The organism is Burkholderia diffusa (assembly GCF_902499115.1).
In the GTDB taxonomy this organism is placed as follows: domain Bacteria; phylum Pseudomonadota; class Gammaproteobacteria; order Burkholderiales; family Burkholderiaceae; genus Burkholderia; species Burkholderia diffusa.
Map to the genome: position 1 here is coordinate 1 of NZ_CABVPN010000024.1, position 56,688 is coordinate 56,688.

A 56,688-nucleotide genomic window follows, 5' to 3' on the forward strand; every position below is an offset into this window, starting at 1 on the left:
ACATCTCAGCGCAGCGTTTACAACCATTCCTTCCCCAAAACAAAAATGCCGTTCAGTCGCTTAACTGAACGGCATTAGGCCCGAAGGCCGGTTTTTTCATACCGCATGCCGTGAGCGGCGCTTGCGCGCCGCGCGACATCAGAAGCGGTGGATCATGCCGACGCCGGCAGCGATCTGGTTCTGCTTCGAACCCGCGCCCACGCCGTCGCCGATCGACGTCGTTGCATTGACGATGCCGCCGGTCAGGCCGCTGATCGTGTTGCCGCTGGCGTGCTGGTACGCTTCAACCGCGTACAGGCCCGTGCGCTTCGACAGGCTGTAGTACTGCGACAGCGTGACCTGATGGTACTTGGCCGAGCTCGAGACGCCGTTCGATTCGGTCGCACGCGTGTACGAGTAGCCTGCCGCGAAGTCCCACTGCGGCGCTGCCTTCCAGTGCAGCACGGCGCCTGCCGTGTTGAAGATCGCCGTATTGCGGAATGCCGACTGCGTGCCCGGGATGTACTGGACGTTCGAGTACGACACCGAGATGTCCCACGCCGGCGTGAACTGGTAACCGGCCGTCACGGCGACGCGTTGCTGCGACTGTGCCGTCTTGTAGCCGCCGTTGATCGACGACACGGCCTGTTCCGCACCGTTGCCGCTCGAATCCAGACCGTTTTGCGCGGTCGAGTTCGCGCCCCACACGCCGCCGCCGAGCGTCGCGTTGTTGATGCGCTGATAGCCGACCGCGATGCCTGCCGGACCGTTCAGGTACTGGATCGCCGCGCTCCAGGTCGAGCCGCGGTTGAAGCTGCCCGCCACGCCGCCGAGCGAGTACGAACCGCCGACCGTGAAGCCGTAGAACTTCGGCGACATATAGACGAGCGAGTTGTTCGTGCGATAGTTGGTGTCCAGCGAGTCGATATCGCCCGGGTGCGCGCCGTAGTAACCGGTCAGCCAGGTCGTCGGGCTATACGGCGACAGCAGCGTGTAATACGCGGTGTACTGGCGGCCGGCCGTCAGCGTACCGTACGTCGCGTTGGTCAGACCCACCCACGCCTGACGCGTGAAGATGCCGTTCGTCCATTGCGACGAGCCGTTGTTCGCGTTGAAGCCGGCTTCCAACTGGAAAATCGCCTTCGTGCCGCCGCCGAGATCTTCGCTGCCCTTCAGGCCGAAGCGGCTGCCTGCCCAAATGCCGGTGGCCATCTGCACCTTCGAGTGACCACCCGAAACCGCGCTGGTAGCCGACGAGTTGTTCTGCCAAGCGATAGCGTTATCGACGATACCGTACAGGGTAACGCTGCTCTGGGCGTGGGCGGCGGTAGCGGCTGCGAGACCCACTGCCGTCATGGCGAAAGCGACGCGCTTTTTCATTGATTCTCCGTCCTCAAAGAATGATTTCTTTTCTGGTGTGGTTTTATGACTGACACATGTGCGAGTACATGCCGGTGCGATTCTGACGGATTACCAATCGTTTCCCAACATGTGCAGTCGGTCATCGTATGATCGACGCAACGCAGGGGTTCACCAAACGGTTACATAACACCTGAAAACGCTTACGCGGTGGGCCTCTCCGGCATTTCCCGGTGAAAACCCTAGCTTTACATTTTTACTGGTGCATCGCGACCGTCCAATGTCGTCAGACGCCTTCGGCAACAACCTTCTTACAAAAGCGCGACCTCGGCTGGTGCCGCGATTCACGCCGCCGCGCAGGATCGCTGACATTCATGACACCCACGTTTCGGGAAGCGAAATCGTGTAAACGTTTCAGTCCGTGTGGGGAGAATCAGACGGGAGTGGCCCGGCGAACGCGGGCCGAGGGCGATGCCCGCGCCTGTCGCGCCGGCATCGTGCAGCGCAACTCAGCGCGCGGACGCCTGCCCGATCCGCGTGTTCACCGCGTCGACGAGCGCGTTCATGCGCGCACGGATCGCCGCGTTCGAGCCGACGAGCGCGAGCGACGACGCCATGATCCGGTAGATCCGCTTGCGCGGCACCTTCGCCGGCCTCGCCGGATCGAGCCACGCGTCATGGCCGGCCAGCAGTTCGAGCGTTTCGAGGCCGATCATGATGGGCCACAGGCACGCGAGCCGCAGACGCACGAAGCGGCGCGGAATCGCCAGCGTGTACCGGCACGCGTCGCGATACTGATCGAGCGCCACGCGCAGCAGGTCGACCAGCACGCCGCGCGCGCGCGCCGACGCGTCGGGCGACATCAGGTCGGTGACGCCCACGCGGTGCGCGGCCAGCACGTCGTCCGGCAGGTAGCAGCGGCCAATCCGCAGGTCCTTCGCGCAGTCGCGCAGGATGTTGGTCATCTGCAGCGCCTTGCCGAAACGAATGCCCTTCTCGCGCATGTCCGCCAGGTCCCAACCGCGCGCAGCGCGCGTGTGCGCACCGGTCATGTCGGTCCAGAATTCGCCGACGCAGCCGGCGACCAGATAGGTGTAGCGATCGAGCATGTCGCGGTCCGGCAACGACGCGACCTCCCCCGACTGTTCGTCGGGGAACGTGCGCAGGTCGAACTCCATCCCCGACGTCAGCGTCGCGACGACCTTGCGGATCGATGCGCGATCCGCCTCCGGCTGCGCGCGCAGCAGCGCGAGCATCGGCTGCATCGAGCCGAGCAGCACGTGCTCGTGCGAATCCGTCTGCATCCGCGTCACCTCCTCAAGCGCACGCGACAGCGCTGCGCCGTCGCCGAGCCGCTCGACCTCGTCGCGCAGGTCGGTCAGCAGCGCCGCACGGCGATCGGGCGCGACGAGCGCCGTGTCGGCGATCGTGTCGGCCGCGCGCGCGAGCAGATAGGCCAGGCCGACCGGGTCGCGCATGCCTTCGGGCAGCACGCGCAGCGTCAGGTAGAAGGAGCGGGAAACGTTCTTCAGCAGGTCGCCGAGCAGATAGGCGGGATCGGTATGAGTCGTCATGGGTCGGTAAAAATCGGCCGGCGCGGGCCCCGGACGCACGCTGTCGCCGGGTGCCCGCGCCGGCCCGCGAGTCGCCGCATCGTCGCGCGCGAGCAGGCGTCGGCCCGGCCCGGCGATGCAAAAGTCCCGCAAGTTTAGTGCATCCGGCGCGCCGGCTCCCGGCGACGGCCGGATCGCGCCGCACGCACGGTTGCGCTATCAGGCCATCCCGTGCGTTTTGAGCGGAAACGAAAAAGAAAGGCACGAGTAATACATATGTAATTATCCGATGCGACGATCGCGTCCCGTTCGATCCCGCGCGGCCCGCAGAGACAGGCCGCACCCGCCGGAACGACCGCCCTTTCACCGACTTCCGTTTCGAAGGTTCTCCACCATGCTCTTCACGCGCCCGACCGCCCTGCGCTGCATCCCGCTCGCCTGTGCCGCCGCCCTCCTGCTCGCCGCCTGCGGCGGTGACGACGTGTCGGCATCCGATCCGACGCAGCCGATCTCCGCGAAGGTCCAGGTGGTCGGTCATCGCGGCGCGAGCGCGCTGCGCCCCGAACACACGCTCGCGTCGTACCGCAAGGCGATCGAGGACGGCGCGGACGTGATCGAACCCGATCTCGTCTCGACTCGCGACGGCGTACTCGTCGCGCGCCACGAGAATGAAATCTCCGGCACGACGAACGTGTCGACCTTGCCGCAGTTCGCGAGCCGAAAGGCGACCAAGACGATCGACGGCGCGCAGCTGACCGGCTGGTTCACCGAGGACTTCACGCTTGCCGAGTTGAAGACGCTGCGTGCCCGCGAGCGCATTCCGCAGGTCCGCCCGGCGAACACCGCGTACAACGACCAGTTCGAGATTCCGACCTTCGACGAGATCGTCGCGCTCGCGAAACAGATGGCCGCGCAGACCGGCCGCACGATCCACCTGTATCCGGAAACCAAGCACCCGACTTACTTCCAGTCGGTCGGCCTGCCGCTCGAGGACCGTCTCGTCGATGCCCTGCTGAAGGATCCGTACACGGCACGCACGGCGACCGTCTACATCCAGTCGTTCGAAGTGGCGAACCTGAAGACGATCCGCAACCGGATCAAGACGAGCCAGCCGAACTGGAAGCTCGTGCAGTTGATGGACGAAGCCGATCAGCGTCCGTACGACTTCGTGAAGGCGAACGACAAGCGCACCTACGGTGACCTGTCGACGCGCGACGGAATGCGCGAGATCGCGTCCTATGCGAACGGCGTCGGCCCGTACAAGACATCGATCATCGCGGTCGCCGCCGATGGCACGCTGCAGCAGCCGACGCCGTACGTGCGCTACGCGCACGAAGCCGGCCTCGTCGTGCATCCGTACACGTTCCGTCCGGAGAACAACTTCCTGCCCGCGTCGCTGAAGGACGGCGGCACGCCGGCCACGCGCAACACCGCGGGCTCGGTGCGCGAGATCCAGGCGTACCTGCGCGCGGGCATCGACGGCTTCTTCACCGACGATCCGGCCGTCGGCCGCACGGCCGTCGACACGTTCAAGCGCTGAGTGGACTGAACGCGCCGGATGCGATGCGCCGCTGAGCGCGCGGCAACCGGGCGCGGCGCATGTCGTGCCGCACGCCGGTTGCCGCGTCGCGGTCAGATCACGCGGAAGTGGTGCGTGCCGTCGCGCTTCAGCTGGTCGACCAGCCCGTATTCCCAGTCGAGATACGCCTGCATCGCGGCGGCCGCGTTGTCCGTGCCTTCATACGGGCGCCGGTAGCGGTCGACGCGCGGCGACGCCAGATGCGTCTCGCCGTGCTCGAGCGGCAGCCCCGCGTCGATCCACGCGGCCGTGCCGCCGGTCAGCACCGTGATCGCCGCGGAAGCCGGCAGCAACGCGCGCGCGTCGTCCGCCGCGAACCGCGCGAGCAGGCTCGACCCACACGTGAACACATAGCGCTTCGCCGGCGGGATCGCGGCGAGCGCGTCGCGCAACTGCGCACGCACGACGAACCACGCGCCGGGGATATGGCGCTTCACGTAGTTCGCGCTGGTCGTCACGTCGACGATCGCGACCTCGCCCGCGGCCGCTTCCTTCAGCCAGCCCGCAAGCGTCGCGGGCGACACCTCGGTCACCTGCGGCGTCGCCGGCACGTCGCGCGGCGGCTGGCCGCGCTCGGTGAAGGCCGCCGTGCCGGCCGGCTCGATCACGCGCACGTCCCAGCCCATCTGCGCGAGCCACGACGCGGTCATGTCCGCGCGCACGCCGTCGTCGTCGGCGAGCACGATTCGCGCGCCGCGCACGGGCGCGTGATGGTCGGTCTCCTGCACGAGCTGGCCACCCGGCGTGCCCAGGAAGCCTGGCAGATGGCCGGCCTCGTATTCCTCCGGCGTGCGCACGTCGAAGCGGTACAGCGTGCGGCCCGGCTCGTCGAGCGCCGCGACGTCCGCGAGCGCGATGCGCGGCACGCCGGCGCGCTCGGCCACCGCGCGCGCGGCGCGGCGGGCTTCCTCACGCTGCGCGGGTTCGACGTCGCCGGGAAAGCGTCGCGTGGCGCCGTGCTCGAGCGTCTGGCCCGCGAGCGTCCAGCCGATCGTGCCGTTGCGCAGTGCCGCGACCGGGTTCGGCAGCCCTGCGTTCACGAGCGATTGCGTGCCGATGATGCTGCGCGTGCGGCCCGCGCAGTTCACCACGACCCGGGTTGCGGGGTTCGGCGCGAGCGCGCGCACGCGCAGCACGAGTTCCGCCCCCGGCACGCTCGTCGATGTCGGGATGTTCATCGTCTGGTATTCGTCGAAGCGGCGCGCGTCGACGATCACGACGTCGGCCTTCTCGTCGATCAGCGCCTGCACTTCCTGCGCGGACAGCGACGGCGTATGGCGCTCGGCCTCGACCCACTCGCCGAACGACTTGCTCGGCACGTTCACGTCGATGAACAGCTCGCCGCCCGCGGCGAGCCAGCCCGCGAGACCGCCGTCGAGCAGCCGCACGTCGGTATAGCCGAGCTGCGCGAGCTTCGCGGCCGCGCGCGGCGCGAGATCCTCGCCGCCGGCTTCGCCGAACACGACGATCGGCGTGTCGCGGCGCGGAATGCGCGTCCACGCGTCGAGTTCGAGCTTCGACAGCGGAAAGTTGGCAGCCCAAAGCGGATGGCCCTGCGCGTATGGATCTTCCTCGCGCACGTCGATCAGCGCGAGCTCGTCGCGGGCCAGGAGGCGCGCGCGTACGTCCTGGTACGACGCGACGGGGAAACGGGAAGTGGAATCAACGGATTGCGTCACGATGTCTCTGTCGGATTCTGTTGAAGTCGGTGAAAAAAGCAAACGGAAAACGGATGAAGCCCGAGGCCGCGGGCGTGCGCTCGCAACGGAACGCCCGCGACTTTCGGCGTCACACGTTCGAATAGCCGGACACGAACGGCTTCACGGTGCCGTCGTCCAGGAACACCGCGCGCTCGACCTTGCCGATGTTCGCGCCGTACACGTGGATGCTGATCGATACCTGGTCGGCGAACGCGTTGGTCACGCGATGAACGTCGCCGATGCTCGGCGACACGGCCTCGACGTCGCCCGGCCGCAGTTGCACCGCAGCGCCCGACGGCACCGGCCTGCCGGTCGCGTCGAACCGGTACGGCTGCGAAAACTCGCCGCCGCGCAGCATGCCGATCAGCCCCCACACCGTGTGATTGTGGATCGGCGTCGTCTGGCCAGGCCCCCACACGAAGCTGACGACGGAGAACCGATCGTCGGGATCGAGATGCAGCAGGTACTGGCGGTAGCGCTCGGGATCGGGCTGCGCGAACGCGTCGGGCAGCCAGTCGTCGTGCGCGACGAGCGCGGCAAGCAGCGCGCCGCCCTCGTCGAGAATGCGCGCCTCGTTCGCGCCGGACGCGAGCAGCGCGCCCAGGCCGTCGACGAACGGACGCAGCGGCGTCTGATGCAACGAAAGCGTACTCATCGGCTGCCTCCTCGAATATGATGCCGAATATGATGAATCGTCATGATCACCCGAAAGATCATGCAGAACAAACATGAAAATTAGCGATATCGACGCTTTTGCAGCGGTCGTCCGCTGCCAGACGCTGAGCCAGGCCGCGGCCGAGCTCGGGATGACGCAGCCGGCGATCACACGGCGCGTGCAGAATCTCGAGGAAGCGCTCGGCGCGACGCTGCTCGACCGCAACACGAAACCGCCGCGCCCGACCGACATCGGCCTGCAGGTGTTCGCGCAGTGCCGCGCGATCCTGCGCGAGGTCGATGCGCTGCGCGAACTGACGGCCGGCCAGCGGCCGCCCGCCGGCAAATTCCGCGTCGGCCTCACGCAAGGGCTTGGCGAACTGATGCTGCCCGGCCTGATCGCGCGGATCGCCGGGCAATGGCCGTCGCTCGCCACGCAGGTCACGACCGCCTGGGGCGGCATGCTCGTCGAGCGCGTCGCGCGCCGCGAACTCGATGCGGCGCTGGTGTTTCTGGCCCGCGAGATGGTGCTGCCGCCGCACGTCGAGGGCGAACGGCTGCTGGCCACCCGGCTCGTCGCGGTCGGCCGCAAGGGCGACTGGCCGCGCCGCAGCTACCGACTCGCCGACTGCCATGCGCGCGGCTGGGTGCTCAATCCCGACGGCTGCGGCTTTCGCGCGGGCCTGCGCCGCGCGCTCGACGCGCAGGGGCTGCCGATGCCCGTCACGCTCGACACCCATGGTCGCGACCTGCAATTGCAGAGCGTCGCGAACGGCATCGGCATCGGGCTGATGCCGATGCCGCTCGTCGAAGGCAGCCCGCTGCGCGATGCGGTCGACATCGTGCCGCTCGCCGATTTCAAGCCGCAGATCGATCTGTGGCTGCTGCACCGGCAGGACGCCGCACGCTTCGCGGCGCCGCTCGCGGCCGTGGGCGCGCATGCGCGCGCGGCATTCGCACTGCCCGCGGATGCCGCCGCGCACGACGAAGCCGCCTGAGCTTGACCAAGGCCTGCGACGCCGGCACCGCGCTGTCCCGTTTGCGCCGGCCGTCATGCGGCCCCGCTCACGCATCGCTTCGACCGGAAGCCGGTGCGCCGCGTGACGTCCCGCCAGCCTCCGCGCTGGCGTTCTCGGTTGCGCTTCGCGCCGCGGCGTCGAGCGCAGCACGCCCGGCGGCGACCGCGATCGTATCGTCCTGCGGCGTATGCACGCGGCTGCACAGCACGTCGCGATAATGACGTTCGAGCGGATTGTGGCGGCTCAGCCCGTGATTGCCCGACAGCTTCAACGCGTGCTCGACCGTGCGGATCGCCTGCTCCGTCACGATTCGCTTGACGAGGCCGCTCGTCGTCACCGTCGGTGCGTCGCCCGAATCGGTGCGCGCGATGTGCTCGTCGAGCAGCACGCGGTTCGTGTGCAACCACCCTTCGATCTCGCCGACGGCCTCCTGCATGCGCGGCAGCGTCGCGAGCGGTGCCCCGAGCCCGCTCGGCGCGCGCGTCGTCGCGAACTCGAGCAGCCAGTCGCGTGATGCGCGCGCCACCGCATCGTAGAGGCTGCCGAGCAACGCAACCATCCACGCCTGCTGGTCAGCCTGCGCGTCGATATCCGCATGGCTCGCGGCCGATACGGCCCACGCATCGGGCCCGCGCACGTCCACCGCATGATCGGCTGGCAGCCGCACGTCGTCGAACACGACCTCGTGGCTGCCCGATGCGCGCAGGCCCAGGTGGTTCCAGCTTTCGATCACGCGGATGCCTGCGTCGTCCTCCACATCGCGCTCGCGCGGCACGAGGAATACGCCGACACGCGGCTCGGGTTCGTCGGTGCGTGCCCATACGGCGAGCCAGCGCAGCGCCGGAATGCCGGTGCTGTACAGCTTGTGGCCGGACAGGCGCCAGCCGTCGCCGTCGCGACGCGCAATCGTTTCGGGCAGGCCGCCGCGCGACGGCGAACCGAGCGCCGGTTCGACGCGCAACGCGTTGATCAGCGCGCCTTCAGCCACCGCACTGTCGAACACTGCACGCCGCACGTGCGCGGGCCAGCGGTTGTCCGCGCGGCCGAGCGCGCGATGCTGCAGATTCGTCATCGTCAGCACCAGTACCAGCGCAGTCGCGGGATCGGCGCGCGCGACGGCGGCCACGATCCGGCTCGCCTGCGCCAGCGTCGCGCCCGCGCCGCCATGCTCGCGCGGCACGACCTGCGCGATCAGCCCGGCGCGATGCAGTCGCGCGAAGTTCTCGTGCGGGAAGCGGCCGTCGACGTCGTTGCGGGCGGCGTCCGCGGCGAGTTCGGGCGCAAGACGCTCGAGCAGCGCCGCGACGCGCGCATCGTCGGCAGGCAGATGGCGCAGCGACGACTGCGGCGGTAGCGGCGAGGAAGCAGCAAGTCTGGCGGACATCGGTACGGGTTCCCTCGGTGACTGGATAGCGGGGTAACGCAACGGCGGCAATGGCGGAGATCGATTGGCGGACGGCGCGGCGGCGCGTGAAGCCGCCGGCGATCGGTTGCGGTTGCGCACTCGCCTGCCGGTTCGCGGACGTTTGCCGCGCATGCCTGCGCACGCATCGGCATTCGAACCGGACCGCACATCCCGGACCGCATGCGGATCCGGTTCCTGCTCGGCGCGAAAGCCCCGCTCCCTTTCAATACCATCGCGAGCCCACAGCGTATGCGCAATGCACACGCGGCCAAACCATGCAAATCTGATATTCAATTCGGGATTGATTATTTCCATTCCGCATGATCCCGGCGGTAATCTGAGCTCCATTCCCGCCCCCGCCGGCCGTTGCTGGATGCGTGGGGCCGTCCTTGCATCGGAGACCCAGATGAGCGTCGAATTCATCGGCATGATCCAGAGCCAGAAGCAGTCGGAAATCCATCCGCCCGCCGGCCCCGTCGTCGACCCCGATTACGTGCGCGACTTCGCCCGCGCACATGAAACGGCCGGCTTCGACCGGATCCTCGTCCCGCACCACTCGACCGGCCCGTCCGCGACGCTGACGATCGCGTTCGCCGCCGCCGCGACCGAGCGCATCCACTTCATGCTCGCGCATCGGCCGGGCTTCACCGCGCCGACGCTCGCCGCGCGGCAGATCGCGACGCTCGATCAGTTCAGCCGCGGCCGGCTCGCCGTGCACTTCATCTCCGGCGGCTCGGACAGCGAGCAGCAGCGCGACGGCGACTTCCTCGACCACGACGCACGCTACGCACGCACCGACGAATATCTCGGCATCCTGCGCCGCATCTGGACTGAAACGCAGCCGTTCGATCACGACGGCGCGCACTACCGCTTCACGCAGGGCTTTTCGGAAGTGAAGCCGTTTCAGCAGCCGCACGTGCCGATCTACTTCGGCGGCGCCTCGGAAGCGGCGCTGGAAGTCGCCGGCAAGCACGCGGACGTTTATGCGCTGTGGGGCGAATCGCTCGACCAGGTGCGCGACCTGACGACCCGCGTGCGCGCCGAAGCCGCGAAGCACGGCCGGCAGGTGCGCTTCTCCGTGTCGTTCCGGCCGATCCTCGCGGCGACCGAAGACGAAGCGTGGGCGCGCGCGCACCGGATCCTCGACGAAACGCGCCGGGTGCGCGAAGCGGCCGGCCTCGGCACCGGCGGCCCGCAGCAAAGCGAAGGCGCGCGGCGCCTGCTTGCCGCGGCCGAACGCGGCTCGCGCGTCGACAAGCGGCTGTGGACCGAGATCGCGAAGCTCACCGGCGCACGCTCGAATTCGACCGCGCTGGTCGGCACGCCCGAACAGGTCGCCGACGCGCTGCTCGACTACTACGATCTCGGCGTGACGACGTTCCTGATCCGCGGCTTCGATCCGCTCGAAGACGCGATCGACTACGGTCGCGAACTGATTCCGCGCGTGCGCAGCGCCGTCGCGGCACGCGACGCGGCGCGCCGCGCGGCCTGACCCAAAGGGAGACGCCGACCATGTCCGCCGTCCTGGCTTCGTCATCGCCCGCACGCACCGCGTCGGGCCTCGTCCTCGCCGACACGCCGCGCCAGCATTTCTGGTTCGACCCGCCCGCGCCGCGCGTCGACGTCGCCGCCGAGCGCCGCCACCGGCAGGAGCGGCTCGCGGCCGCGTTCCGCCTGTTCGCGCGCTTCGGCTTCGCGTCGGGCCTCGCCGGCCACATCACCGCGCGCGACCCCGAACTGCCCGACCACTTCTGGGTGAATCCGCTCGGCGTGCATTTCTCGCGGATCAAGGTATCGGACCTGCTGCTCGTCAACGCACGCGGCGAAACCGCGATCGGCAACCGGCCGCTGAACAAGGCCGCGTTCGCGATCCACGCGGCGATTCACGACGCGCATCCGCACATCGTCGCCGCCGCGCACACGCATTCGACCTACGGCAAGGCGTGGTCGACGCTCGGCCGCCCGCTCGATCCACTGACGCAGGACGCGTGCGTGTTCTACGAGGATCACGCGCTGTTCGACGACTTCACGGGCATGGTCGTCGACACGAGCGAAGGCGCACGGATCGCGGGCGCGCTCGCGAAGCCCGACGGCACCACGCACAAGGGCGTGATCCTGAAGAACCACGGCATCCTGACGGCCGGCCCGACGGTCGAGGCCGCCGCGTGGTGGTACATCGCGCTCGACAACGCCGCGCACACGCAGTTGCTGGCCGAAGCGGCCGGCGCGCCGCAACCGATCGATCACGCGACCGCGCGACACACGCACGGCCAGATCGGTGGCCCTGACGGCGCATTGCACGCGTTCGACAGCCTGTTCGCAGGCGTCGTCGCCGACGAACCCGACCTGCTCGACTGAACGCCCTTGCGCACGACCGGAACCGGAGACCACACGATGACCGATACCACCGCCCCCGCGCCGACCAGCGCCCATGACGACAAGCGCCGCCGGCTGCTGCGCGCGGCCGGCGCCGCCGCGCTCGCCGCGCCGGCGATCACGCTGGGCCGCAACGCATGGTCCGCGCCACCGCTGAAGAAGCTCACGTTCGCGTGGAACCAGAACGCGTTCTGCCTGACGCCGATCGTCGTCGCGCAGGAGAACGGCTTCTTCGAGAAGAACGGACTGAAGGTCGAGCTGATCAATTACAGCGGATCGACCGATCAGTTGCTCGAATCGATCGCGACCGGCAAGGCCGACGCGGCGGTCGGGATGATCCACCGCTGGCTGAAGCCGCTCGAAGCCGGCTTCGACGTGAAGATCATCGGCAGCTCGCACGGCGGCTGCGTGCGGCTGCTCGGCGCGAAGACGGCCGGCGTGACGACGCTGCAGGCGCTGAAGGGCAAGACGGTCGGCGTCAGCGATCTCGCGGCGCCCGGCAAGCACTTCTTCTCGATCCTGCTCGCGAAGAACGGCATCGATCCCGAACGCGACATCACGTGGCGGCAGTATCCGGCCGATCTGCTCGGCGTCGCGGTCGACAAGGGCGAGATCCAGGCGATCGCCGACGGCGACCCGAATCTCTATCTCCTCGAGAAGCGCAGCAACGGCGCGTATACGGAACTCGCGACGAACCTGTCCGGCGAATACGCGCGCAAGGTGTGCTGCGTGATCGGCGCGCGCGGCGACCTCGTGCGCAACGACCGGCCGGCGGCCGCCGCGTGAGCCATGCGTTTGACGGCCCCGGCGGCCCGCTGCCGGTGCTCGACGACGTCACGCTGTCGGTCGCGGCCGGCGAATTCGTCGCGCTGCTCGGCCCGAGCGGCTGCGGAAAATCGACGCTGCTGCGGCTCGTCGCGGGCCTCGACGCCGCGCGACAAGGCGCAATCGTGCAGGACGGCGTGCCGATCGAAAGGCCCGATCCGTCGCGCATCGTCGTGTTCCAGGATCCGACGCTCTACCCGTGGCGCCGCGTGCGCGCGAACGTCGCGCTCGGCCTCGAGGCGCGTGGCGTGGCGTGGCGCGCACCGCGCAGCATCGCGTCGACGATGCGCTCGCGCGCGTCGGCCTTCAGGAATTCTCGAACGTGTTTCCGCATCAGCTGTCGGGCGGGATGGCGCAGCGTGTCGCGCTCGCCCGCGCGCTCGTCAACGATCCGCGCCTGCTGATCCTCGACGAGCCGCTTGGCAAGCTCGATTCGCTGACGCAGTTGACGATGCAGGCCGAGTTGACCGCGCTGTGGCAACGCGACGGGTTCTCCGCGCTGCTCGTCACGCACGATGTCGAGGAAGCGCTGTTTCTCGCGCAACGCGTGATCGTGTTCGGGCCGCGTCCCGCGCGGATCGTCGCGGAACTGCGTGTCGACCTGCCCTATCCGCGCCATCGCGGCGACCCGCGTCTCGCCGAACTGCGCCACGAAGCGCTGCGGCATCTCGGACTCGATTCGAGCTGGTAGATGCCGGGTGCCTCCAGCGGGATGGCCCGCGCACGGCAAAGGCCGCGCCGATGAATGCACCGCCGTTCGCCGACTGGGCGCTCCTGTTCCTGCAACTGCTGTATCGCGCGCAGATCGCGTTCGCCCGGGCACTGCATGCGGCCGGCCTGACCGGGGACGCCGACGGACAGGCTGCGTGGCCCTGGGCGCATCGGATCGCCCTTGAAACGCTGCGCATCGATGCCGGGCTCACGCGACAGCTTGCGTTCGCCTGCGCGGCAACCGCGCTCGCCGTAGCGCTGGTCTGCATCGCGCTCGTTTCGCGCAAGTGGCGAGCGGCGTCGGCAATCGCCGCATTGGCGGTCGCGTGGTTCGCGCCGTGGCCACCGGCGTCGCTGTGGCTCGCGCCCGCGGTGCCGACCAGTTTCCAGCGCAACCCCGCGCCGCTTTCCGTCGCCAACGTGATGCGCGGTGCGCACCTGTATGCGCGGCATTGCGCGGCGTGTCACGGCGCGGACGGCCGCGGCGAAGGACCGCTCGCGGCAACGCTCGCGCATTGGCCGCCGACCTTCGCGGGCGCGCTGCTCGCCCGCCGGCTCGAAGGCGAACTGTACTGGCGCGTGCGGCACGGTACGCACGACGCGCGCGGCGCGTCGTCGATGCCGGGCTTTGCCGCGACGCTCGGCCCCGGCGACACGTGGGCCGTGCTCGCTTACCTGAAGGCGCTGTCGGCCGGCAGCGGCGCGCAGGCGGAAGGTGCGTGGCCCGTGCCCGTTCCGCTGCCTACGCTCGACGTGCGTTGCGGCGGCGCCGCGCCGCAGCCGCTCGAGCGCTGGCGCGAAGGCCAGCGCGTGCGCATCGTTGCGCTCGCGCCGGGCAGCGCGCCGCCGACGGAGGATCCGCGCTGGCAGACGCTGCTCGTCACCGCCGACGACACGCCCGCGCCACCGGCCACCGGCTCGCGCGCGAACTGCGTCGCGTCGACGCCCGGCGCATGGCAAGCGTTCGCGACGATCGCTGGCGTGTCGCCCGAGACGTTCGGCGGCACGCAACTGCTTGCCGACCGGCGCGGCTGGCTACGGGCGCGCGCGTTGCCTGGCAGCGCGGGCTGGTCGGCCGATGATTTGTTGTGCCGCTCGGATGCGACCGCACGGCCTTCCGCCGCCCCCGCGAACGTCGATCCGCTGACCGCGCTGCTGCTGCGTGTGGACGCTGAACCGGTGCGCGACGTGCAGGCCGGGCTTGCGCATTGAATCTCTGAACCGTTTCCTCCAATCGACCGAACTTCACGATGAATCCGACCCGACGCCACTTCCTCGCGCAAGCGAGCGCCCTCGCCGCCGCCACCGTCGGCGTGGCTCCGACCGCATTGCACGCGCAATCGGGCACGCGACCGCTGCTGCGTGCCGGCGACCAAAAGGGCGGGCTGCGCGCGCTGCTCGAAGCGGCCGGCGAACTGAACGGCCTCGCTTACGACATCGCATGGACCGAATTCCCGGCCGCCGCGCCACTGGCCGAAGCGCTGAACGCGGCGGCCGTCGACTGCGGACCGATCGGCGACGCGCCGGTGATCTTCGCGCTCGCATCGGGTGCGCGCATCAAGGTGATCGGCGCGAACCGGTCCGACCCGTACGGCACCGCCTTGCTCGTGCGGCCCGATGCGACGCTGAAGGACGCCGCCGACCTGAAAGGCAAGCGCATTGGCACCACGCGCGGCTCGATCGGCCATTTCGTCACGCTGAAGGCGCTCGAAGCCGCAGCCCTGCCGCCCGATGCCGTATCGTTCCGCTTTCTGCCGCCGGCCGACACGATGCTTGCGCTCGCAACCGGTTCGATCGACGCGTGGGCGACGTGGGAACCCTATACCGCGCTCGCCGAAACGAGCGGCCGCGCACGCGTGCTCGTCAACGGCCGCGGCCTGTGGTCGGGCCTCAGCTACGTCGCGGCGACCGACGCGGCGATCGCGTCGAAGCGCGACGTGCTGCGCGACTTCCTGCAACGCGTCGTGCGCGCGCAGGCCTGGTCGTACCGGCACGTCGACGCGTATTCCGCGACGCTCGCGCGCATCGTCGGCATCCCGCCGGCTGCCGCGAAGCTGCAGTTCGAGCGCCGCAACACGCGGTGGCTGCCGATCGACGCGACGGTGATCGCCGGGCAACAACGCACGGCCGACTTCTACCTGAAGGCCGGGCTGCTGCGCCAGCCGCTCGACGTGCGCACGACCTTCGACCTCGGCTTTCCGCTGGCGTGACCGGCCGCGCGGCGCGGCGGCCTGCAACCGCCCAAACGGCTTTCGCATGATCTGGCACAATCGCGATTCGACCATCCCGCCTTCGTCAGCCAGCGTCATGCCAGCCATCTCCGAACTCTTCGTCTACCCGATCAAATCCTGCGCCGGCATCGCGCTGTCGCGCGCACAGCTGCTCGAAACGGGCCTCGCGTACGACCGCCACTGGCTGATCACCACCCCGGACGGGATGATGATCACGCAGCGCACGCACCCGCGCCTCGCGCTGATCCGCACCGCGCTCGAGCACGATGCGCTGGTGCTGAATGCGCCGGGCATGCCCGAGATCCGTACGCCGCTCGACGGCGATGCAACACCCGCCACGCCGAAGATGGCCGCGACGGTCTGGCGCGACACCGTCGACGCGATCGACACGGGCGCCGAGACGGCCGCGTGGCTCACCGAATTCCTCGGCATGCCGTTGAAGCTCGCGCGCTTCGGTGCCGAGTCGCGCCGTGGCTGCAACCGCAAATGGACCGGCGACATCGACACGCACACGCAGTTCGCGGACGGCTACCCGCTGCTCGTGATCGGCCAGTCGTCGCTCGACGACCTGAACGCGAAGCTCGTCGCGAAAGGCGCGCCGGCGATTCCGATGAACCGCTTCCGCCCGAACATCGTCGTGTCGGATCTCGATGCGTACGAAGAGGATTTCGTCGAGCATCTCGACGCGGAAGGCGCGACGCGCGTGCGGTTGCGCCTCGTGAAGCTGTGCACGCGCTGCCCGATGCCGACGATCGACCAGGTGACCGGCGCGCCGGATCCGGCATGGCCGCACGAGCCGACCGACACGATGCAGACCTATCGCGCGCATCCGAACTACGACGACGCGCTGACATTCGGCATCAACGCAATCGTCGTCGAAGGCGCGGGCGCGTGGCTCGAAGTCGGGCAGTCGCTCGAAGCGGAGATCGGGTTCGGCGACTGAGCGGATCGGTCGAAGCGGCGGACGGCATATCGTTTCCGTCGCCGCCCTCCGCCGCCATTCACCTCGGTTGCGTCGATTGCCGAGCCTGCTACCGCGCCGCCCGAACCGTCGGCAGCATCACCGTCACGATCAGCCCGCCGCCCGCCGCATCGGAGAGCGTCACGCTGCCCTGATGCACGCGCGCGATTTCCCGCACGATCGACAACCCGAGCCCGGTGCCTTCGACCGTCTGCGTCTTGCTGCCACGATGGAAGCGCTCGAACACCGCGTCGCGCTCACCGGCCGGAATGCCCGGCCCGTTGTCGATCACGTCGAGCCGCGCATGCTCGCCGTCGCGCGACACGCGCACCGTGATTACCGCGCGGTCGCCCGAATAACGGATCGCGTTGTCGATCAGGTTGCCGATCATTTCGCCGAGCAGGTCCGGTTGACCGTGCACGTCGACGTCGGCCTCGTGCTCGAAGCCGAGATCGATGTCGCGCGCCCGCGCCACCGGGGACCAGTCGAGCGTCACGCTGCGCGCCAGCCGATGCAACGCGACCGGCTGGTGGGCGACCGCAAGGCCGCTGTCCGAATCGAGCCGCGACAGCGACAGCAGCTGCTGGATGATCTTCGCGGCCTGCCGCACCGCACCGTTCACGCGCCGCAAGTGCACATTCACGCGCGGCTGCTCGTCCGGCCGCAATGCCAGTTCGACGCCGGCCTGCACCGCCGCGAGCGGCGTCTTCAGCTGATGGGCCGCGTCCGCGAAGAAACGCCGCCGCGCGACCTGCATCTGCTGCGTGCGGCCGATGTACTGGTTGATCGACTCGACGAGCGGCGCGAGCTCGCTCGGCATGCCGCCGGTGTCGAGCGGCGTCGGATCGCCGTCGGTACGCGCGGCGACCTTCGCGGACAACCGGTTCAATGGCCGCAGCCCGCGCCCGACGCCGAGCCACACGATCCCGAGCGCGAGCACGACAAGCAGTCCTTCCTGCAGCAGCGAGCCCATCAGGATTTCGCGCGCGAGCGCCTGGCGTCCCTCGATCGTTTCGCCGACCATCACCCACACGATGCGCGTCTGCGCGGTCGGCACGTCGTGCACCGGCACGCGCAACGCGGCCATGCGCAGCTGCTCGCCGCGATAGACGACGTTGTAGTAGCGCGTGACGAACAGCGCGCCGTCACCCGGCGGCAGCGGCAGGTCCGGATAGCCGGTGATCGTGTGGCCGTTGTCCTCGCGGATCAGGTAGTAGATCTTGCCGCCGTCGCCCGACTCGAACATCTCGAGCGCGAGATACGGCAGGTCGACCTCGATCTCACCGTCGTTGAGCCGAACGCCTTCGCGGATCGACTTCAGCGACGACGACAGCGTGCGGTCGAACGCGACGTGCGCGGCGCTCATCGCGCGCTGGTACGTGAGCCACGAGTCGAGCGCGAGCAGCCCGAGCAGCGGCAGCAGCAGCCACAGCGCGACTTGCGTGCGCAGGTTCGGTCGGCGGATCATCATGTCTCCCGCCGGGCCGCCCCAGGCACGGCATGCGCCCCCTCGGAAGGCAGCGGACGTGTCGATCCGGCATTGCGCTTCAGCGCGCACTCCGGTCCCGTGCAAAGCCAGCGAGCGTGGGATGGGTTCATCCGGCGGCCTTCGCTTCGAGCAGATACCCGAGCCCCCGCAGCGTGACGATCGCGACGCCGGTGTTTTCCAGCTTCTTGCGCAGCCGGTACACGTAGATCTCGATCGCGTCCGCGTTGACCGACTCGTCGAGCCCGAAGATTTTCTCCGACAGCGTCTCCTTGTTGATCGCGCGACCGTTGCGCAGGATCAGCACCTCCAGCACCGAGCGCTCGCGCGGCGTGAGCGGCAGCGCTTCGCCGGCGAGGTGGAAGCTGCGGTCGATACTGTCATACGAAAGCGGCCCGCATGCGACCCGCGAATGCTCGTGGCCGAGGCTGCGCCGGATCAGCGCGCGGGCACGCGCCTCCAGCTCGGTCAGTTCGAACGGCTTCGCGAGATAGTCGTCGGCCCCGAGATCGAGCCCCTTCACGCGGTCCTCGACCGAGCCGTGCGCGGTCAGGATCAGCACCGGCACGGGATTGCGGCGCGCGCGCAACCGCCGCAGCACCTCGAGCCCGTCGAGCTTCGGCAGCCCGAGATCGAGGATCACCAGCGCGTAGTCCTGCGTGCGCAGCACGTGATCCGCCGCCTCCCCGTCCGCCATGTGATCGACCGCGAAGCGCGCGGCGCTCAGCGCGTCGTTCAGCGACTGCGCCAAGTTCGGGTTGTCTTCTACGAGCAGCACACGCATGGGGACCTCGGGAAATCCATGACACAAAGGACGCTATTGTGAACCGAAATGAAAGCAGGCTGAAAGTGCCTCGCAATTAACATCCGCGTCACTCGAACAACACACACGCATCACTGGAGGAAGACATGCCGTTTGCACCGAAGCAGCTCACCGCCGCGCTGGCGATCGTCCTGGGCACCGCCGCCGGCGCCGCCGTCGCGCAGGTCCCGGCCGGGTATCCGGGTAACTACCAAGGCGTCGTCGACGCCGCGAAGAAGGAAGGCAAGCTGATCGTCTACTCGACGACTGACACGGGCCTCGTGCGCCCGCTGATCAAGGACTTCGAAAGCCTGTACGGCGTGAAGGTCGAATACAACGACATGAACAGCACCGAGCTGTACAACCGCTACATCAGCGAGAACGCGGCGAGCAGCACGAGTGCCGACGTGCTGTGGAGCTCCGCGATGGACCTGCAGGTCAAGCTCGTCAACGACGGCCTGATGGCGTCGTACGATTCGCCCGAAAGCGCGAACGTGCCGCAATGGGCGCAATACCAGAAGCAGGCGTACGGCACGACGTTCGAGCCGCTCGCGATCGTCTACAACAAGCGCCTGATCCCCGAGAACGAGGTGCCGAAGACGCGCGCCGACCTGATCAAGCTGCTCACCACGCAGGCCGACAAGTTCAAGGGCAAGGTCACGACCTACGACATCGAAAAGTCGGGCGTCGGCTTCAACTACCTGACGCAGGATGCGCACGTGAACGAGAAGGTCACGTGGGAGCTCGTGAAGGCGATCGGCGCGACCGGCCCGAAGCTGCAGTCGAGCACCGGCGCGATGATGGAACGCATTTCGTCCGGAGAGAACCTGATCGGCTACAACATCATCGGCTCGTATGCGTACGCGAAGGCGAAGAAGGACAAGTCGATCGGCTACGTGTTTCCGAAGGACTACACACAAGTCGTGAGCCGCCTGGCCACGATCTCGAAGAAGGCGAAGAACCCGAACGCCGCGAAGCTGTGGGTCGACTACCTGCTGTCGCAGCGCGGCCAGACGCTGATCGCGAATCAGGCGAACCTGTACGCGATCCGTGCGGACGTGACCGGCGAAACGTCGGCCGCGAGTCTCACGAAGGAACTCGGCGATTCGCTGAAGCCGATCCAGATCGGCACCGGCCTGCTCGTCTATCTCGACCAGTCGAAGCGGCTTGCGTTCCTGAAGCAATGGCAGCAGGCGATCAAGCGCTGATCCGCTGAGCAGCTGATCACGGGCCGCCCGCGGCGCATCGCGCGGGCGCCCCCTTCCCCTTACCGACTTCCTAGAGGCGGCCATCCGGATGGCCGCAGGGGCGAACTCATGCTTTCAACCAGCACACGGGCAACGGCGCCGGCCGTTCCGCCCACCACCGGCCCGGGCGGCGCGATCCCCGCGCTGCCGGCCGACAGCCTGCAGCCGCTCGCCGGCATGCTGCGCTGGATCGTCGTCGCGGTGCTCACCGTCGCGGTCGCGCTGCCGCTCGGCTTCATCCTGTTCCAGAGCCTGTTGTCCGCGCCGTTCTTCGATGCGAACAAGACGCTCGGCATCGAAGGCTTCCGCTTCATCTTCACCGACCCGGACTTCTGGTCGGCCGTAAAGAACTCGTTCATCATCGCCGGCGGGATGCTGTTCATCTCGATCCCGCTCGGCGGCATTCTCGCGTTCCTGATGGTGCGCACCGACCTGCCCGGCCGCCGCTGGCTCGAACCGCTGCTCCTCACGCCCGTGTTCGTGTCGCCGATGGTGCTCGCGTTCGGCTACGTGGTCGCCGCCGGCCCGGTCGGCTTCTACTCGGTATGGTTCAAGGAACTGTTCGGGGTGCAGAACGTACCCTGGAACGTCTACTCGATCTTCGCGATCACGGTGATCGTCGGCCTCACGCACGTTCCGCACGTGTACCTGTACTCGTCGGCCGCGCTGCGCAACCTCGGCTCGGACGTCGAGGAAGCCGCGCGCGTGACGGGTGCCCGCCCGTTCCGCGTCGCGCTCGACGTGAGCCTGCCGATGACGATGCCCGCACTGCTGTTCGCCGGCGTGCTCGTGTTCTTCCTCGGCTTCGAGGTGTTCGGGCTGCCGCTCGTGCTCGGCGACCCAGAAGGCCACCTCGTGCTCGCGACCTACCTGTACAAGCTGACCAACAAGCTCGGCGTGCCGTCGTATCACCTGATGGCCGCGGTCGCGGTGTGCATCGTCGCGATCACGTTCCCGCTCGTGCTGCTGCAGCGCCGCCTGCTGAAGACCGCGAACCGTTTCGTCACCGTGAAGGGCAAGGCCGGCCGCGCGACGGTGTTGCCGCTCGGCGTATGGCGCTGGGTTGCGCTCGCGATCGTCGCGCTGTGGCTGATGCTGACGGTGATCGTGCCGATCTCCGGCATCTTGTTGCGCGCATTCGTGACCAACTGGGGCGAAGGCGTCGCGCTCGCCGAAGTGCTGACGCTGTCGAACTTCATCGAGCTGTTCGAGCAGGACAACCTCGTGCGCGCGATCATCAACACGCTCGGCATCGGCGTGATCGGCGGCGCGCTCGCGATCGGCTTCTACTCGCTCGTCGCGTTCGCCGGCCATCGCCGCCCCGACTGGGCGACCAAGCTGCTCGACTACCTCGTGCTGCTGCCGCGTGCGGTGCCCGGCCTGCTCGCCGGTCTCGCGTTCCTTTGGATCTTCCTGTTCGTCCCGGGCCTGCGCGAGCTGAAGAACTCGATGTGGAGCATCTGGATCGCGTACACGGTCGTGTGGCTCGCATACGGGATGCGGCTCATTCAAAGCGCGCTGCTGCAGGTCGGCCCCGAGCTCGAGGAAGCCGGCCGCAGCGTCGGCGCGACGCGCAGCCGCGTGTCGCTCGACGTGACGCTGCCGCTCGTGCGTTTCGGCCTGCTCGCCGCGTGGCTCCTGATCTTCATGATCTTCGAGCGCGAATACTCGACCGCCGTCTACCTGCTGTCGCCCGGCACCGAAGTGATCGGCGCGCTGCTCGTGTCGCTATGGGCGACCGGCGCCGTCGACCAGGTTGCCGCGCTCTCTGTCATCAACATCGCGATGGTCGGCGCCGGTCTCGGCGTGGCCCTGCGCTTCGGAGTGAAACTTCATGGATAAGCTCATCGTCGACGACCTGCATCTCAGCTACGGCGCCAACCCGATCCTCAAGGGCGTGTCGTTCGAACTGAAGGCTGGCGAAGTCGTGTGCCTGCTCGGCGCATCGGGCAGCGGCAAGACCACGCTGCTGCGCGCTGTGGCCGGCCTCGAACAGCCGTCCGACGGCCGCATCCAGCTCGACGACCGCGTGTTCTTCGACGGCGCGCAGCGCGTCGATCTGCCGGTCGAACAGCGTTCGCTCGGCCTCGTGTTCCAGTCGTACGCGCTGTGGCCGCACCGCACCGTGGCCGAGAACGTCGGCTACGGGCTCAAGCTGCGGCGCGTCGCGCCCGCCGAACAGAAACGCCGCGTGCAGACCGCGCTCGACCAGCTCGGCCTCGGCCATCTCGCGGAACGCTTTCCGCATCAGCTGTCGGGCGGCCAGCAGCAGCGCGTCGCGATCGCACGCGCGCTCGTCTACAACCCGCCGGTGATTCTGCTCGACGAGCCGCTGTCGAACCTCGACGCGAAGCTGCGCGAGGAAGCGCGTGCATGGCTGCGCGAGCTGATCGTGTCGCTCGGGCTGTCGGCGCTTTGCGTGACCCACGACCAGACCGAGGCGATGGCGATGTCCGACCGCATCCTGCTGCTGCGCAACGGGCGCATCGAACAGGAAGGCACGCCGGCCGAGCTGTACGGCGCGCCGCGCTCGCTGTACACGGCCGAGTTCATGGGCAGCAACAACCGCATCGACGCACGCGTCGCGGCCGTCGCCGGCGAACGCGTGACGCTCGCCGGCGACGGCTGGGAACTGCAGGCGCTGGCCCGCGACACGTTCGCACCGGGCCAGGACGTGCAGGCCGTGATCCGCCTCGAACGCGTGCAGGTCGCCGACGGCCCGGGCGCGAACCGGCTGCAGGCCGATCTCGTCACGTCGATGTATCTCGGCGATCGCTGGGAATACCTGTTCCATTGCGGCGAAATGCGCCTGCGCGCGTTCGGCCACGTGCCGCGCGCGGCAGGCAAGCACTGGATCGAATTCCCGACCAACGACTGCTGGGCGTTCGCGAAAGCGGGCTGACCCGCGCGGCGGCCTGCGCGCCGTCGCGCACGTCGAGCAAGGCAATGACCGGCTGGCCCGGCGAACGCTTTCCGGCGTTGGCCGCGACCGCGTCACACCTGTTTCACCCAACCCACAATAAACCAGGAGACACCGTCAATGAAATTTCGTGCAGCACTCCTCAACAGCACGGCCGCCGCGGCCTGCATCGCCGCGCCGGCCGTGCACGCGCAGTCGTCGGTCACGATGTACGGGATCATGGATGCCGGCATCGAATACACGAACCATGCGGCACCGGAAGGCGGCAGTTCCGTCAAGCTGAAGTCGGGCAACAAGAATACGTCGCGCTGGGGCCTGCGCGGCGTCGAGGATCTCGGCGGCGGGCTGAAGGCCGTGTTCCGCCTCGAAAGCGGCATCGATCTCGCGAATGGAGCGTTCGACGACGGCCCCGACTCGATCTTCGCGCGCCGCGCGACGGTCGGCCTGAAAGGCAAATGGGGCGAGCTGACGCTCGGCCGCAACTACACCGTCACGTACGACTACATGCTGCCGTTCGACCCGATGGGTTACGCGCAGAACTACTCGTGGGCGACGTCGTCGATGGCGACGGGTGGCCGCAAGGACGGCATGTTCACGCGCTCGTCGAACGCGGTGCGCTACGACGGTGAATTCAGCGGCGTGAAGTTCGGCGCGATGTACGGCTTCGGCAACGTGCCGGGCAGCGTGAAGACCAGTTCGAAATACGACTTCGCGCTCGGCTACGAGACCGGCCCGTTCGCGGCAGTGTTGACGTTCGACCGGCAGAACGGCGCGGCCGACAGCGTCACGCCGGCCGATACCGTCAACTACATCCAGGGCATCCACGCGGGCCTGAGCTACGACTTCGGCAACCTGAAAACGATGGCCGGCTATCGCAACTACAAGCGCACGTTTCGCACCACTGCGGCGAACCAGTTGAGCGACACGTACTGGGTCGGCGGGTCGTACCAGTTCACACCGACGTTCTCGCTGATCGCCGCTGTCTATCACCAGAACGTCAAGGGCGGCACCGATGCAGATCCGACGTTGGTGTCGGTGCGCGCGAATTACGCGCTGTCGAAGCGCACGGTGCTGTATGCGGCAGGCGCGTTTGCGATCGCGAAGCATGACCAGAAGGTCGGCGTTTCGCGCGATTTCGCGGGCTACGGCACGACGCAGGTCGGCGTGACGGCGGGGATTCAGCAGCGGTTCTGAGTCTGACGGCGGGCGGCGGCGCAGACGTTGCGCGCCGCGTCGCCGGGCCTCGACTGGCCGCCCCGCCCCTGGTTGTTGCACGAAACGCAGCCGGCGGTCGTCGGGCGTCGCTTTCGCCGCGGCAACCAGCAGCGCCTGCGCGCTGCTCCCCCACAGACAGTCGAGCACGACATCCGCGCCTGTGCGGAAATGTGGCTCGAGCGCCCGCGCCGAGCAATGACGGGGCGCTCGCCGGCGCCCGTTACGACTGCTGCTTTCACGGTGGCTCCTTCAATCGGGGATCTCGATCGACGGTTCCGGTGCGCGTCAGCGTGCGTTCAGCCACGCGCGCAGCGCCGGATCGCGAACTTCCAGCACGTCGAACAGGCCAAGCGCGCGTAAGGCGGGCAATGCATCGATCGTGTCGACTTCCGCGCGCGCCCGGTCGGCGGGCGCGGCGTTCGGGTCGGTCAGCACCCGCGCGTTGACCAGGAACGCACCAACCGTGCCCTTGCGGATCGTCGTTCCGTCGGCCTCGATCCGGTCGGCATGGTCGGGAAGCATCTGTTCGGCTCGCATCGTGTCGTACTCCGGTTGTCATCGATGGTCGCAGTGTAGGCGTGCGAATCCGGCCGATCTCCGGTATAACGGCCATTCGATACCGATATCCGGCCATGTCCGATCCACTCCTGCCCGCCCGATTCGTCACGTCCGACGACGGCCCGTTCGTCGTCGCTGCCGTCATGTCGCAACGCGACCCGCGCGTGACGCCATCCCACTCGCATGCGCGCGGGCAGCTCGTCGGCGCGCTGAGCGGGCTGCTGACGATCGGCCTCGACGATCAGGACTGGGTCGTGCCGGCGATCCACGCGATCTGGATTCCGCCGCACTGCCGGCATTCGTTGCGTTCGTTCGGGCCGATTGCCGGCTGGTCGGCGTTCGTCGCCGAAGCGCGCTGCGCGGTACTGCCGGACACCCCGCGCGCGATCCGCACGACGCCGCTGCTGCGCGAAGCCGTGCAGCGCGCGGCGAGTTGGGGGAATGCGGACCTGGATGCCGCGCAGACGCGGATCGCCGATGTGATCCTCGATGAAATCGCGTCGTCGGAGGTCGAGGCGCTGGGGCTGGTGCGGCCGCGGGATCCGCAGCTGATGAGGATCACCGATGCGCTTGCCGCGGATCTCGCGGACAACCGGCGGCTCGAGGAATGGGCCGAATGGGCCGGGATCAGCGCGCGAACGATGAGCCGTCGCTTCGTCGCGGAGACGGGGCTCACGTTCGCCCGGTGGCGTCAGCAGGCCAGGCTGCTGCGGGCGCTGGAGAGCATTGCCGACGGCGTGCCGGTGACGACGATTGCGCTCGATCTCGGGTACGACAATGTGAGCGCGTTCATCGACATGTTCAAGCGTGCGTTGGGGACGACGCCGGGGAGGTATATGGAAACAGGGCGACGCGGAGACGAATGAGCGCGGCCCTTGGCAAATGGGAAACCATGGGACGGAAGGCAAGCGTCCGGTAGACGGAAAACGCCTGCCGCCGCCATTCGTCAATACGTCCCATCCCCCTTCTTCGCCGCCTCGCCGCCGTTCCCCTTGAATCGCGCCGCCAGTCGCTCCGCACTCCGCGCCAGCAGAGTTGTATCCACGCCGACCGCAACAAACAACGCCCCAGCCTCGAGATACCGACGCGCCGCCGCCTCGTCCGCGCTGAGAATGCCCGGCGCCTTCCCTGCCGCCTTGATCGCCCGGATCGCACCGTCGATCGCAGCCTGCACATCGGGATGCCCCGGATTGCCGAGATGCCCGAGATCGGCAGCGAGGTCCGCCGGCCCGATGAACACGCCATCGACGCCGTCGACCCGCGCAATCGCGTCGATCGCATCGAGCCCGGCGCGCGTCTCGACCTGTACGAGCACGGCCATCTCGTCGTTCGCGCGATGCAGGTAGTCCCCAACGCGATTCCACCGCGACGCGCGCGCAAGCGCACTACCGACCCCGCGAATCCCGTGCGGCGGATAACGCGTCGCGGCCACCGCCGCGCACGCTTCATCGGCACTCTGCACCATCGGCACGAGTAAGGTCTGCGCGCCGAGGTCGAGCACCTGCTTGACGATCACCGGATCGTTCCACGGCACCCGCACGACCGCATGTGACGGATACGGCGCGATCGCCTGCAACTGCGCGAGAATCGTCGGCACCGTGTTCGGCGCATGCTCGCCGTCGATCAGCAGCCAGTCGAACCCGGCGCCGGCGACGACTTCGGCGCTGTACGGATTCGCGAGCCCGAGCCACAGCCCGATCTGCGCATCGCCGCGCGCGAGCGCGCGCTTGAAGACATTCGGCGGAATCTGCATCGCGCGCCCCTCACTCGAAATGGCACTGGATCGTCCCGAGCGGACCGTAGTCGACGCTGAACGTGTCGCCCGGCCGCGCCGCGCACGGTCGCGTGAACGAGCCGCCCAGCACGATCTGCCCCGGCTCGAGCGCGACGCCGAAACGCGCCAGCCGATTGGCGAGCCACGCGACGCCATTGGCCGGATGGTTCAACACGCCGGCCGCGACCCCCGTTTCCTCGACCACGCCGTTGCGCGACATGATCGCCGCGACCCAGCGCAGGTCGACGTCCTGCGGCCGCACCGGGCGCCCGCCGATCACGACGCCCGCATTGGCCGCGTTGTCGGCGATCGTGTCGAACACCTTGCGCGGCCGCTTCGTGTCGGGGTCGATCGATTGGCTGCGTGCGTCGATGATCTCGAGCGCGGGCACCACGTAGTCGACCGCGTCGTACACGTCGAAGATCGTGCAGTTCGGGCCGGCAAGCCGCTTGCCGAGCACGAATGCGAGTTCGACCTCGACGCGCGGCACGATGAAGCGCCCGGTCGGAATCGTGCCGCCGTCATCGAAGAACATGTCGTCGAGCAGCGCACCGTAATCGGGTTCGTCGATCTGCGACGTGTTCTGCATCGCCTTCGACGTAAGGCCGATCTTGTGCCCTTTCAGCGTGCGGCCTTCCGCAAGCTTGAGGTTCACCCACGCGCGCTGGATCGCATAGGCGTCGTCGATCGTGATGTCGGGATGGTCGAGCGAGATCTGGCGGATCTGCGTGCGCGCGCGCTCGGCGTCGTGCAGGCGTCGGGCGAGCTGATCGATGAGGGCAGGTTCGAGCATGGTCGGATCGGGAATGGGGTTCAGCCGGCCCGCTTGTAGCGGGCATGGATGTTGTTGTGCTTGTACGAGCCGCTTTCGCTGAACTCGGTGAGCTCCATCGACAACGCGAGGTAACGTTTCGCGTACAGTTCGGCGAAATGCGCCTTGATCGCGTCGAACAACGCGTCGCACGCGACCTTCTTGGTTTCGTCGCTGCGACCCGAGGCGATCTTCAGCGTTACGTGGACGAACGCGTCGTCCTCGGTGCCGTCGGCGACGCAGTAGTCCTGCAGCTCGATCGCGCGCGAGCGGATGCCGCCCGTGGGGAACACGCCGCCCTGCGCGATCAGCGTCGCGTTGATCGTGCGCAGCAGCGCGGGAATGCGCGCGTCGTCGCGGATATTCGCGGTGTACTCGACGACGATGTGTGGCATGGCAACGCTCCTGATAGGTGATGAGGCGCTCAGGCGAGCGGGAAGATCGCGTTGATCTGCCCGGTGCCGGAGCTCGCGAAATAGTCGGTGACGATCTCGACGGGCTTGTCGTAGCGATCCCAGCCGAGCAGGCCGAGCAGCATCGCCGTGTCGTGCATGCCGCCTTCGCCGTGGCAATGCGTGTTGTATTCGGGCAGCATCGCGCAGAAGGTCCTGAAATCGCCCTGCTTCCACAGCTCGACCACGCGCAGGTCGACCTGCCGGAAGAATTCGCGGCTGATCTGGTGGATCGATTCCTCGGGGCTGCCGTTGTCGTTGAAGCGGTGCGACAGCGAACCGCTCGCGAGGAATGCGACATTCGAATCGCTCTTGCCGATCGCCTCGAGCAGCGCCTCGCCGAAGCGCCGGCTTTCGTCGAGCGTGTGCCACATGCACCAGCCCGCGATCGACACGACCTTGAAGTGCTGATCGCCGTTCATGTAACGCATCGGCACGAGCGTGCCGTATTCGAGTTCGAGGCTGTCGATCTCGTGCGCACGCGTCGCGATGCCGCGCGCGCTGGCCGTCTCGGCGATCAGGCGGCCGAGCGCCGGGTTGCCCGGATACGCGTACTCCATGTCGCGGATGAAATGCGGCAGTTCGTTGCTGGTATACGTGCCCGCGAACCGCGCATTGCAGTTCACGTGATAGCCGGCGTTGACGAGCCAGTGCACGTCCGACACGACGATCGTGTCGACGCCGAGCGCGCGGCAGCGCTCACCGATCAACTGATGGCCGCGGATCGCCGCTTCGCGGCAGCCATGATGCCTGCCGGGCAACTCCGACAGGTACATCGACGGCACGTGCGTGATCTTCGCGGCGAGGGACAGTTTGCCCATCGTTAAGTCTCCGTATCGTTCTGGCGTTCTGGCGGCGTTCCTGCGGCGGAACGACCCGCGCCAGTTACACGCCCCAGCGGGGGATGTGATGCGAACCCATCGAGATGCACACGTTCTTGATCTCCGCGAACACCTCGAAGCTGTACTCGCCGCCCTCGCGGCCGGTGCCCGACTCCTTCACCCCGCCGAACGGCTGGCGCAGGTCGCGCACGTTCTGGCTGTTCACGAACACCATCCCGGCCTCGATACCGCGCGCGAGGCGATGCACCTTGCCGACGTCCTGCGTCCAGATGTACGACGCAAGCCCGTAGGACGTGTCGTTGGCGAGCCGCAGACCTTCTTCCTCGTCCTCGAACGGGATCAGGCACGCGACCGGTCCGAAGATTTCCTCTTGCGCGATGCGCATCCGGTTGTCGACGTCCGCGAACACGGTCGGGCGCACGAAGTTGCCGTTGCGCAGATGCTCGGCGAGACCGGCCGGCTTGTCCGCGCCGCCGGCCACCACGTGCGCGCCTTCCTGCTCGCCGATCCGGATATACCCGGTCACCTTCTCCCAGTGCTGGCGCGTGATCATCGCGCCGAGCTGCGTCGCCGGATCGGACGGGTCGCCGACCACCAGATTGTTCGCGCGGCGCGCGAATTCCTGCACGAAGCGATCGTAGATCGTGCGCTGCACGAAGATCCGCGAGCCTGCGGTACAACGCTCACCGTTGATCGAGAAGATCGTGAACAGCGACGCGTCGAGCGCGCGGTCGAAATCGGCATCGTCGAAAATCAGCACCGGCGACTTGCCGCCAAGCTCCATCGAATACTTCTTCAGGCCCGCGCGCTCCATGATCCGCTTGCCCGTGACCGTGCCGCCCGTGAACGACACCGCGCGCACGTCCGGATGGCGCACCAGCGCGTCGCCTGCGGTCGCGCCGTAGCCCTGCACGACGTTCAGCACACCCGGCGGAATGCCAGCCTCGAGCGCGAGCCGGCCGAGCTGGTCGGCCGTCAGCGGCGACAGCTCCGACATCTTCAGGACGGCCGTGTTGCCGAGCGCGAGACACGGCGCCGTCTTCCACGTCGCGGTCATGAACGGCACGTTCCACGGCGACACCAGCGCGCACACGCCGACCGGCTGGTACAGCGTGTAGTTCAGCATCTGGTCGTCGACCGGATACGTGCGGCCGTTCATCTGCACGCACACTTCCGCGAAGAAGTTGAAGTTCTCGGACGCGCGCGGAATCAGCTGCTTGCTCGTCTGTGCGATCGGCAGGCCCGTGTCCTGCGTCTCGAGCGCGGCGAGCATCGGCACGTTCTTCTCGATCAGCTCGCCGAGCTTGCGCATCAGCTTCGCGCGCTCCTTGGCGGGTGTGTTCGCCCATTTCGGGAACGCTTCCTTCGCCGCGCGCACGGCCGCGTCGACTTCGGCTTCGCCGGCCGATGCGACGTCGGTGATCACGTCGCCCGTCGCGGGATTCAGCGTCGTGAAGGTCTCGCGGCTCTCGACTTCGCGGCCGTCGATCCAGTGCTTGATGGTCATGTGCTCTCCTTCCTTGGGCGACGGGCTCAGCCGGCGCGATAGTAGTCTGCTTCGCCGATGATCGTGTTCACGAGCCGGCCGATCCCTTCGATTTCGGTCACCACCTCGTCGCCCGGCTTCGTGTCGGCCAACCCTTCCGGCGTGCCGGTCAGGATCAGGTCGCCCGGCGAGAGCGTCATGAAACCGCTGATGTGCTCGATCAGCGCGGGTACGTCGAAGATCATGTCGCGCGTGCTGCCGCGCTGCGTCTCCCGGCCGTTCACCGTCGTGCGCAGCATGAGGCCGCCCGCATCGCCGATCTCGTCGCGGCTGACGAGCCAGGGCCCGAGCGGCGTGCAGGTGTCGCGGTTCTTCACGCGCAGGTTCGGGCGGTAGTAGTTTTCGAGGTAATCGCGGATCGCGTAGTCGTTCGCGACCGAGTAGCCGGCAACGTAGTCGATTGCCCGCGCCCGGCTCACGTTGCGCGCCGGGCGGCCGATCACGACGGCCAGCTCGCACTCGTAGTGCATGTGCGTCGCGTCCGCCGGGCGCACGGTGCGCGACCGATGACCGATGAACGTGTTCGGCCCCTTCAGGAAAATCAGCGGCTCGCTCGGTGCCTTGAACGCGAGTTCCTTTGCGTGGTCCGCGTAGTTGAGGCCGAGCGCGAACGTCGTGCGCGGCGCGACGGGCGGCAGCCACGTCACCGCGTCCTCGGCGAGCACGCGCCCAGTGTCGAGGCGGATCGCGCCGTCGCTGGCCGGTTCGGCCGCATGCAGTGCGCCGTTGTAGATCACGCGCGCCGTCTTCATCGTGCTTCCTCCGCAATCAACGTATGCCGCAACGTGCCGATGCCGGCAGCGGTAATCTCCACCACGCTTCCCGCGCGGGCAAGCGGTGCGCCACCCGCGACGCCGAGCAGCAGCACGTCGCCCGCGTCGAACGACATGAACGCCGTCACGTCGGCAATCAGTTCGCGCACCGGGCGGATCAGTGTGGCGGTCGATGCGGACACCGCGGTGCTGCCGTCGATCCGTACCGTCAGGCCGATCGCGTCGATGTCGCCGAGCGCAGTAGCCGGCACGATCGCCGGGCCCAACGGGCAGAAACCGTCGCGACATTTGAAGCGCACGGCCGGACGGTAGTAATCGCGGTGCGGAACCGACACGTCGCTCGCGAGCGTGAAGCCGTGCACGTGGTCGAGCGCCTGCGCGGCCGGCACGCGCGTCGCGCGCCGCGAGAACACGACGGCCACCGACGCGCCGATCTCCAACGCATCGATGCCCGCCGGCACCACGACGGCCGCGCCGTCGGCTGCGTGCGTGTTGGCCGGTTTGATGTAAAGGATCGGTGCCTGCGGCGGACGGCCGTAAGGCGGCGCGTGAACGGCGTCGCCGAGCGCGTCGAGTGCGGCGCGCTCGTTGAGCAGCGCACCGTAGACGGTACCGATGGCGACCGGCAGCGGCGGCGCCGCGGCGGTCATGCAGGACAGCTCCATGCGTCATTCCCCTGCCGCGCGTCGCGGCGCATCGTCAATACTTAACATCTTAAGTAAACAATCGAACGCTCGCAACCTCGATTACCCTGAAACACGAAATTCATTCCCACCGGCTGTTAAGATTGATGCGTCCCCGTCCTCTGCCCCTCTACCCACCCCGATGAACCGTACGCTCGACCATCGCAACCTGGCCATGCTGCTGCTCGAGGCCCGCGAAACCCTGATGTGCCTGTTCCGGCCCATTCTCAAGGAATTCGCGCTGACCGAACAGCAATGGCGGATCATTCGCGTGCTCGACGGCGAGCCGGCGCACGCGCTCGAAGCGGGACAGATCGCGCGCCGCTGCTGCATCCTGAGCCCAAGCCTCACGGGCGTGCTGGAACGCATGGAGCGCGACGGCCTGATTACGCGCACCCGCGCGCAGGAAGATCAGCGCCGGCTGCTGGTGAGCCTGACGCCGCAAAGCAGGAAACTGGTCACGGAAATCGGTCCGCGCATCGACGAGCAATATCGTCAGCTTGAAGCGCGTTTCGGCCAGGACGGCCTGGACGACATCTACCGGGCGCTCGACCGGCTGATCGAACTCGGCAGCGCGTCGTAGGGCCTGCCGCCGCCGGACCGCCGCGAGCGGCGACGAACCGGCCCCCGGGAATCGGCAGGCCCCGCATCGCGCGGGCCGTCAGTGCAGCGCGCCGCGCATCAGTTCGGTCACCGCGACGCCGCGCGACGTGCGCATGCATTCCTCGACGTAATCGATGAACGGCAGCGGCTCGAAATCGATTTCGTCGCGCACGCGGTGGTTGTCGAACACGCGATCGACCATCGCGAACTCCGCGCACCGCTGCAACGCGCGGCCGATCACGCGTTCGAGCGCCGGATCGGACCGCCCCAGCACATCGCGCACCACGAGCGGCAGTTCGGCCGGCGCACAGGCCGCGTAGCGCGGCGCGCCCGTCATGCCGGCCGCCTCGTCCATCGCGCGCACGATCTGCGCGACCTGCGGCGCCTCGTCGCCGGCCGACACGTGGTACACGTCGTGCATCAGCGTCGGCTTCACGGCCAGCAGCATCGTCGCGCGTGCGACATCGTCGACCGACACGATGTCGATGCGCGTCATCGGCCGCGCAGTAAAGCGCCGCGCCGCGTGCGCGACGCGGAACATCCAGAACGAATTCGGTGCGGGCCGCGTGCCGAGCACCGTATGACCGACGACGTGCGACGGACGCACGACGACGAGCGGCAGCCCGAGCGCGCGCAGGCGCTGCTCCGTTTCGGCCTTCGCTTGCAGGTAGTCCGCCGCGAGCACCGCGCCGTGCAACCCGTCGCCGCCCTGCGCCGCGTCGCCCGCCGACGCCTCGTACACGATCCCGCCGCGGCCCGCGTGCGCATAGGCGGTGCCGACGTACACGAAACGCTGCAGCTGCGGCGCGTGCGCGAACCGCTCGGCAAAGCGCAGCGAATCGGCGATGTCGGCCTGCAGATGCGAACCGTCGGCCGGCGACGCATGGCCCGCGCAATGGATCACGTGCGTCGCGCCGGCGAGACGCGACGCGTCGGTGCCCTGCCACACGTCGCCGAGCGCACCGACGACCACGTTCGCGTCGCCGAGACGCGATGCCCAGTACGGCGCGAGCCCCGCGCGCAACGCCGCTTCGCGCAGACGCGCGACCGCGTGGGCGCGATGCTCCGCACGAACGACACACACGATGCGCTCGAGCAACCCGGCGTTGACGAGCGCCGTCAGCACGGTGCTGCCGATGAAGCCGGTGGCGCCGGTGAGCACCAGCCGTCCGACGTTGGCCGCCGCGACCGGTGCGCTGGCCGGCGACACGAGGCTCGTGCGCCAGTTGAGCGACAACGCGGTTTTCCAGATCAGCACGATAGTCTCCTTCGAAGAATCGGCCGGACGCCGCGGCCGCCCCGGATCGCGGAGCGGCGCACGGCTGTCGGCCGGGCCGGGGCCGACGCTCGCCCCGGTTATCCCGATCGGGCTGCGGCCCGCGATCGCGTCGATCGCGTCTCTGGCACGAGGCGGCGGCGGCCCGCCACGGACAGGCGTCCGCGGCGCAGGATCGGAAGATCCAAGTGTGGGGCCTGATCGCCCGCAAGTCTGTCCTGAAAGTTTCGTGAAAGTGTGCGGATTTGTATGCGAATGTCGGAGTGTGTCGTACCGGCCGGGCGGTCAAATCATCGAAACGTCCGGTCGGGCAGCATGCGAGGGCTTCCGTGGCAGGATGGTCGATGCGCGTCGGGCCCTCGCTTCGACGCGACACTTCGACGCGGCCTCTCCCGGGTCATCGCATGTCCGGGACACGCCAGGTTCCGGTCGCGGCGCGCGGATCATGCTGCGCTTGCGTTTGCGCGCTCCGCCACGATCGTGGCGGATCGTCAGACGTCGTTTCATCGGGAAACGCCTATTGGTGCAATTCGGATTTATTGCGGATTATCACTTGCGTTTCACGGCAGTCTATCTAGACTGGTCAAACCAAAACGGTCGAATGTGTCATTTTTTCAGGAGACGATCCAATGCGCCTCACTATTCGGATTAATGGCAGCGAGTCGGCAACCCGTCACTCCTTCGCGGTGCTCTGGGTCGATACCGATGAGGGGCTGTGGTCACGCGAGGCACACCAGGGGATCGATCTTCCGAGCTGGGGCAAGGTCCGGGACGTGGAAGGCGCAATGGCCCTCTGCGCGGCCGACAGCGGGAATGCCGTATGCCAGTTGAAGGGGCTGTCGTTCAGCGCGACGCAGCGCGAACAAGGTCCGGCTGTGCTCGCCGGCGAGCACCCCGACGGCGCATGGCGACTGCAGGCGGTCGATCGTTCCACGGCGGAGTCGGAATATCATGAATTTATTTCCGTCGCGCGATAGGTATTTTTGACGGCAATCCTCTGCGGTTTTCGGGTTTATTCCAGTTTCCGCGATATTCATTTAGATATTCACGAATAACGGCGCCTCTCTTCGAGGCGCCTTTTTATTTTCCGGACCCTTAATTAATCGGGGCCGGGTTAATCGAACCGCGGCGGCGGTAACAACGCTCCGCCCATCCCTCCCGGCTCCGTCGGCACAAGTACGTCAGGCCGCATTGCCATTTCGCCGCGCTCCCCTTCTTCGGACCGTGCCCGGGCGGAAACGCAAACCTTTTATGGGGCCGAAACATACTTTCCCCACATGATGTTTACTCATTTATTACAATCGCATTATTCCAACTGACTTGCCGCCGTCCGGCGGCCCGACCCGGCCCTTGCATGAGCGTGAAAAAGAAGACCCATCCCGCCGATCCATACGCCGCCGCGACCAAGCATCCGATGCTCACGTCGCGCCTGCCGATGTGGCGCTCGAAGCTGGTCGTGATCATGGTGTCCCTCGGTTTCGCCGCGCTGATCGGACGCGCCTTCTGGGTGCAGGTCGCGAACCAGGATTTCTACGTCGGGCAAGGCCAGAAGCGCTACCAGCGCACGATCGAGCTCGACGCGATGCGCGGGCGCATCGTCGACCGCAACGGCGCGATGCTCGCGGTCAGCCTGTCGACGTATGAAATCTGGGCGAATCCGAAACAAGTCGCCGAAATCGACTATCCGCAGATCGCGAAGCTGCTCGACATGCCGCTCGCGGAAGTGAAGCGCCGCCTGCGCAACGACCGCACGTTCGTGCTGCTCAAGCGGCAGATCGACGCCGACACCGCGAGCCGGCTCGACAAGCTCGAGATCGACGGCATCACGCAGATCGCCGACTCGAAGCGCTTCTATCCGGAGGGCGAATCGGCCGCGCACGTAGTCGGCTTCACCAACGTCGAGGACAAGGGCCAGGAAGGCGTCGAGCTCGCGGCAAACGGGCGGCTGTCGGGTACCTCCGGGCAGCGCGAGGTGATCCGCGACCGGCTCGGCCGCATCGTGTCCGACACGCGTCCGCTCGTGCCCGCGCAGCACGGCGCGACGATCGAACTGACGATCGACCGGCGGATCCAGCAGCTCGCGTTCAGCCAGCTCAAGGCTGCGGTGCTCGAGAACAACGCGATAGCCGGCAGCGTGGTCGTGCTCGACGCGCAAAACGGCGAAATCCTCGCGCTCGCGAACTACCCGACCTTCGACCCGAACGACCGCGCCCGGCTGACGGGCCAGCAGCTGCGCAACCGCGCGGTGATCGACACGTTCGAGCCGGGTTCGACGATCAAACCGCTCGTCGTCGCGCTGTCGATCGACGAGCGCAAGGTCACGCCGAACACGATCATCAACACATCGCCCGGCACCTACAAGATCGGCCCGGCCGTGATCCACGACACGTCGAACCACGGCTCGCTGACCGTCTCGCAGGCGCTGCAGAAGTCGAGCAACGTCGCGCTCGCGAAGCTGGCGCTGAACCTGCCCGCCGAAACGATCTGGAACAAGTACCAGGAATACGGGATCGGCCGCGCGCCGGAGCTGACATTCCCGGGCGTCGCGTCGGGCCGCCTGCGCGGCTACAAGCGCTGGCGGCCGATCGAGCAGGCGACGATGGCGTACGGCTACGGGCTGTCGATGTCGCTGCTGCAGATCGCGCAGACCTACACCGCCTACGCGGGCGACGGCACGCTGCACCCGGTGTCGCTGCTGAAGAACGGCTCCGACCCGCAGACGATCAATGCCCATCGCGGCCACCGCGTGACGTCGCCGCAAACCGCGGCGGCGATCCGCGCGATGCTCGAGTCGGCCGTCGGCGAAGGCGGCACGGGGCGCCGCGCGCGCGTCGACGGCTACCGGATCGGCGGCAAGACGGGCACGGCGCGCAAGCAGGTCGGCGCGACCTATGCGAAGGGCAAGTACCGCGCATTGTTCGCGGGGATGGCGCCGATGAGCAACCCGCGCCTGATCGTCGCGGTGATGATCGACGAGCCACGCGGCAAGGGCTATTACGGCGGCACGGTGGCCGGCCCGGTGTTCTCGTCGGTCACGAGCGGCTCGCTGCAGTTGCTCGGCGTGCCGCCCGACGCACCGGTCGAGCCGACGCCGAATGCGCCGGTCAAGGCCGCACCGCAGAAGACCGTCGCGGCGCCGAAGACCACGGCGCAATCGAAGACGGCGGGCGAGCAGAAAGCATCGGCCCCCGTGAAAACGGCCGCGCAATCCGGCGCGGCCGTACCGGCGAAGGCGGCGGCAGGCTGAAGCCGCCAGGGCGCACTCGGCGCCGCGCGAGGCGAAAAGGTCGACTGTTCGCTGTGCCGAATTCCCGGCACGCCCGCTTTCCGCTGGCCGACACTATCCCGCCACCCGCGCGACCCCGGCCGCGCGACCGTCAGTGCGCGTGCGCATCCGCCACCGGCTTCACCATCCTGCCGAGCACGTGCTCGGTCATTCCGCGCGCGAGTTCGCTCTCGCCCATGAACACGGTGCCGACACCCTCGCTCGACAGCAACGCGGCCTCGTCGCTGCTGTTCGTGCACAGCACGACCTCCAGCATCGGGTTCAGTGTGCGCGAGATCTCGACGATCTGCCGCACGTCGAATACGTCCGGCAGCGTGACGACCAGCATCCCGGCGCGCGCGATATGCGCCTGCACGAGCACGACCGGCTCGATCGCGTCGCCCGACACGGCGGCGACGCCGTCCGCGCGCAGCTTTTCGACGAGCTCGCGATTCTGCTCGACGACGACATACGCGATGCCGCGCTCGTCCAGCGCATGCGCGATCCGCGTGCCGACCTTGCCGTAGCCGACGATCACGACCTGCCCGGTCAGGTGCGTCTGCGGCGTCGACATCGGCAGCGCGGCGAGCGGATCGTCACGTGCCTCGAGCTTGCGCGCGAATGCCGAATGCTTGCGGATCCACGCGAGCGCCGGATCGATCATCGCGAACAGCAGCGTGTTCATCGCGATCGAGATCAGCGCGACCGCGAGGATCAGGCTCTGCCCTTCGGCCGACAGCAGCCCGAGCGCACGACCGAGCCCCGCGAGAATGAACGAGAATTCGCCGATCTGCGCGAGGCCCGCGCCGACCGTCAGCGCGGTGTTCAGCGGATAGCGGAACGCGATCACGAGCGCGACCGCCGCGAGCGTCTTGCCGATCAGGACGATCGCCGCGACTTCGATCACGTGCAGCGGCTCGGTGAGCAGCACCGTCGGATCGAACAGCATCCCGACCGAAATGAAGAACAGCACCGAGAACGCGTCGCGCAGCGGCAGCGTCTCGTCGGCCGCGCGCCGGCTGAACTCCGACTCGCGCATCATCATCCCGGCGAAGAACGCGCCGAGCGCGAACGACACGTCGAACAGCTTCGCCGCGCCGTACGCGATGCCGACCGCCGCGGCGATCATGCACAGCGTGAACAGCTCGCGCGAACCGGTGCGCGCGACGAGCCACAGGATGCGCGGGAACACGCGCTTGCCGACCACGAGCATCAGTGCGATGAACGCGGCGACCTTCAGCATCGTGACGCCGAGCGTGCCCCACACGCTACCGCCGGCCGCGTGCGCATCGCCGGGCGGCGTGCCGCCGAGCAGCCCCGCGACGGGCGGCAGCAGCACGAGCACCAGCACCATCACGAGATCCTCGACGACGAGCCAGCCGACCGCGATGCGCCCGTTCACCGTCTCGACGAGCCCGCGCCCCTCGAGCGCCCGCAGCAGCACGACCGTGCTCGCGACCGACAGCGCGAGCCCGAACACGAGCGCCGCACCGAGGCTCCAGCCCCACGTGAGCGCGAGCCCGCCGCCGAGCAACGTTGCGACGGTAATCTGGACGACGGCCCCCGGCAGTGCGATCTTGCGCACTGCGAGCAGATCGCCGAGCGAGAAATGCAGGCCGACACCGAACATCAGCAGCATCACGCCGACTTCCGCGAGCTGCTGCGCCAGCGACAGGTCGCCGACGAAACCGGGCGTGCCGGGGCCGATCACGATCCCGGCGAGCAGATAGCCGACGAGCGGCGGCATTTTCAGCAGTGACGCGAGGTAACCGAAGATCATCGCGAGACCGAAACCGGCCGCGAGCAACGCAATCAGGCTGACGTCATGGGGCATCCCCCCCTCCCGAGTTCTTGTAACTATTTAGTAAGGTTCAAGAATGGAAGGATAAGGGATGAGATGGAAAAATGGCGGGCCACCGCGAAATATTCACGCGGTGGCCCGCCATTGCGGGGGTACTACCCCGGGCAGTCGGAACGCGCCCCACGCGCCGGCCGGCGGCGCGAGGCGGATCGATCGGGCGGCGACCGGCGTCCCGCCGCGTGCGTCAGCGCGACGCCTGCGGGAACCGCGCGCCCGGCGGCGGCTCCGGCCGCGTCGACGGCGTGCTCTTGCGCACCTTCGCGACCTGCGCGGCCGTGATCGCCGTGCCCGTATTGCCCCAGCTCGTGCGCACGAAGTTCGACACGTCCGCGACTTCCTGGTCCGACAGGCGCCAGCCGAACGGGGGCATCGTGAAGGTCGACGGTGCAGTGTGCGTCCCCTGCAGCGCGCTGCCCTCCAGCACGACGTGGATCAGCGACGTCGGATCCTCGCCCTGCACGACCGGGTTGCCGGCGAGCGCCGGGAACACGCGCGTGTAGCCGTGGCCGTCGCTGCGGTGGCACGCCATGCAGTTGTCACGATAGACGGCGGCGCCCGGCTTGCTCGCGTCGCCGGTCTGCAGCGCCTTCGCCGCGGCCGCGTCGTACATGTGCGGCTGCTCGCCCTGCACGCGCGGCGGCAGCGTCTTGAGGTAGCGCGCGATCGCGGTCAGGTCGTCGTCGCTCAAGTGCTGCATGCTGTGGCCGACCACGTCCGTCATCCCGCCGAACGCGGCCGTGCGCAGCGTGCGGCCGGTCTTCAGGAACTGCACGATCTCGGATTCGCTCCACGTGCCGAGCCCGGTGCGCGGCTCGCCGCGCAGGCTCGTCGGCACCCAGCCGTCGATCGCCGCGCCGCCGGCCAGGAAGTCGAGGCCGCCCGCATCGGTCAGCGCGCGCTCCTGCATCGTCGCCGCACGCGGCGTGTGGCACGCGCCGCAATGACCGAGACCCTGCACGAGATACGCGCCGCGCGCGACCACCGGATCGGTGTACGACGCCGCATCGAACGGCTTCGGCGCCGGCGCGAACATCTTGCGCCAGAACATCAGCGGCCAGCGCATCGACAGAGGCCACACGATGTCGACCGCGCGGTTTTCGCGTTCGACCGGCGTGACGCCGTGCATGAAGTACGCATACAGCGCCTTCACGTCGTCGTCGCTCAGGCGCGCGTAGGACGGGTACGGCATCGCCGGGTACATCGTGTCGCCGTTCTTGCGGACGCCCTCGCGCACCGCGCGCGTGAAGTCGTCGAGCGTCCAGCCGCCGAGGCCCGTCTTCGGGTCCGGCGTGATGTTGGTCGAATAGATCGCGCCGATCGGCGTGTCGAACTTCAGCCCGCCCGCGAACGGCTTGCCGCCGCTCGCAGTGTGGCACGCGATGCAGTCGCCCGCGCGGGCAAGATATTCGCCGCGCTTGACGAGGTTCGCGTCGGCCGATTGTGCCGCCGGTGCCGCCGTCGGGCCCGAAGCCGCAGCCGGCCCCGCCGGTTGCGCGAAGGCCGCCCCGCCCGCGAGACCGAACGCCGCCCATGCCGTGCCGATCGCCAGTGCGCGCCGCAGCGGGGAAATTCGGCGCGCGGCGTTGTGGTGGTTCACTGTCCTCTTCATGCGGTCACCAGCGGAGCGGGATTTTTCAGGTATTGCTCGCGGATCGCGCGTGCCGACCAGTAGGCCAGCGCCGCGATGATCCCGGTCGGGTTGTAGCCGATGCCTTGCGGCAGCGCCGACGCGCCCATCACGAACACGTTGTGCACGTCCCAGCATTGCAGGTAGCGGTTCAGCACGCTCGTCTTCGGATCGGTGCCCATGATCGCGCCGCCCACCAGGTGCGTCGTCTGGTATGCGCGCGAATCGAAGTGCTTGCCGAACTCGCGCGTCGACACGCCGATCGCCTTCGGCCCCATCGCCTCCGCGATCTTCTTCATCTGCCCGGTCACGTACTGCGCCATCTTGATGTCGTTGTCCTTCCAGTCGAAGGTCATCCGCAAGAGCGGCTGGCCGTACGAATCGCGATAGGTCGGATCGAGGTCGAGGTAGACATCGCGGTACGACATGTTCGTGCCGTGCGCATCCATCGAGATCGTGTGCGCATAGTTGTCCTTCACGGCCTTCTTCCACGCGGCGCCCCATTGCGGCGTGCCCGGCGGCGTCGCAATGCCGCTGATCGGCTTCACGCCGGCCTGGTTCACCCACAGCGGCGAACCGCCGACGAAGCCGAGCGGGCCATGGTCGAAGTTGTCCGCGTTGAAGTCGTCCACCGCGACGCCGTTGCCGCCCGCGCCGATGAACGGGTTCGTGAAGGTGTCCTTGTCGAAGAACGCCTTGATCGTCGACAGGTTCTGGTACGCGAAATTGCGGCCCACCACGCCTTCGCCCGAGATCGGGTCGTACGGCTTGCCGATACCCGACAGCAGCAGCAGGTGCACGTTGTGATACTGGAACGCCGCGACGATCACGAGATCGGCCGGCTGGTGCACTTCACGGCCGGCCGGGTCGACGTAGGTGACACCCGTCGCACGCTTCTTCGTGTCGTCGAGGTCCACGCGCAACACGTGGCACTTCGAGCGCAGCTCGAAGTTCGGCGCCTGCTTCAGCGCCGGCAGGATGTTCAGGTTCGGCGACGCCTTCGAGTACATGTAGCACGCGTAGCCGCTGCAGTAGCCGCAGAAGTTGCACGGGCCCATCTGCACGCCGTACGGGTTGGTGTATGGGCCCGACGTATTCGCCGACGGCAGCCGGTACGGATGCAGGCCGAGCGACCTGGCCGCGTCGAAGAAGCGCTGCGCCGAATAGGTGTTGAGCTGCGCGGGCAGCGGGAAGTTGTCGCTGCGGTTCGCTTCGAACACGTTGCCGTCGCCGACCACCTTGCCGCCGACCTTGTACGCCTGCCCCGACGTGCCGAACACCTTCTCGGCGAAGTCGAAATGCGGCTCGAGCTCGTCGTAGGTCACGCCCGTGTCCTGGATCGTCATCCCTTCCGGGATGAACTTCTTGCCGTAGCGCTCTTCGTAGTGGCTGCGCAGGCGCAGCTCTTCCGGCGTGATCCGGAAATGCACGCCCGACCAGTGCAGCCCCGCGCCGCCGACGCCCTCTCCCGGCAGGAACGCGGCGAGCTGCCGGTACGGCAGCGCGGTGTCCTGCACGCCGTGGCGGATCGACACGGTCGTCTTCGACAGGTCGAGGAACAGCTTCTTGCGGACGTTGTAGGTCAGCTCGTCGATCGTGTTCGGATACGCGCCGTCCGGGTAGGTGTCGCGATACTCGCCGCGCTCGAGCGCGACGACGTTCAGGCCCGCTTCGGTCAGTTCCTTCGCGAGAATCGCGCCGGTCCAGCCGAAGCCGACGATCACCGCATCGACATGCGGCTTTTTCTCTGCGGCCATCAGCTGCGCTCCCCGTTGATCGAGACGGGGCCGTACGGGTACGGCTTGCCGTTCTGGTTGACGAAATCCATGAAGTCGGCGCGCGCGCCCGGAAAACCGATCATCTTCCACGCGGCCATGTCGTGATTGCCGCCGTGCACCGGATCGCAGAAGTAGCCTTCGCGCGTGTTCTGCAGCAACTGGCCGAAGAACACGGCGGACGGCACGTCGTCGATCTGCGCGCCGCCTTTTTCGAGTTCGCCGAGCACGGTGTCGCGAGTCGGCGCGTCGAGATCGGCGAACACCTTGCCATGGGCCTTTTCGCAATAGCGGTTGACCGCCGCGATGCCGAGCCGGTAGATGTCGCGTGGCACGAGCTTGAGCTGGTAGCCGAGCTCGGGCACGCCCTGCTGGAACGGCCCCTGCATGTACCACGTCGCGCCGTGTGCGTACGGGGTTTCCATCTGGCGGTCGATGAATTCGGGCACGCCGGATTCGAGCGCGCCGGGGCCTTCGGTGTCGGCCGGGATCAACCGGTCGACGGCGGCCTGGACGAACGCCCACTCCTTCGCATCGAAGAAGGTCGGCTTGTACGGCGCACGTTCGGCGCCGGCCGACGCGGTGGAGGCATTGCCGGCCGTGGTCGAGGACGACGACGAGCGCAGGTCGCAACCGGCGACCGACGCGATCGGCACGAGCGCGACCGACGTGCGCAGGAAGCGGCGACGCGAATTGGGTTTGTCGGGTGGCGTGGACATGGTCGGATGGTGATCGTTGTGGAACGTGGTTCGGGGCCCGCATTCCGCATGCGGCATGCCCGGCACGGCAGCCTTGCCGCGCGCGGCCGGCCGTCCTGTTCTTGCGGCGTTGCGAACAACCTCGATGCGGGCGCACGCCACGCGCTGCGCGGTGGCGCCGTCATGCAGCCGCGCAGCGCGCCGGTTCCGGCGCGCTGCGGGTTCGACCTCTTCGCGGGTCTGATCATCGGGCAGATACCGGCTTACCGCCCGCATCCGCCCTTCATCGCCATGGCCCTGTTCAACTTAGACGCCGCGCTGGCCGACGGCAAGCGCATCGTGCACGACCCTCATTCCGGGCCCGACGACAAACGCCGCGAATTATAAATGGAACCGGTTCCATTTCCAAAGGGTTCAATGCAATTCATTACATCGAAAACCGCAATAATGAGGAAATCGTTTTCCGGAATGCGCAAGAGCCGTGGCGCGGGTCGTGTCGACGCTCACCACGGTAGCGCGATGCGCGGGCTTCGCCCACTCCGCGCGTTCGATCGCGACGTCGCGACGGGCGTCAGGGCTCCACGCGCTGCAAACTGGCTGCCGCGCGAGGCGCGACGCTCATCACGACCACAGCATCGACGCGATCGACAACGAGAGCGCCACGCACAGCGGCGAGTAACACAGGCTGTCCATCCGCGCAAAACGCGACCCGCGCACCCGCTTGAAGAAGCCGACGTAGCGGAAATCGCCGACCGCGCGCACCGCGAAGATCAATGCGAGCGCAACGATCGCGAGCGCGATCGCGCCGGGATACAGGTTCGGCCACAGCCAGCCGGCGCGCGACGCCACCGCGCATGCGCCGGCCAGCAACGCCGTCGCGACGGCGAGCGTGCCGAACATGGTCGGCCGCAGGAGCGGTACCCCATCCTGTTCCGGAATGGCCGCACGCTTGCCGAACCGTCCGCCGAACGCCCAGTAGACGTGAACGATTGCAATCGCACAAAGCGTCGGCACGCTGAAATACGCGCCGCTCATCTCGGTAAGGTTCCTTGTCTCATCGTGTCGTGATCCAGCCGGAACGGCTCCGGCAGCACGCGGCTCCGTTCCGCGCAACACGAGACGATACCCAAACCACGTGCCGCATGCATTGCGACGTCCGGTCGCAATACGCCACGCCGCGTGCTGCGATGCAATGCGCGCGCACCGTCGCACCGGCCGCCGCTTGACTTCCCTCCGGGCACCACTACCCTTTTATTCCAGTACGGCACTCGAACCGTGCATGCGCAGCGGTCGCATACGTGCCGTTCGCCGGCGCGCTCGGGCACGACAACAATGACGAATACCCATGGAGGCGACTCATGCTGATCGGTGTGCCGAAGGAGATCAAGAATCACGAGTACCGCGTCGGCCTCACGCCGGCCGGCACACGCGAACTCACGCGTCATGGCCACGGCGTGCTCGTGCAGCGCGGCGCGGGCACCGCGATCGGTCTGCACGACGACGACTACACGGCCGCAGGCGCGACACTGTGCGACGACGCGCGCGACGTCTTCGCGCGCGCCGACATGATCATCAAGGTCAAGGAGCCGCAGGCGGCCGAGTGCGCGATGCTGCGGCGCGGACAGATTCTTTATACGTATCTGCATCTCGCGCCCGATCCCCAGCAGGCGGCCGCGCTGGTGAAGTCCGGCGCGGTGTGCATCGCGTACGAGACCGTGACGGGCCCCGGCGGCGGGCTGCCACTGCTCGCGCCGATGAGCGAGGTCGCCGGACGCATGTCGATCCAGGTCGCGGCGACGCACCTCGAAAGCCCGCGGGGCGGCCGCGGCGTGCTGATGGCCGGCGTGCCCGGCGTGCCGGCCGCGCACGTCGTGGTGCTCGGCGCAGGCGTGGTGGGCACCGGTGCGCTGCAGATGGCGGTCGGCCTTGGCGCACGCGTCACCGTGCTCGACACGAACGTGGGCCGGCTGCGCCAGCTCGACCTGGTCTTCGCGAACCGGATCGCGACCGTCTGCTCGAACGCGCACACGATCGACGAAGCCGTGCGCGACGCCGACGTCGTGATCGGCGCGGTGCTCGTGCCGGGCGCGTCGGCGCCGCGGCTGGTCACGCGCGACATGATCGCGACGATGCGCACGGGTGCCGTCGTCGTCGACGTCGCGATCGACCAGGGCGGCTGCTTCGAGACATCGCATGCAACGACACATGCGCAGCCGACCTTCGTCGTCGACGGCGTCGTGCACTACTGCGTCGCGAACATGCCCGGCGCGGTCGCGCGCACGTCGACGTTCGCGTTGAACAATGCGACGCTCGGCCATGCGCTCGCGCTCGCCAACAAGGGCTGGAAACGCGCGATGGCCGACGATCCCCATCTGCGCGCGGGCCTCAACGTGTGCGACGGCCGCATCACCTACGAGGCCGTCGCGCTGGCGCTCGGCCTGCCGTACGTGCCAGCGGAAGACGTGCTGGCCTGACTTCGGCGTGCGCCGTCACGCGCCCTTCGGGCGCCCGCGCTTCGACGCGCCGCTTGCGCGCATCGTGCGCGCCAGCAGCGGCCGCAGTTGCGCGAGCGTGCGCGTGTTGAGCACGTCGTGCCGCGTGAGCCAACCACGCCGCGCCTGGCCGATGCCGTATTCGAGGTTGTCCAGATCGTCGGCGCAACGTGCGTCCGAGCCGATCGCCACGGCGACACCGGCTTTCGCGGCCTCGCGGCACCAGACGTCCGGCAGATCGAGCCGTCGCGGGTCGCAATCGAGTTCGACGAAGCAGCGGCGCGCGGCGGCTGCGGCGAGCACACGCGGCACGTCGAGTTCACATGCGTCGCGTTCGCCGAGCAGCCGGCCGGTCGGATGCGCGAGGATCGTGAAATACGGATGATCCATCGCACGCAGGATTCGCCCGGTCTGCGCGTCGCCTGTCAGGTCGAAGCCGTCGCGCACCGCGCCGACGACGAGGTCGAGGCGCCCAAGCACGTCGTCGGGCACGTCGAGACTGCCGTCTTCGCGAATGCCGGCCTCGACGCCCTTCAACAGCACGAAGTCGTCGAATGACGCGTTGAGGCGGTCGATCTCGTCGATCTGCCGCACGAGCCAGTCGCCATCCGCTCGGCCACCTTGCGTATCCGGTGCGCGATCGGTGACGGCCAGATACGCGAGCCCGCGGGCCCGGGCCGCATCCGCCATTGCGCGCAGGCTGTCGCGCCCGGCCGACGCCCTGGTATGCGCATGCAGATCGCCATGAACGTGCCTGCGCTCGACCAGCGCCGGCAGCGTGCCCGCGCGCGACGCGTCGATCTCGCCGCGGTCCTCGCGCAACTCGGGCGGCACCCAGTGAAGACCGATCGCCTCGTAGACGGATGCCTCCGTCGCGCCCGCGATCCGCTCGTCGCCGCGGAATACGCCGTATTCGTTGATCTTCAGGCCGCCGGCCTGCGCGATCCTGCGCAGGGCGATGTTGTGCGCCTTCGATCCCGTGAAATAGACGAGCGCGGCACCGAACGCGTCGGCATCGACGACGCGCAGGTCCACCTGCAGCCCGTTGCCGAGCATGACGCTCGAACGCGTCTTGCCGTTCGCGAGCACGCGCGCGACTTCACCGTAGCCGACGAACGCATCGGCCACCGCGGCCGGATCGCGCGCCGTCACGAGGATGTCGAGGTCGCCGACCGTCTCGCGGTTGCGGCGAAAACTGCCCGCCGGCACCGCTTCCCCGACGCCGGCCACCTTGCGCAGACGCTCGAGCAACGGCATCAGCGATTGCGCGGCATCCGGCAGCAGGAAGCGTTGCGGCTCGCGCTTCAGGCGGTCGTCGATCGCGTCGAGGAGATGGGCTTCGGTCTTCGCGCCGAAACCCGGCAGCGCGCGCACGTGCCCGCTCTTCGCTTCGACGCGTAGCTGTTCGAGCGACTCGACGTGCAGTGCGTCATGCAGCGCCTTGACTCGTTTCGCGCCGAGCCCCGGCACGTCGAGCAGTTCGACGATCGCGCGCGGCAGCGCATGGCGTAGCGTTTGCTGCAGTTCGCAGGTGCCGGTCGAGGCGATCTCGCGCAGCTTAGCCGCGAGATCGGCACCGATCGATGGAATCCGGCCGAGATCGCCGCCGCTCGCGAGCATCGCCGGAATGTCGCGCCCGTAATCGGCAATCGTCCGCGCCGCGTTGCGATAGGCGCGCACCCTGAACGGGTTGGCGCCCTGGATCTCGAGCATATCGGCGATTTCGGCGAAGACGGCCGCACACTCGGCATTGTGGATCGGCATGGTCGGCGTGGCTCCCTCCCACGTGGATGGCGCCGTGCGCTGGTGCGGCGACCTCTGCCCGCCCGGCGCCGCATGTCGACGACGGCGGGCGCCCGTTGATCATCCTGCACCGATTGCCCGTGTCATGTCGCGCGAGGCATGCGGTCTGCGCGGCTCCTGCGCCGATACATCAGAGCGATGCGCGCGGCGTCGTCGCGTAGCGACGCTCGTACAGGGACTGGCAATGCGTGCAACGCTCGGCAGTCGGGCGCGCGAGCAGCCGCGCGTAGCCGACCGGCGCATCGCAATCGATGCATTCGCCGTAGCTGCCGTCGCGGATGCGCTGCTGCGCGCGCCCGATCGCACGCAACTCGGCCAGCTTCATTCCGATCAGCGCGTGATCCATGTCGACGAACAGATCGGCGTTCGCCTCGTCGCCCTCGTCCGGCGCCGCGCCGGCGAGCTCCGCATAGGACTCCGACGCGCGCTGGTCCTCGCTCGTCCGGATGTTCGCCCGCAACGCCAACTCGCTCTCGGTCAGGCGCCGCTGCAGCGTCTGCCGTTGTTCTCGATCGAGCGCCATCGCCGTCTCTCCTTTTCCGGGTTCCGCGCAAAGCGCATGCGGCGCGCGGTTGTCGCGCCGGTGCGCGGCGGGCCGGAACGCCCGGCTCGCCGCGCCCGGATGCGCGCCCGGCCGCACGAAGCGCCGGACGCATTCGACGCAGCATAAACCCAATGCACACGCATGTGTTGACCGTCGTCAGCGCCCGCACCATGCGCGCGAAAAACCGGGGACCGACGCGATAATCCCGCACGCGCGCATTCGTCTGACGCAGCCGCCGTTGAGGTCGATCAATCCCCTGTAAAAAGTTGCGACGTAGATTGAAAGCATGCGCGGTGAATCCGCGGCTTTCCGGGAGAACGTCATGTTGTTCGGCGTCGTCATCTGGGTGGCCCTTGCGGCCCTGTTCCCGACGATGGTCGTGCCGACGATCCAGCACGCCATCCAGCCGTCGAGCGCGCAAGCCGCGCCCGATGCCAGCCCCGCCGTCACGCCCACCGCGTCGCCGGCGGCCGCTCAGCCGCCGTCGGACGGTTGACGCGCGGTTTCAGGTGCGCCGTTGCGTGGAGCATCGCATCGACGACGAAGGAACCGCGCATAATACTTCGCAATCCTGTTCATCAAAATGCATTACGCCCGACGAAACCACGAACGACCGTCATCAGGATGATCTTCATGTCGAACCAGAAGCTCCAGTTCTGCATGTAGAACAGATCGAACTTCACACGCGCGGCCATCGCCTCGACCTTGCGCGTCTCGCCGCGATAGCCGTTCACCTGCGCCCATCCCGTGATCCCCGGCCGTACGCGATAGCGATACATGTAGCAGTCGACCAGTTGCCGGTAGAAGTCGTCGTGTTCGATCGCATGCGGACGCGGGCCAACCACCGACATCTGGCCGAACAACACGTTGAAGAACTGGGGCAGCTCGTCGAGCGACGTGCGCCGCAGGAACGCGCCGACAGGCGTGATGCGCGCGTCGTTGCGCGATGCCTGCCGTACGACACCGGGCTGTGCGCGATGCACGCGCATCGTCCTGAATTTGAGGATGTGAAACTCGCGACCGTCGGCACCCTTGCGGCGCTGCCTGAACAAGACAGGCCCCGGCGACGACAGCTTCACGGCGACCGCCAGCACCGCAAGCAGCGGCAGCAGCGGGATCAGCACGGCGACCGCGAACATCCGGTCGAACGCGAACTTCGCCCACAGTTCCGGAGCGGAACGCGGCGTGGTCGCGAGGTTGATTGCCGGCATGCCGAGCACATCGGTCGCGGATCGCTCGACGACCGCCATCTGCCGCACGTCAGGCAACAGTCGCAACTCGACGAACTCGTCGCGCAATTCGCGCACGATGCGCTGAATGCGCGACTCGTGCGACATCGGCAGCGTAAGCCACACTTCGTCGATCTCGCCGCCGCGGATCATGCGCCGCAGCGCGCCCCAGTCGCCGATCACCGGGACGCCGCCGATTCCGTCGGCGGCTGCCGAGGCCGGCGCGTCGTCGTCGAACACGCAGGCCGCCGCGAACGGGCCGGCAGGCTCGCGCTGCATGCGCTCGATCGCCACCCGTCCGTAAGCGGTCGCGCCGACGATCGCGACCCGCCGCTGCCGCGCGCGCGGATCGCCCCGCTTGATCGCCAGCGCGCACAGTGCCAGCCTGCCAAGCAGCAGTGCCGCGTCGCCGGACAGCACCGTCCGCGCAATCCAGCGCGTCGTGACCGTGCCGCCGCGGTTCATGATCCACATCGTGCCAGCCACCGTCAGCATGCCCGCGCACACAACGGCGATCATCGTGCGCGTCAGCACGGTGCCGCTGTCATGCGACGATGCCGCGCCGCGCAACAAGCGCACACTGCTCGGCAACAGCGCAACCGTCAACACGCACAGCAATGCAATCGCGCCGCGCTGCGCGTCCGACAGATCGCGCCATGCGAGTCCCATCACCGCCTGCGCGGAGAGCGCGCCTGCCAGCACGAGCGCGGCATCGGCCGCGGCGATCGCGGCGCGCCGCATCGTATTCGCTCCACCCGCCATCGCATGCATCGTCACGCACCGTGCGCGGGGAATCCGCCGTGCACGTCGTACATGCGCGGTCGCACCGGCATCGATCGCACGCCTGCACGCGTGCCGAGCAGCCGGCGATAGTCCGCACGAATCAGCTCGTAGCACTCGCACGCCTGGCGCTCGAGGCTGTCGCGATCGAGCACCGTGATGCGGCCGCGACGCTGACGAATCAGCCCGGCTTCCTGCAGGTTGCCGGCTGCTTCCGTCACCCCCTCGCGACGCACGCCGAGCATGTTCGCGATCGTCTGCTGCGTGACGGCCAGTTCGTCGCCGTCGATCCGGTCATGCGCGAGCAGCAGCCAGCGGCTCAACTGCTCGCTGACCGAGTGATGGCGGTTGCACAACGCGCTGCGCGAAATCTGCGCCATCATCGCCTGGCAGTAGTTCAACAACAGCCGATACGTCGCCGGCGAACGTTCGAATTCCGCGCGCATCACGCAGGTCGGCACACGGTAGGCCATCCCGCCGATACGGACTTCGATGCGGTTCGATACCGAGGTGCCGCCGACGAGCGTCGCCAGGCCGACCACACCTTCGCGGCCGACCACGGCAACCTCGACCATCGCGCCGTCTTCCATCAGGTGCTGCACCGACATCATGGCGGTCGTCGGGAAATGCAGATGGCGCATCGGTTCCCCGACACGGTCGAGCATGCCGGCCTTGATCCTGACCAGTTCGAGGTGCGGTGCGATGGCACGGATGCTGTCCTCCGGGAGGGCATCGAGGATGGCATTCGCCGAGTAGCTCGAGTGAAGATGAAGCATGTCTGTATCCCATTTGTCTTCCGCGCCGCATGCAGCTGCGTCAGCGGAACTCGTTATCGTGATGCGCGTCCGGATGGCGACGCGGGTTGCGGCCCACAACCCTCCATCCAATCGACCTGCGGCTTCACGCCGCCGGATCGAATCGGGAGTCCCGTTTCGATGCGCCCATCTCAATAAGCGATTTACGTGCCAATACCCGCTTCATCCTTAATATATAAATGACCAGCGATTTAGCCCCGCCGAATTACCAACTGAAAACTGTCAAAAGCGTCTCATTTTCGGACACCCTCTGCCACAGTGGAGACAGGAAGCGATTCGACTGATCAATGATCACCGAGTGCGCGGCGGCGCCAGCAGCGGCGCGCGAAGCTTATCGTTCAAATACTTACGGGCCGTTTTCAATTGTTTCCGTGATGTCTCGCATGGCGCCTGGGCGGTTCACGGCACCTCGAATGATCGTTTGAAACTGTCTCAAATATGAATCGACACATTAATTTACGGCTTTGTAAGCGAACGCACATAACAGACGTAACAACATGATTTAATTGATAACTTTACAACTTCAATCCCGATTGTCAAATAATGCTAGATGCATTCTTAATGTTTTACATGTACGATACCCGTCACTTCTCGATTGATTCCGGATCGACATCGAATTCTCGACTTATCCGTCGATCCATATCAACGCGATTAACTCTTTAGAGCATGATCTTCAAATCCATATAACATTTTCATTTACGTTGAATCGTCAAACTTTGTGAAGTGACGTAGTGCGCAATTTATCGAATTCAATTGCGTGCTAGCCTTTTCTCGCCATCGTCATTCGAATTTCGACGAACACAAATCCGCACGCGCGTGCTAAATCCCCGGGGATGCCGCCGCGCGACGTGCGACCGCCCCCTACGAGGATGCGCCGTGACCCACCAGGCCAATGACGCCGTCGCCCACGCGAACGGCATGATCGAGCTCTCCCACAGCTTCGACGCCAACCGGTTCCTCGCGGCCCTCGACCGCGAGGAACGCGCCACGCTGATTGCCAATCTTCAGCTCGTTCACCTGAAATCGGGCCAGGTGCTGTGCGAGCCCGGCGAAACGCTCGCAGCGGTTTACCTGCCCGTAACGACGGCGATTTCGCTGCAGTACGTTTCGTCCGGCGGCATGACGCTGGAAGTTGCCGAGATCGGCAGCGAGAGTGTCGTATGCGACGACGTGATCGGCGGCAGCGGCCGGATGCCGTGCCGTGCCGTCGCATGCCGCGACGGCTTCGTCTACCGGCTGGACCGACGCATATTCACCGCCGCTTTCGATGCGTCGCCGGTGATTCGCCACCTGGTGTTTGTCTGCGTGCGGCTGCTGATGGCCCAGGTATCGCAGATCACGTTCTGCAGCCGTCATCACGTGCTCAAACATCAGTTATGCAGATGGTTCCTGCTTGCCTACGACCGGTCGCGCAGCATCGAGATCCAGGTCACCCACAGCATGCTCGCGCAGATGCTCGGCGTGCGTCGCGAAACGGTCACGGACGCAGCCGGCGAGATTCAGAAGCTCGGCCTGATTCGACAGTACCGGAGCTCGATCGAGCTTGCCGATCTTGCGGGCCTCGAGAAAATGTCGTGCGGCTGCCGCGCGATCGTGCGCGACGAGATGAAGCGCATCCTGTCGGCCGACTCGAGCGTGACCGCCGCGGCACGCGCGTGATGCGCACGCCGTTTCGGCGCACGCGTGCGATCCGAGTCAGCCGATTGTAGGGTGGCGTACAGAACGCCGTGCTTGCGAATGGTCTACTGATGCCGGACTGCCGGGGGGATGTCAGCGCGCTGCGCGCGTCCGACCGTGCGGACGACATCACACACGCCGGAGCAGCACGTGAAAAACGAAATCAGAACCATCCTCAAGCACGTTGCCCACCTCGAAGCCGCGATCGATTCGATCGGTGACGGGGACGACCTCTACGAAGCGGGCCTCTCCTCGCTCGACACGATCCAGTTGATGCTCGCGATCGAGAAGCAGTTCAACATCGAGATTCCCGACGAGATGCTGAACCGCAATCTGTTCCGCAGCATCGACGCGCTCGCGGACACGATCGCTACGCTGCAACGCTCCGAGCATTCCGCATGAGCGCGCTGCTTCCCGAACTCGCGGCCGACGACGATGCGCGCCGGCTCGACGAGGCCGCGCACGCGGTCGCGCAAATCGCCGCCCAGCACGCGGATGCGGTCGATCGCGACGCGCGCTGCCCTGTCGAAGCGATCGAGGCCATGCGCGCGCGCCGCCTGCTGAGCGCAATGGTCCCGGCCCAGCTCGGCGGCGCCGGCGCATCGCTGGCCGACATCGCATCGGCATGCTCGATCCTCGGCCAGGCCTGCGCATCGTCGGCGATGGTGTTCGCGATGCACCAGATCCAGGTCGCCTGCATCGTCCATCACGCTGCCGACCAGGGCTGGCACAAGCTGTTCCTGCAGCAGCTCGTGCGCCATCAGTGGCTGCTCGCGTCGGCGACGTCGGAAGACGGCGTCGGCGGCAACCTGCGCGCGAGCCAGTGCGCGCTCGCGACCAACGGCGGCGAATTCCGGCTGCACAAGTCCGCGCCGACGATCTCGTACGGCGACTATGCGGACGGTATCCTCGCGACCGCGCGGCGCGACGCCGACGCGCCGGCGTCCGACCAGGTGCTCGTTACCCTGCTGCGCGACGGCTATACGCTCACGCGCCGCGGCGAATGGGACACGCTCGGCATGCGCGGAACGTGCAGCAACGGCTTCGTGCTCGACGCACACGGCGCGACCGAGCAATGCCTGCCCGTGCCGTTCGCGCAGATCGCCGAACAGACGATGGTGCCGGTTTCGCACATCCTGTGGGCGGCGGTGTGGATCGGCGTGGCCGGCGATGCGTTCCATCGTGCGCATCAGTTCTTCCGCGCGCAGGCGCGCCAGACTGACGGCGCGCCGTCGCCCGCGTCGCGGCGCATCGCCGAATCGCTTGCGCTGATGCAGGCGATGCAAGCCCGCGTCGACAACGTACTGCGCCTCTATGCCAGCGCGTCGCCCCGCTCGTGGTCGGCCGGCATGGCCTGGGCTGCCGAGATCAACACGCTGAAGACTTATGTGTCGTCGACCGCGCTCGAAGTCGCACAGCAGGCAATGATGATCTGCGGGATGGCCGGCTACAAGCACGGCACGCCGTTCAGCATCGGCCGCCATCTGCGCGACCTGCACGCGGCGCCGCTGATGATCAGCAACGACCGCATTGCCGCCAATACCGCGAGCTTGCTGCTCGCATTGCGTCCCGCGACGCTGGAGATCCATTCGTGAACGACCGCCTGTCCGTGCCCTCCGCCGCCACCCCGTCCGACGCGCCGCTCGACCGCGCGGGCGTCAATCCGCTGCGCGACGAGCTGATCGATGCGGGCCTGCTCGTGTCGACCGGCATCCAGGGCCTGTTCGGCCGCAGCGAACGGTTCGAGCGCGTCGTCGAGGCGCTCGACGCCTTCGTCACGCGCCTCGGCGCCGACCAGCAGGCCGAAGTGCTGCGCTTCCCGCCGGCGATGAGCCGCACCGAATTCGAGCGCAGCGAATACATGAAGAGCTTCCCGCAACTCGCGGGCAGCGTGCACGCGTTCTGCGGCGACGAACAGCGTCACCAGCGCGTGCTGCAGTGCCTCGACCGCGGCGAGGACTGGACCGAAAGCCAGAAGCCGACTTACGTCGTGATGACGCCGGCCGCCTGCTACCCGGTCTATCCGGTCGTCGCGCGCGCGGGTGCACTGCCTGACCACGGCCGCATCGTCGACGTGTTTTCGTATTGCTTCCGCCACGAGCCGTCGCTCGACCCGACCCGCATGCAGTTGTTCCGGATGCGTGAATACGTGCAGATCGGCACGCCCGAGCAGATCGTCGCGTTCCGCGCGACGTGGATGGAGCGCGGCACGCGGATGATCGAGGCGCTGCGGCTGCCGAACGCGATCGATCTCGCGAACGATCCGTTCTTCGGGCGCGGCGGCAAGATCGTCGCGAACAGCCAGCGCGAGCAGAACCTGAAGTTCGAGCTTCTGATCCCGATCGAGCACGACGATCGCCAGACCGCGTGCCTGAGCTTCAACTACCACATGGATCACTTCGGGTTGCTGTGGGACATCCGCACTGCAACGGGTGACGTCGCGCACACGGGCTGTGTCGGCTTCGGCCTCGAGCGGCTGACGCTCGCGCTGTTCCGTCATCATGGTTTCGACATCGACGCATGGCCTGCCGACGTTCGCGACGTGCTGTGGGGTACGCGATGAAATTCGTGTCCCGCGACGGCGAGGATGCGTCGTTCGAGGACGTGCGCCACCGCGCACGCCACTACCGGCCGCACCCGCTGCACAGTCAGGAGATGGTCTGGAAGCAGACCAACTGCTACGTCGACATGTGGCTCGAGGTGCTCCGGTGGTGGGGCCTCAATCCGTACGCGGCACTGCCGTTTACGATCGCACTCGATTTCGAGGGCGACCAGTTCACGTTCTTCAAGTTTCCGCACGACGAACTGGAGCGACTTTACGGAATCGTCGTGCAGGAACACTCCATCTACGAGCCGCTCGACCAGCACATCGAGACGCAGGTCGCGCGCGGTCACCTGATGATCGTCGAAGTCGACGCGTGGTTCCTGCCGGACACGCGCGGCAGCAGCTACCGCACGCAGCATACGAAGACGACGATCGGTATCGACGCGATCGATCGCACGCGCCGCCAGATCGGCTACTTCCACAACAGCGGCTATTACGTGGCCGAGGATATCGACTACGACGGCCTCGTCGGCGGCGGTTCGCCGATGCCGCTGCCGCCTTACGTCGAGTGCGCGAAGCGGCGTTTCGCGCCGCTTGACGAGCGCGCACTGTGCGAAGCCTCGCTCGCGTCGCTGCAGCGCCATCTGCGCCGCCTGCCGGTCGTCAATCCGGTCACGATGTTCCGGCGCCAGTTGCAGATCGATGCGAAATCACTCGCCGTCTCTCCGCTCGAACGGTTCCACGCGTACTCGTTCAATTCGGTGCGGCAACTCGGCGCGAACTTCGAACTGTTCGGCCACTACGCGCGCTGGCTGCAGGCAAGTGGCTGCGTCGGACCGTTCGCCGAGATTCGCATCGCCTGCGACCGCATCGCGTCCGAGGCGATGGTGCTTGAGTTCCGGCTCGCGCGGGCCTGCGCGCGCGGCAAGGAAGAGCGCGGCGACGCGACGCTCGAAGCGATCGAAGCGGCTTACGCCGACCTGATCGACTGCGCGCGGCAGATCACCCCGCCGCTTCAGCACGTGGCACCCGTTCGCGGCGACGCGGCCCCCGTGCCGCTGATGCGGTGATGCGCGCCCCAGCCGCGCTCGCGTGGTCGATGCTCGCCACGGCCGCCGGCGCCGCGCGCGGGCCGCTCGATCTTCCCGCCGACGGCTGGGTCGCCGCCCCCGTCCCCGGCACGGTCGCGCAAGCGCTCGCGCTGGCCGGACGGCCCCACGACACGGCGTCGCTCGCCGAGCGCGACCACTGGTATCGCGTCGAACTGCATGGGCACGGGCCGCGCGTGTTGCGCTTTCACGGCCTCGCGACACTCGCCGAAGCATGGCTCGACGACACGCCGATCCTGCGCTCGGACAGCATGTTCGTCGCGCACGACGTGTCCGTGTCGCTCGACGGCACGCACCGGCTGACCGTCTGCTTCCGCGCCCTCGCGCCGCACCTGCGCGACGTGCGCGCACCGCGGCGTGCACGCTGGCGCACGCGCCTGGTCGACCCGGCGACGCTGCGCGCCGTTCGCACGTCGCTGCTCGGACACATGCCCGGCTGGTTTCCGCGCTGCGTGCCGACCGGACCGTGGCGGCCCGTCGACGTGCTCGATCCGGCCGACGGCCCCGTTCTCGTTCATTGCGACCTGCATGCGCGCATCGACGGCGACACCGGCTGGCTCGACGCGGAACTCGCGTTCGCCGGACCGCTGCCCGAGGCGTTCACGGCCCGGCTGTCGTGCGGCGAGCACCACGCGACGCTCGAGCGCAGCGGCGTCAGCCGCCTGCACGCGAGCGTCGCGGTGCCGAACGTGCGCCGCTGGTGGCCGCACACGCACGGCGAACCGGTGCTCTATGACGTCGCATTACACATCGGCGCCGACCGACGGCCGCTCGGCGCGACAGGCTTTCGCACGATCGAGCAGGATGCGGGCGACGACGGCAAAGGGTTCGGCGTGCGCGTGAACGGCGTACGCGTGTTCGCGCGCGGTGCTTGCTGGAGCAGCGCTGCACCGCTCGCACTGCACGCGGATGACGCAACCTATGGCCGGCTGCTCGGACACGCGCGCGACGCAGGCTTCAACATGATTCGCGTCGGCGGCACGATGGCGTACGAGGCCGACGCATTCCACGCGTGGTGCGACCGGCTCGGACTGCTGGTCTGGCATGACTTCATGTTCGCGAACTTCGACTACGCGCTCGACGATCACGCGTTCGCGGACGCCGTCGATCGCGAAGTCGAACAGTTCC

Annotated in this window: 48 protein-coding genes and 4 pseudogenes (1 of these 52 only partly in view); 26 read left to right on the forward strand and 26 right to left on the reverse strand. The window is 67.6% G+C overall.

The window, feature by feature from the left end; genetic code table 11:
* Nucleotides 1–138: 138 nt before the first annotated feature.
* On the reverse strand, nt 139–1,359 hold the full coding sequence (locus BTE28158_RS23100; protein ID WP_151052332.1) for a porin: 1,221 nt from the start codon (nt 1,357–1,359) through the stop codon (nt 139–141).
* A 488-nt stretch (nt 1,360–1,847) separates the two neighbouring features.
* Nucleotides 1,848–2,912 carry a phytoene/squalene synthase family protein gene (locus tag BTE28158_RS23105; RefSeq protein WP_151052330.1) on the reverse strand — a complete coding sequence of 355 codons (1,065 nt, stop codon included), beginning with the start codon at nt 2,910–2,912 and terminating at the stop codon, nt 1,848–1,850.
* A 373-nt stretch (nt 2,913–3,285) separates the two neighbouring features.
* Between BTE28158_RS23105 and BTE28158_RS23110 the strand changes: the two genes are divergently transcribed.
* Nucleotides 3,286–4,431, forward strand: coding sequence for a glycerophosphodiester phosphodiesterase (locus BTE28158_RS23110; protein ID WP_151052328.1), 1,146 nt, complete (start codon nt 3,286–3,288; stop codon nt 4,429–4,431).
* Between the two features lie 92 nt (nt 4,432–4,523).
* Here BTE28158_RS23110 and BTE28158_RS23115 read toward each other — a convergent pair whose 3' ends face one another.
* Both BTE28158_RS23115 and BTE28158_RS23120 read right to left on the reverse strand, forming a co-directional pair.
* Nucleotides 4,524–6,149 carry a rhodanese-related sulfurtransferase gene (locus BTE28158_RS23115; protein ID WP_174920106.1) on the reverse strand — a complete coding sequence of 542 codons (1,626 nt, stop codon included), beginning with the start codon at nt 6,147–6,149 and terminating at the stop codon, nt 4,524–4,526.
* A 109-nt stretch (nt 6,150–6,258) separates the two neighbouring features.
* Nucleotides 6,259–6,825 carry a cysteine dioxygenase family protein gene (locus tag BTE28158_RS23120; RefSeq protein ID WP_151051929.1) on the reverse strand — a complete coding sequence of 189 codons (567 nt, stop codon included), beginning with the start codon at nt 6,823–6,825 and terminating at the stop codon, nt 6,259–6,261.
* A gap of 17 nt (nt 6,826–6,842) precedes the next feature.
* Between BTE28158_RS23120 and BTE28158_RS23125 the strand changes: the two are divergent.
* Nucleotides 6,843–7,822: pseudogene (locus BTE28158_RS23125) on the forward strand (LysR family transcriptional regulator).
* A 67-nt stretch (nt 7,823–7,889) separates the two neighbouring features.
* On the opposite strand, the gene BTE28158_RS23130 reads toward BTE28158_RS23125, so the two are convergent.
* Entirely contained in the window at nt 7,890–9,227 is a 1,338-nt protein-coding gene (locus tag BTE28158_RS23130; protein ID WP_151051933.1) for an acyl-CoA dehydrogenase family protein, read from the reverse strand.
* A 427-nt stretch (nt 9,228–9,654) separates the two neighbouring features.
* Between BTE28158_RS23130 and BTE28158_RS23135 the strand changes: the two genes are divergently transcribed.
* The 7 genes and pseudogenes from BTE28158_RS23135 to BTE28158_RS23165 all read left to right on the forward strand — a co-directional run bounded on the left by BTE28158_RS23135 (nt 9,655) and on the right by BTE28158_RS23165 (nt 16,334).
* Entirely contained in the window at nt 9,655–10,740 is a 1,086-nt protein-coding gene (locus tag BTE28158_RS23135; protein WP_151051935.1) for an LLM class flavin-dependent oxidoreductase, read from the forward strand.
* A 20-nt stretch (nt 10,741–10,760) separates the two neighbouring features.
* On the forward strand, nt 10,761–11,606 hold the full coding sequence (locus BTE28158_RS23140; protein ID WP_151051937.1) for a class II aldolase/adducin family protein: 846 nt from the start codon (nt 10,761–10,763) through the stop codon (nt 11,604–11,606).
* Between the two features lie 36 nt (nt 11,607–11,642).
* Nucleotides 11,643–12,407: pseudogene (locus BTE28158_RS23145) on the forward strand (ABC transporter substrate-binding protein); the annotation flags it as partial.
* 38 nt (nt 12,408–12,445) lie between these two features.
* Nucleotides 12,446–13,140 (forward strand): annotated as a pseudogene (locus BTE28158_RS23150) (ABC transporter ATP-binding protein).
* Between the two features lie 50 nt (nt 13,141–13,190).
* The gene (locus BTE28158_RS23155) at nt 13,191–14,372 is read left to right on the forward strand and encodes a c-type cytochrome (RefSeq protein ID WP_174920109.1); all 1,182 of its coding nucleotides are present in this window, start codon (nt 13,191–13,193) and stop codon (nt 14,370–14,372) included.
* 38 nt (nt 14,373–14,410) lie between these two features.
* Nucleotides 14,411–15,370, forward strand: coding sequence for an ABC transporter substrate-binding protein (locus tag BTE28158_RS23160; protein ID WP_124900716.1), 960 nt, complete (start codon nt 14,411–14,413; stop codon nt 15,368–15,370).
* Nucleotides 15,371–15,467: 97 nt separating this feature from the next.
* Complete coding sequence (locus BTE28158_RS23165) at nt 15,468–16,334, forward strand: MOSC domain-containing protein (RefSeq protein ID WP_124900715.1); 867 nt, start codon at nt 15,468–15,470, stop codon at nt 16,332–16,334.
* Nucleotides 16,335–16,422: 88 nt separating this feature from the next.
* On the opposite strand, the gene BTE28158_RS23170 is transcribed toward BTE28158_RS23165, so the two are convergent.
* Both BTE28158_RS23170 and BTE28158_RS23175 read right to left on the reverse strand, forming a co-directional pair.
* Nucleotides 16,423–17,820: a sensor histidine kinase gene (locus BTE28158_RS23170; protein WP_174920119.1), complete on the reverse strand. Its 1,398-nt coding sequence runs from the start codon at nt 17,818–17,820 to the stop codon at nt 16,423–16,425.
* Nucleotides 17,821–17,947: 127 nt separating this feature from the next.
* On the reverse strand, nt 17,948–18,622 hold the full coding sequence (locus tag BTE28158_RS23175) for a response regulator (protein WP_059599296.1): 675 nt from the start codon (nt 18,620–18,622) through the stop codon (nt 17,948–17,950).
* A 125-nt stretch (nt 18,623–18,747) separates the two neighbouring features.
* Between BTE28158_RS23175 and BTE28158_RS23180 the strand changes: the two genes are divergently transcribed.
* The 4 genes from BTE28158_RS23180 (at nt 18,748) to BTE28158_RS23195 (ending at nt 24,001) form a co-directional block, all read left to right on the forward strand.
* On the forward strand, nt 18,748–19,848 hold the full coding sequence (locus BTE28158_RS23180; protein WP_059599295.1) for an ABC transporter substrate-binding protein: 1,101 nt from the start codon (nt 18,748–18,750) through the stop codon (nt 19,846–19,848).
* 108 nt (nt 19,849–19,956) lie between these two features.
* Nucleotides 19,957–21,729, forward strand: a complete 1,773-nt coding sequence (locus BTE28158_RS23185; protein WP_151049905.1) for an ABC transporter permease — start codon at nt 19,957–19,959, stop codon at nt 21,727–21,729.
* Entirely contained in the window at nt 21,722–22,789 is a 1,068-nt protein-coding gene (locus tag BTE28158_RS23190) for an ABC transporter ATP-binding protein (protein WP_151049907.1), read from the forward strand. The genes BTE28158_RS23185 and BTE28158_RS23190 overlap by 8 nt, the downstream gene beginning before the upstream one ends.
* Nucleotides 22,790–22,927: 138 nt before the next feature.
* The gene (locus tag BTE28158_RS23195; RefSeq protein WP_151049909.1) at nt 22,928–24,001 is read left to right on the forward strand and encodes a porin; all 1,074 of its coding nucleotides are present in this window, start codon (nt 22,928–22,930) and stop codon (nt 23,999–24,001) included.
* A 75-nt stretch (nt 24,002–24,076) separates the two neighbouring features.
* Here the strand turns inward: BTE28158_RS23195 and BTE28158_RS32575 are convergent.
* Nucleotides 24,077–24,211: pseudogene (locus BTE28158_RS32575) on the reverse strand (quinone oxidoreductase family protein); the annotation flags it as partial.
* 96 nt (nt 24,212–24,307) lie between these two features.
* Nucleotides 24,308–24,559 (reverse strand): hypothetical protein, encoded by a 252-nt coding sequence (locus tag BTE28158_RS23200; RefSeq protein WP_124900711.1) that lies wholly within the window; start codon nt 24,557–24,559, stop codon nt 24,308–24,310.
* A 95-nt stretch (nt 24,560–24,654) separates the two neighbouring features.
* On the opposite strand from BTE28158_RS23200, the gene BTE28158_RS23205 reads away from it, so the two are divergent.
* Complete coding sequence (locus BTE28158_RS23205; protein WP_059599290.1) at nt 24,655–25,446, forward strand: AraC family transcriptional regulator; 792 nt, start codon at nt 24,655–24,657, stop codon at nt 25,444–25,446.
* Nucleotides 25,447–25,526: 80 nt separating this feature from the next.
* Here the strand turns inward: BTE28158_RS23205 and hpaI are convergent, their stop codons facing one another.
* The 7 genes from hpaI to BTE28158_RS23240 all read right to left on the reverse strand — a co-directional run bounded on the left by hpaI (nt 25,527) and on the right by BTE28158_RS23240 (nt 31,443).
* A complete protein-coding gene (gene hpaI / locus BTE28158_RS23210) occupies nt 25,527–26,333 on the reverse strand; it encodes a 4-hydroxy-2-oxoheptanedioate aldolase (RefSeq protein ID WP_124623718.1) in 807 nt (268 codons plus the stop codon).
* Between the two features lie 10 nt (nt 26,334–26,343).
* Entirely contained in the window at nt 26,344–27,147 is an 804-nt protein-coding gene (gene hpaH / locus BTE28158_RS23215; protein ID WP_059599288.1) for a 2-oxo-hept-4-ene-1,7-dioate hydratase, read from the reverse strand.
* Nucleotides 27,148–27,167: 20 nt separating this feature from the next.
* Nucleotides 27,168–27,560, reverse strand: coding sequence for a 5-carboxymethyl-2-hydroxymuconate Delta-isomerase (locus BTE28158_RS23220; protein WP_151049911.1), 393 nt, complete (start codon nt 27,558–27,560; stop codon nt 27,168–27,170).
* A gap of 29 nt (nt 27,561–27,589) precedes the next feature.
* Entirely contained in the window at nt 27,590–28,438 is an 849-nt protein-coding gene (gene hpaD, locus BTE28158_RS23225; RefSeq protein ID WP_124900709.1) for a 3,4-dihydroxyphenylacetate 2,3-dioxygenase, read from the reverse strand.
* Nucleotides 28,439–28,502: 64 nt separating this feature from the next.
* The gene (gene hpaE, locus BTE28158_RS23230) at nt 28,503–29,966 is read right to left on the reverse strand and encodes a 5-carboxymethyl-2-hydroxymuconate semialdehyde dehydrogenase (protein ID WP_124623709.1); all 1,464 of its coding nucleotides are present in this window, start codon (nt 29,964–29,966) and stop codon (nt 28,503–28,505) included.
* Between the two features lie 26 nt (nt 29,967–29,992).
* Complete coding sequence (locus tag BTE28158_RS23235; protein WP_151049913.1) at nt 29,993–30,757, reverse strand: fumarylacetoacetate hydrolase family protein; 765 nt, start codon at nt 30,755–30,757, stop codon at nt 29,993–29,995.
* Nucleotides 30,754–31,443, reverse strand: a complete 690-nt coding sequence (locus BTE28158_RS23240) for a fumarylacetoacetate hydrolase family protein (RefSeq protein WP_151049915.1) — start codon at nt 31,441–31,443, stop codon at nt 30,754–30,756. The genes BTE28158_RS23235 and BTE28158_RS23240 overlap by 4 nt, the downstream gene beginning before the upstream one ends.
* A gap of 160 nt (nt 31,444–31,603) precedes the next feature.
* On the opposite strand from BTE28158_RS23240, the gene hpaR reads away from it, so the two are divergent.
* Nucleotides 31,604–32,044, forward strand: a complete 441-nt coding sequence (hpaR, locus tag BTE28158_RS23245; protein ID WP_059599282.1) for a homoprotocatechuate degradation operon regulator HpaR — start codon at nt 31,604–31,606, stop codon at nt 32,042–32,044.
* Nucleotides 32,045–32,122: 78 nt separating this feature from the next.
* Here the strand turns inward: hpaR and BTE28158_RS23250 are convergent, their stop codons facing one another.
* Nucleotides 32,123–33,322, reverse strand: coding sequence for an SDR family oxidoreductase (locus tag BTE28158_RS23250; RefSeq protein ID WP_124623699.1), 1,200 nt, complete (start codon nt 33,320–33,322; stop codon nt 32,123–32,125).
* Between the two features lie 647 nt (nt 33,323–33,969).
* Between BTE28158_RS23250 and BTE28158_RS23255 the strand changes: the two genes are divergently transcribed.
* Both BTE28158_RS23255 and BTE28158_RS23260 read left to right on the forward strand, forming a co-directional pair.
* Nucleotides 33,970–34,317, forward strand: coding sequence for a DUF3564 family protein (locus BTE28158_RS23255; RefSeq protein WP_124900705.1), 348 nt, complete (start codon nt 33,970–33,972; stop codon nt 34,315–34,317).
* Between the two features lie 377 nt (nt 34,318–34,694).
* Nucleotides 34,695–36,587, forward strand: coding sequence for a peptidoglycan D,D-transpeptidase FtsI family protein (locus BTE28158_RS23260; protein ID WP_151049917.1), 1,893 nt, complete (start codon nt 34,695–34,697; stop codon nt 36,585–36,587).
* 130 nt (nt 36,588–36,717) lie between these two features.
* On the opposite strand, the gene BTE28158_RS23265 is transcribed toward BTE28158_RS23260, so the two are convergent.
* The 4 genes from BTE28158_RS23265 to BTE28158_RS23280 all read right to left on the reverse strand — a co-directional run bounded on the left by BTE28158_RS23265 (nt 36,718) and on the right by BTE28158_RS23280 (nt 42,587).
* A complete protein-coding gene (locus tag BTE28158_RS23265; protein WP_124900703.1) occupies nt 36,718–38,439 on the reverse strand; it encodes a cation:proton antiporter domain-containing protein in 1,722 nt (573 codons plus the stop codon).
* Nucleotides 38,440–38,650: 211 nt separating this feature from the next.
* Nucleotides 38,651–40,075: a cytochrome c gene (locus tag BTE28158_RS23270; protein ID WP_151050888.1), complete on the reverse strand. Its 1,425-nt coding sequence runs from the start codon at nt 40,073–40,075 to the stop codon at nt 38,651–38,653.
* Nucleotides 40,072–41,850: a GMC family oxidoreductase gene (locus BTE28158_RS23275; RefSeq protein ID WP_151050890.1), complete on the reverse strand. Its 1,779-nt coding sequence runs from the start codon at nt 41,848–41,850 to the stop codon at nt 40,072–40,074. Before BTE28158_RS23275 ends, BTE28158_RS23270 begins: the two co-directional genes overlap by 4 nt.
* Entirely contained in the window at nt 41,850–42,587 is a 738-nt protein-coding gene (locus BTE28158_RS23280; RefSeq protein WP_151050892.1) for a gluconate 2-dehydrogenase subunit 3 family protein, read from the reverse strand. The genes BTE28158_RS23275 and BTE28158_RS23280 overlap by 1 nt, the downstream gene beginning before the upstream one ends.
* 6 nt (nt 42,588–42,593) lie before the next feature.
* Here BTE28158_RS23280 and BTE28158_RS23285 point away from each other — a divergent pair, with 6 nt between their 5' ends.
* On the forward strand, nt 42,594–42,953 hold the full coding sequence (locus BTE28158_RS23285) for a hypothetical protein (RefSeq protein WP_174920111.1): 360 nt from the start codon (nt 42,594–42,596) through the stop codon (nt 42,951–42,953).
* 234 nt (nt 42,954–43,187) lie between these two features.
* Here BTE28158_RS23285 and BTE28158_RS23290 read toward each other — a convergent pair whose 3' ends face one another.
* Nucleotides 43,188–43,601 carry a DUF3995 domain-containing protein gene (locus BTE28158_RS23290; protein WP_151050894.1) on the reverse strand — a complete coding sequence of 138 codons (414 nt, stop codon included), beginning with the start codon at nt 43,599–43,601 and terminating at the stop codon, nt 43,188–43,190.
* Between the two features lie 323 nt (nt 43,602–43,924).
* Between BTE28158_RS23290 and ald the strand changes: the two genes are divergently transcribed.
* Nucleotides 43,925–45,040 (forward strand): alanine dehydrogenase, encoded by a 1,116-nt coding sequence (gene ald / locus BTE28158_RS23295; protein WP_151050896.1) that lies wholly within the window; start codon nt 43,925–43,927, stop codon nt 45,038–45,040.
* Between the two features lie 15 nt (nt 45,041–45,055).
* Here ald and polX read toward each other — a convergent pair whose 3' ends face one another.
* Complete coding sequence (gene polX / locus BTE28158_RS23300; protein ID WP_151050898.1) at nt 45,056–46,822, reverse strand: DNA polymerase/3'-5' exonuclease PolX; 1,767 nt, start codon at nt 46,820–46,822, stop codon at nt 45,056–45,058.
* A 169-nt stretch (nt 46,823–46,991) separates the two neighbouring features.
* Nucleotides 46,992–47,384, reverse strand: coding sequence for a TraR/DksA family transcriptional regulator (locus tag BTE28158_RS23305; RefSeq protein ID WP_059599271.1), 393 nt, complete (start codon nt 47,382–47,384; stop codon nt 46,992–46,994).
* A 343-nt stretch (nt 47,385–47,727) separates the two neighbouring features.
* Here BTE28158_RS23305 and BTE28158_RS23310 point away from each other — a divergent pair, with 343 nt between their 5' ends.
* Nucleotides 47,728–47,901 carry a hypothetical protein gene (locus BTE28158_RS23310; protein ID WP_170296460.1) on the forward strand — a complete coding sequence of 58 codons (174 nt, stop codon included), beginning with the start codon at nt 47,728–47,730 and terminating at the stop codon, nt 47,899–47,901.
* An 82-nt stretch (nt 47,902–47,983) separates the two neighbouring features.
* Here the strand turns inward: BTE28158_RS23310 and BTE28158_RS23315 are convergent, their stop codons facing one another.
* Nucleotides 47,984–49,375: an undecaprenyl-phosphate glucose phosphotransferase gene (locus tag BTE28158_RS23315; protein WP_174920113.1), complete on the reverse strand. Its 1,392-nt coding sequence runs from the start codon at nt 49,373–49,375 to the stop codon at nt 47,984–47,986.
* 32 nt (nt 49,376–49,407) lie between these two features.
* Entirely contained in the window at nt 49,408–50,190 is a 783-nt protein-coding gene (locus tag BTE28158_RS23320; RefSeq protein WP_124623668.1) for a Crp/Fnr family transcriptional regulator, read from the reverse strand.
* A gap of 915 nt (nt 50,191–51,105) precedes the next feature.
* Here BTE28158_RS23320 and BTE28158_RS23325 point away from each other — a divergent pair.
* From BTE28158_RS23325 to BTE28158_RS23350, 6 genes are all read left to right on the forward strand, one after another.
* Nucleotides 51,106–51,888 carry a Crp/Fnr family transcriptional regulator gene (locus tag BTE28158_RS23325; protein WP_174920115.1) on the forward strand — a complete coding sequence of 261 codons (783 nt, stop codon included), beginning with the start codon at nt 51,106–51,108 and terminating at the stop codon, nt 51,886–51,888.
* Nucleotides 51,889–52,056: 168 nt separating this feature from the next.
* Nucleotides 52,057–52,308, forward strand: coding sequence for an acyl carrier protein (locus BTE28158_RS23330; RefSeq protein WP_047903457.1), 252 nt, complete (start codon nt 52,057–52,059; stop codon nt 52,306–52,308).
* Nucleotides 52,305–53,501, forward strand: a complete 1,197-nt coding sequence (locus tag BTE28158_RS23335) for an acyl-CoA dehydrogenase family protein (RefSeq protein WP_151050904.1) — start codon at nt 52,305–52,307, stop codon at nt 53,499–53,501. Before BTE28158_RS23330 ends, BTE28158_RS23335 begins: the two co-directional genes overlap by 4 nt.
* Nucleotides 53,498–54,469, forward strand: coding sequence for an amino acid--[acyl-carrier-protein] ligase (locus tag BTE28158_RS23340; protein ID WP_059599267.1), 972 nt, complete (start codon nt 53,498–53,500; stop codon nt 54,467–54,469). Before BTE28158_RS23335 ends, BTE28158_RS23340 begins: the two co-directional genes overlap by 4 nt.
* On the forward strand, nt 54,466–55,521 hold the full coding sequence (locus tag BTE28158_RS23345) for a DUF1839 family protein (RefSeq protein ID WP_151050906.1): 1,056 nt from the start codon (nt 54,466–54,468) through the stop codon (nt 55,519–55,521). The genes BTE28158_RS23340 and BTE28158_RS23345 overlap by 4 nt, the downstream gene beginning before the upstream one ends.
* A protein-coding gene (locus BTE28158_RS23350; protein WP_239007375.1) for a glycoside hydrolase family 2 protein crosses the window boundary here: on the forward strand, nt 55,521–56,688 show its start. It continues 1,304 nt past the right edge of the window; only the first 1,168 of its 2,472 coding nucleotides appear in the window; it begins with the start codon at nt 55,521–55,523; the stop codon falls past the right edge of the window. The genes BTE28158_RS23345 and BTE28158_RS23350 overlap by 1 nt, the downstream gene beginning before the upstream one ends.

What these genes read in the sequence shown, in the direction of transcription:
- BTE28158_RS23100 (WP_151052332.1), bottom strand. Translation starts at nt 1,359, where the DNA reads ATGAAAAAGCGCGTCGCTTTCGCCATGACGGCAGTGGGTCTCGCAGCC.
- BTE28158_RS23105 (WP_151052330.1), bottom strand. Translation starts at nt 2,912, where the DNA reads ATGACGACTCATACCGATCCCGCCTATCTGCTCGGCGACCTGCTGAAG.
- BTE28158_RS23110 (WP_151052328.1), top strand. Translation starts at nt 3,286, where the DNA reads ATGCTCTTCACGCGCCCGACCGCCCTGCGCTGCATCCCGCTCGCCTGT.
- BTE28158_RS23120 (WP_151051929.1), bottom strand. Translation starts at nt 6,825, where the DNA reads ATGAGTACGCTTTCGTTGCATCAGACGCCGCTGCGTCCGTTCGTCGAC.
- BTE28158_RS23130 (WP_151051933.1), bottom strand. Translation starts at nt 9,227, where the DNA reads ATGTCCGCCAGACTTGCTGCTTCCTCGCCGCTACCGCCGCAGTCGTCG.
- BTE28158_RS23135 (WP_151051935.1), top strand. Translation starts at nt 9,655, where the DNA reads ATGAGCGTCGAATTCATCGGCATGATCCAGAGCCAGAAGCAGTCGGAA.
- BTE28158_RS23140 (WP_151051937.1), top strand. Translation starts at nt 10,761, where the DNA reads ATGTCCGCCGTCCTGGCTTCGTCATCGCCCGCACGCACCGCGTCGGGC.
- BTE28158_RS23155 (WP_174920109.1), top strand. Translation starts at nt 13,191, where the DNA reads ATGAATGCACCGCCGTTCGCCGACTGGGCGCTCCTGTTCCTGCAACTG.
- BTE28158_RS23160 (WP_124900716.1), top strand. Translation starts at nt 14,411, where the DNA reads ATGAATCCGACCCGACGCCACTTCCTCGCGCAAGCGAGCGCCCTCGCC.
- BTE28158_RS23165 (WP_124900715.1), top strand. Translation starts at nt 15,468, where the DNA reads ATGCCAGCCATCTCCGAACTCTTCGTCTACCCGATCAAATCCTGCGCC.
- BTE28158_RS23170 (WP_174920119.1), bottom strand. Translation starts at nt 17,820, where the DNA reads ATGATCCGCCGACCGAACCTGCGCACGCAAGTCGCGCTGTGGCTGCTG.
- BTE28158_RS23175 (WP_059599296.1), bottom strand. Translation starts at nt 18,622, where the DNA reads ATGCGTGTGCTGCTCGTAGAAGACAACCCGAACTTGGCGCAGTCGCTG.
- BTE28158_RS23180 (WP_059599295.1), top strand. Translation starts at nt 18,748, where the DNA reads ATGCCGTTTGCACCGAAGCAGCTCACCGCCGCGCTGGCGATCGTCCTG.
- BTE28158_RS23185 (WP_151049905.1), top strand. Translation starts at nt 19,957, where the DNA reads ATGCTTTCAACCAGCACACGGGCAACGGCGCCGGCCGTTCCGCCCACC.
- BTE28158_RS23190 (WP_151049907.1), top strand. Translation starts at nt 21,722, where the DNA reads ATGGATAAGCTCATCGTCGACGACCTGCATCTCAGCTACGGCGCCAAC.
- BTE28158_RS23195 (WP_151049909.1), top strand. Translation starts at nt 22,928, where the DNA reads ATGAAATTTCGTGCAGCACTCCTCAACAGCACGGCCGCCGCGGCCTGC.
- BTE28158_RS23200 (WP_124900711.1), bottom strand. Translation starts at nt 24,559, where the DNA reads ATGCGAGCCGAACAGATGCTTCCCGACCATGCCGACCGGATCGAGGCC.
- BTE28158_RS23205 (WP_059599290.1), top strand. Translation starts at nt 24,655, where the DNA reads ATGTCCGATCCACTCCTGCCCGCCCGATTCGTCACGTCCGACGACGGC.
- hpaI (WP_124623718.1), bottom strand. Translation starts at nt 26,333, where the DNA reads ATGCAGATTCCGCCGAATGTCTTCAAGCGCGCGCTCGCGCGCGGCGAT.
- hpaH (WP_059599288.1), bottom strand. Translation starts at nt 27,147, where the DNA reads ATGCTCGAACCTGCCCTCATCGATCAGCTCGCCCGACGCCTGCACGAC.
- BTE28158_RS23220 (WP_151049911.1), bottom strand. Translation starts at nt 27,560, where the DNA reads ATGCCACACATCGTCGTCGAGTACACCGCGAATATCCGCGACGACGCG.
- hpaD (WP_124900709.1), bottom strand. Translation starts at nt 28,438, where the DNA reads ATGGGCAAACTGTCCCTCGCCGCGAAGATCACGCACGTGCCGTCGATG.
- hpaE (WP_124623709.1), bottom strand. Translation starts at nt 29,966, where the DNA reads ATGACCATCAAGCACTGGATCGACGGCCGCGAAGTCGAGAGCCGCGAG.
- BTE28158_RS23235 (WP_151049913.1), bottom strand. Translation starts at nt 30,757, where the DNA reads ATGAAGACGGCGCGCGTGATCTACAACGGCGCACTGCATGCGGCCGAA.
- BTE28158_RS23240 (WP_151049915.1), bottom strand. Translation starts at nt 31,443, where the DNA reads ATGGAGCTGTCCTGCATGACCGCCGCGGCGCCGCCGCTGCCGGTCGCC.
- hpaR (WP_059599282.1), top strand. Translation starts at nt 31,604, where the DNA reads ATGAACCGTACGCTCGACCATCGCAACCTGGCCATGCTGCTGCTCGAG.
- BTE28158_RS23255 (WP_124900705.1), top strand. Translation starts at nt 33,970, where the DNA reads ATGCGCCTCACTATTCGGATTAATGGCAGCGAGTCGGCAACCCGTCAC.
- BTE28158_RS23260 (WP_151049917.1), top strand. Translation starts at nt 34,695, where the DNA reads ATGAGCGTGAAAAAGAAGACCCATCCCGCCGATCCATACGCCGCCGCG.
- BTE28158_RS23265 (WP_124900703.1), bottom strand. Translation starts at nt 38,439, where the DNA reads ATGCCCCATGACGTCAGCCTGATTGCGTTGCTCGCGGCCGGTTTCGGT.
- BTE28158_RS23270 (WP_151050888.1), bottom strand. Translation starts at nt 40,075, where the DNA reads ATGAAGAGGACAGTGAACCACCACAACGCCGCGCGCCGAATTTCCCCG.
- BTE28158_RS23275 (WP_151050890.1), bottom strand. Translation starts at nt 41,850, where the DNA reads ATGGCCGCAGAGAAAAAGCCGCATGTCGATGCGGTGATCGTCGGCTTC.
- BTE28158_RS23280 (WP_151050892.1), bottom strand. Translation starts at nt 42,587, where the DNA reads ATGTCCACGCCACCCGACAAACCCAATTCGCGTCGCCGCTTCCTGCGC.
- BTE28158_RS23285 (WP_174920111.1), top strand. Translation starts at nt 42,594, where the DNA reads ATGGTGATCGTTGTGGAACGTGGTTCGGGGCCCGCATTCCGCATGCGG.
- BTE28158_RS23290 (WP_151050894.1), bottom strand. Translation starts at nt 43,601, where the DNA reads ATGAGCGGCGCGTATTTCAGCGTGCCGACGCTTTGTGCGATTGCAATC.
- ald (WP_151050896.1), top strand. Translation starts at nt 43,925, where the DNA reads ATGCTGATCGGTGTGCCGAAGGAGATCAAGAATCACGAGTACCGCGTC.
- polX (WP_151050898.1), bottom strand. Translation starts at nt 46,822, where the DNA reads ATGCCGATCCACAATGCCGAGTGTGCGGCCGTCTTCGCCGAAATCGCC.
- BTE28158_RS23305 (WP_059599271.1), bottom strand. Translation starts at nt 47,384, where the DNA reads ATGGCGCTCGATCGAGAACAACGGCAGACGCTGCAGCGGCGCCTGACC.
- BTE28158_RS23310 (WP_170296460.1), top strand. Translation starts at nt 47,728, where the DNA reads ATGTTGTTCGGCGTCGTCATCTGGGTGGCCCTTGCGGCCCTGTTCCCG.
- BTE28158_RS23315 (WP_174920113.1), bottom strand. Translation starts at nt 49,375, where the DNA reads ATGCGGCGCGCCGCGATCGCCGCGGCCGATGCCGCGCTCGTGCTGGCA.
- BTE28158_RS23320 (WP_124623668.1), bottom strand. Translation starts at nt 50,190, where the DNA reads ATGCTTCATCTTCACTCGAGCTACTCGGCGAATGCCATCCTCGATGCC.
- BTE28158_RS23335 (WP_151050904.1), top strand. Translation starts at nt 52,305, where the DNA reads ATGAGCGCGCTGCTTCCCGAACTCGCGGCCGACGACGATGCGCGCCGG.
- BTE28158_RS23345 (WP_151050906.1), top strand. Translation starts at nt 54,466, where the DNA reads ATGAAATTCGTGTCCCGCGACGGCGAGGATGCGTCGTTCGAGGACGTG.